This is a genomic window from Amycolatopsis sp. NPDC098790, from assembly GCF_044759945.1.
In the GTDB taxonomy this organism is placed as follows: Bacteria; Actinomycetota; Actinomycetes; order Mycobacteriales; family Pseudonocardiaceae; genus Amycolatopsis.
In genome coordinates this window covers 1-54,783 of sequence record NZ_JBIWAI010000007.1, presented here as the reverse complement: position 1 = coordinate 54,783, position 54,783 = coordinate 1, and the positions used below count along the sequence as shown (strand labels likewise).

Below are 54,783 nucleotides of genomic sequence, written 5' to 3'. Positions count from 1 at the left end.
CACGCCGCACCCCCGGTCTCGTCGGCGAGCTGCCAGTCACCGATCGCCGACCAAGCGGACCAGCCGCCGCCGGCGTTGTAGACGTGGACCAGCCGGGCATCGGCGCCGCGGGCGAAGACCTCGGTGACGCCGTCGCCGGGCCGGTGGACCGGGAGCGGCTGGCCGCCCAGCGCCCAGTCGCCGATCGCGGACCAGCCGGACCAGCCGTTGCCGGCGTTGTAGACGTGGATCAGCTTGCCGTCGGTACCGCGGGCGAAGACTTCGGTGACGCCGGAGGCCGGCTGCTCGACCACGGCCGGGCTGCCGTCGAACGTCCAGCCGTCGATCGCGGACCAGGCGGACCAGCCGTCGCCGGGGTTGTAGACGTGGACGAGCTTGCCGTCCGTGCCGCGGGCGAAGACCTCGGTGACCCCGGATCCGGTGTGGGCGACCGCGGGCACGCCGGTGAGCGCCCAGTCGCCGATCGCCGACCACCCCGACCAGCCGCCGCCGGCGTTGTAGACGTGGATCAGCCGGGCGTCGGTGCCGCGGGCGAAGACCTCGGTGACGCCGGTGTCGGCCCGGTGCACCGCCACCGGATCGCTCGCCATGGTCCAGCCGTCGATCGCGGACCAGGCGGACCAGCCGTCGCCGGAGTTGTAGACGTGGATGAGCTTGCCGTCCGTGCCACGGGCGAAGACCTCGGTCGTGCCGGTGCCCGGCTCGTGGACGACGCTGGGGTTGCCCCGCAGCTTCCAGCCGCCGATCACCGACCACGCCGCCCAGCCGGCGCCGCTGTTGTAGGTGTGGATGAGGCTGCCGTCACCGCCGCGGGCGAAGACCTCCGTGGTGGCCGTGTCGGGGCGGAAGATCGCCACCGGGTCGCCCGCGAGGGTCCAGTCGCCGATCGCCGACCAGTCCGACCAGCCGGTGCCGCCGTTGTAGGTGTGGATCAGCTTGCCGTCGGCGCCCCGTCCGAAGACCTCGGTGACGCCGGTGTCCGGCCGGTACACCACCCGCGACGTCTGTGCGGAGTCCGAGTCCGCGTCTTCGTCGGCGACCGGGCTGACGAACCCGGAGATCGTCTGGCCGGCGACGCTCTGCCCGACGCGGCCGCCGCCGGTGGCCAGCTGGACCGACGACGTGTCCGGCGTGGGACCGAAGTTGCCGTTGATCGTCCGGATGGTCCCGTCCGCGTTCACGCTGTCGACGAGGGCGACGTGGTCGGCGTAGCCGTTGCCGTTGTAGTTGAAGACGGCGGCGTCCCCGACTCGGGGGACGTAGCCGGGATCGGCGTGCAGCGTCCCGTTCCGCTGCCCGTACAGGTAGAAGCTGCCCGCGGCGGCGGTGAGCTCGTGGACGTCGACGCCGTGGTGCCCCCACACCCACTTCGCGAAGTCGGCACACCACATTTCGTGCTTGGCGCAGCTGGTCTCGTACCCGGTGCCGCCGAGGCTGTTGGTGCCGCAGATGGTGACGCCGAGGTTGGCTCTGGCCAGGTCGCGGATGTCGGATCTGGTGTCCGCGTGCGCGGCCGCCGGGCCGAGCAGCGTCAGGACCGGACCGGCCAGCGCCGCCGCGGCGGCGGCGCCGAGTAGTCGTCGTGCGTTCAAGGTGACCTCCAAGGTGAGACCCGTGAGGACGCCTCGCCGGCCTTCCTCGCTTCCCAGGACGGCCGTAGCTTGTCGGGGGCGGGTGAAAGAAACCTCAAAGGCGGTTTTTAGATGGGCACGCTCCGGGAGCTGACGCGGGCGGAACGCGAAGTGCTCGAGTTCCTGCTGTCGGCGGATTTCGCCGGTGCGGAGGAGCTTCGCGCGCAGGTGCCGCAGTGCCGGGTGGTCGCGGTGTGGGCGGCCGGGCAGCCGAGCGTCGACCTCGCCGTGCCGGAAACCGTTGCCACGGCCCGGATCGCGGACGGCGAAATCCCGGCGGCCTCGGAAGTCCGTGACGCTGCCGGGCAGTACGTCGGCGAGGTCCTCGTCTGGGTCGAGGGTGGCCGTCTCTCGGCCATCGAGTACGCGTGGGTCACCGATGACGCACCCGATCGGCTGCCCGATGTTTCGAAGATGAAGCTTGTCTGACTTCGGGCACGCGGATCGGGCGCCCGGCGGCGGTTCAGCAGCGTTTCGACGTCGAAGCCGAGACCTTGGCCGGCGGCTTTGGGACCGCACATCGCGGACGAACCGCGGTGCCTGGCGGAAACCCGCCAGGCACCCGGCCCTCAGGGGTTGTCCAACGTCAACGCCGTGCAGCGGATCCCGCCGCCGCCCTTGCGCAGCTCCGTCGTGTCCAGCTCCGTCACCGTCAGGCCCATCGACCTCAGGTCGGCGGCGAGCCGCGGGGCACCCGAGGTCATCGTCACCGTGCGGCCGTCGCTGATCAGGTTCAGCGCGAACGCCGCCGCGTCGGCCGGGGTCACCTCGATCAGCTCCAAGCCCAGTCCGCGCAGCGTGCGCAGGCTCGGGGCGTCCAGCGCCTCCGGGTTGTACGCCAGGACACCGGAACTGATCACCGCGACCGCCAGATCCAGGTCGTACCACCGGGAACTCGTGGTGCGCAGCGGGACGACGTCGTAGTCCAGGTGCCGCGCCAGCGTGCGCAGCGCGCGGGTGTCCGTGCGCTGCCCGTGCGCGGCCAGCAGCAACGAGCCGCACGCCAGCGCGTCGCCCTGGCCGCTGAACGCGTACCTCGTCGAGGTCACCTCGAACCCGTGGGATTCGAGCCAGGCCCGGTGGTGCGGGGTTTCCGCGGCCCGCTCGGGCGGGAGCGTGGCCAGCACCGCGCGGTTCCCCTGGACGACCGCCGCGTTGGCGGTGTAGGTCATGTCCGGGCAGGCCGGGTCCGCGTCGACGAATTCGACCTTGCGGCCGGCGGCCAGGTGCGCCTCCACGATGTTCTCGTGCTCGGTGAGGGCGGCGTCCACGTCGGGCTGGATCCCGACGTGCATGTACGGGTTGATCTCGTAGTCGACGCGGAAGTACCGCGCGGAACACATCAGGAGCCGTTGGTGGGTCATGGGTTCACTCGATTCGTCGAGGCGGGCGGGCGGTCGGGCTGGGGAGTGGCCCAGCCCGGGCGGCGCACGGCCGGCGAAGCGAGCGAGCCGGGTCAGCCCAGGCCGCGCAGGCGGAACAGCTCGATCGTCATCAGGTAGCCCGGCTGCGAGCGGGCCGCGTCGAGGCGCTGCGCCACCGTCGTGGCCGACGGCGTCGGCCGCATCGCCGCGCTCACCGCGCGGACCAGTTTGGCGATCATCCTTTTTTCCTTTCTCGGGGGGAAACTCAGCGTGCCGGGCAGCGGGGCCCCCGGTCTGGCCGGATCCGGACACGTTCACCGCGTCGCGTTCAGGAAGCCGATGACGACCGCGCCCCACCAGCACAGCTGCGACACCGCCGTGGTGAGGCCGCCGCGGACCAGCAGGCGCGCCGGGACCGGGCCGTCGACCAGCGCCATCCGCCCGCCCAGCACCGTCGCGTGCACGCCGTTGACGGCCAGCACGCCGACGAGGCAGAGCTTGACGACCGTGGCCGCGGAACCGAGGTCGGGCGACAGCAGCGCGCCGCTTGCGACCAGCCCCGTCACCCCGCCCCAGACCAGCAGGTGCAGGCGCGACGCGCTGCGGACGGCCTCGGCGAACGGCACGCGCCCGAGCGCCCACAGCGCGAAGAACCAGTCGGCCACCAGGACCGCGCCGAAGCCGACCACGAGCGACGCGAGGTGGGCGAACAACGCGATGTCGTGCCACGCGGTGTTCGGCTTCACCCGCGTCGACAGCCAGATCGCCGCGGCGAGCAGCATGATCGAAGCAGACATGGCGTAGTACGCCGCGTAGCGTCGATGAACACCGGGCCCCGGCGGACGCGGGGCGGGCGGGATCCGTACCGGGATGCCGTTGTCGAGCATGACCTGTCCTTCCGGGGAAATCCGTGGGAGAACGGGTTCCGCCGGAACGACCGGTGCGTCCGACCTGCCTGCGTCGGCGGGAAACCCGTGCTCTGCCGATTACAGGCCATCGCGGACTTGGCTGGGAGCGTTGTCCGCAAAGGACAATCAATCCCGGGACATCGGGGAGAAGACAGGGACGGCGGCGCCGTTGCCGGGCCGTCCCGGGGCTAGGCGGACACGGGCCCGGCGAGGGCGGAGAAGTCGTGTCCGCCGCGTTCGACGGTGCCGAGCACGAAGTCCCGCACCAGCGGCGCCACCCCGCAGCCGTCCAGGTACGGGTCCGCGTGCGTGAGCAGGCCGGCGTCGGCGATCTCCTCGGCCAGCTCGTCCTGCGACGGCGGCCACGGATCCGAGGCACCGGGCGAAGACCGCGCCAGCTGTTCCAGCAGGTCCCGCGCGGCCGGGCTGAGCGTGCGGTACGCCGACTCCAGCGAGTCCCGCAGGGAAAGGTCCCCCACGCAGAGCCAGTCCACCGTCGTTCCGTTCAGGCGCTGTTCTTCGACGACCCGCCGCAGCGTCAACCGCGGCCGCGACGCGATCTTGCGCAACGCCAGGTCGAGCGCGAGCGGCAGGTCGCCGCACAGCTCGGCCAGGCGGTCGCAATCCGGTCCGGCGGAGACGGCGACGTGCGGCAGCACCGCGGTGATCATCGCGATCGAGTCGCCGCGCGGCAACGGCGTCAGCTGCAGCCGCTGGACGTCCCGCAGGCCCAGCAGCCGTTTGCGGCTCACCAGCAGCGTCGTGCTCGTGGTCGTCTCGGCCAGCAGCGGCCGCACCTGCTGCTCGTCCTGGACGTTGTCCAGCACGACGACGAGCCGGCGTTCGGCCAGCAGCGTCCGGTACAGCCCGGCGCGGTGGTCGAGCGTGCCGGCCAGCTGGTCGTCCTCGACACCGAGCGCGCGCAGGAACCCGTCGAGGACGTCGGCGGTCGCCGGTGCGGGGGGAGCGCCGCCGCCGTGGCGCAGGCCGCCGAAGTCGGCGTAGAGCTGCCCGTCGTTCTCTTCGGCCGCGATCGCGTGCGCGTGGTGCAGGGCCAGGTCGCTCTTGCCGACGCCGGCGGGCCCGCTGAGCACCATCGGCGTGTCGCGCGGGGACCGCAGCCAGGCCAGCTCGGCCGCCCGCCCGACGAACCCCCGCGGTCTCGGTGGTAGCTGCGCCGGGTGCGGCGGGGTGCCGCGGCGCTGGAACAGGGTCGGTCTTCTCTTGCGGCCCCCGAACGGGGCCTGCGTATAGCCGCTCGTCGCGGCGTGCCAGTGCCGGCGCCACGCCTCGTCGTCGCCGCCGCACGCGGCCACGAACGCGAGGGTCACCTGCAGGGACGGCATCCGGTTGCCGCTCGCCGCGCTGGAGAGCACCGACGACGAGAACATCGCCGACCGCGCCATTTCCCGGTATGTCGGGTTCCCCGCCCGCGCGCGCAGTTCACGCAATTCCCGGGCGAACTGGGTGGCGATGCCACCGGACGTGTTGACGGGTTTTTCTGGTCTGCCCATGTGAATCCCTTCCCCTTCGCTCACTCAGCGTCGCTCTTCCAGGCGAACGTCTCTTCCGCTCTTTGGCGGCCTTGCTAGCCCGTTCGGGTATTTCCATGACAGTTAGTCGATCGTTTTATGGTGCTTTTTTACGTCGATCCGGTGAATTGCGGCAACACTCGACGGCCGCCCGCGCGCAGCGGACGGCCGTCGGGGGCGGGGCTCAGGCGGTGGCGGGCCGCCGCGCCGTCATGCCGAGCAGCGCGCACAGCGCTGCGACCAGGCCCAGTGCGCCGCACAGCCACCAGACGCCGTTGCCCAGCGCGACCCACGCGGCGACGCCGAACAGCGGGCCGAGCGCCATGCCGAGGCCGAAAGTCGCCTGGTGGGCGCTGATGTAGCGGGCTTTGACGGCGGCCGGGAACGTCGAGGGGTAGGCGAACATCGTCGGCCCGTTGACCATGATCCCGAAGACGAACACGACCGTGCAGACGACGAGCGCGACCGCCGAACCGCCGCTGAGCCCGAACCCGGCGACACCGAGGCCCATCAGGACCGTGCCCGCGGTGGCGGCGACGTGGCCCGGCCAGCGCGTGACGTACGAGGTGATCTTCAGTTCGCACAGGATGAGCACGGCCGACGCGGTCACGAGCACGACGCTGTAGAGACCCGCGGAGTGGCCCTCGGCGGTGATCTTCAGCGGCAGCGAAACGGTGTACTGGACGTAGATGACCGACCCGATCAGCACCGAGGCCAGGAAGAACCAGAACCGCCCGTCCCGCAACAGGATCCCGTACGCCGTGCGCGTCCCGCCGTCCTTCGGGGACGCCGGTTCGCGGTCGACGCGGTGATCGGGCAGCAGCCGCAGCGCCACGACCGCGTAGAGCAGCGCGGTGGCCGCGTCGAACCACAGCAGGAGGTTCCAGTCGAGCAGGATGAGCCCGGCCGCGACGAGCGGGCTGAGCGCCGCGCCGAGGTTGAGCGCGATCCGCATCATCGAGAAGCCCATCACGCGGTCGTCGCCGGGCATCAGTTCGCTGAGCAGGACGGCGGCCGCGGGCCGGTAGCTCTGCGTCGCGAGGCCCGCGAGCAGCAGCGCGGCCAGCAGCGGGACGTAGAGGCCGGGGCGGCCGAACACCGGGATGAGGCAGAGGACCGCGGCCGAACCCGCCATCGCGGCGGCGATCGTGGCGCGCGGGCCGACGCGGTGGACCAGCTCGCCGCCGGCGAGCCCGCCGAGGACCGAACCGACGCTGTAGGCGGCGATGGCGACACCGGCCTGTCCCGCGGAGAAGCCGCGGAAGACCAGGTACAGCACCATGAACGTCTGGACGAACGCGCCGAGCTGGTTGACGAGCACGCCACCGAGCAGGTAGCGGACGGGGGTGGGCGTCCGGCGCAGGACGGCCAGCACGCCGGCGGGTTTTTCGGTGGTGGTCACGGCCGAGCCTCCAGGTGGCTTGCGAAGGGGGTACCGCACCCGCGATCCGGGGTGCCGGCTTCCTCATTGCAGCGACCCGGCCGGTTGACCGGCAGAGTTGTTCCCTCCGGAAAATCAATTCCGGGGTAATGTGGACAACGCGGATTACCGGAGCGTGACGCCGGTGTCGCGGAATTCGCATTACCCGCGCCCGGCCGGACGCAGCGATTGCTGCATCCGGCCGGTGAACGCGGAATTCAGAGCCCGACGATCAGTTCGTGGTCGATTTCCACGAACTCGGTGATCAGGTCGGCGAACTTGCCGGCGATCAGTTCCTTGTAGACGGCCGAGCCGGTGTGCGCGTCGTAGGCGGCCTGGTCGGCGAAGTGCTCGACGAACAGCAGGAAGTCCGGCTTGGCGGGGTCGCGGTACACGCGGAAGGACAGGGTGCCGTCCTCCTGCCCGGGCCCGAGCGGCGCGAACTCGTGGACGAGCGCCTCGGCCTCGGCCTGCTTGCCCGGCTTGAGGGGGATGGGGAACACCTTCGCCAGCATGGGAAACCCTTCGGTAGTGCGGTGCTTGCTTCGCCGATCACTGTGCCGAGCGCGGCCGCGCGCGTCCGGCCACATCCGGACACGTCTTCTCCGTGGGTGCGCACCTGCCCCGCCCATGTCCGGATCTGGCTAGCGCCGGCCGGGCCCGATCCCCTAAACCAGGGACATGACGACTTTTTCCGCCGTGGTCACCACCGGCATCTACTGCCGGCCCGGGTGCGGGGCGAAGCCGCTGGCGGAGAACGTGAAGACGTTCGAGCTGGCCGCCGAGGCGGAGGCCGCCGGGTTCCGGGCGTGCCTGCGCTGCCGTCCCTACCGCGTCGCCGGCCCGGTCGGCGCGGACGCACCCGAGCTCGTCTGCCGCGCGGTGCAGCTCATCATCGCCGGCGCGCTGGACACCGGCACCGAAGCCGCGCTCGGCCGGCGGCTGGCCGTGTCGCCGCGGCACCTGCGCCGGCTGTTCCACGACCACCTCGGCGTGACGCCGGACCAGCTCGCCCGCTCCCGGCGCGCGCACTTCGCGCGCCGCCTGCTCGACGACTCCGACCTGACGGTCGCGGACGTGGCGTTCGCCTCCGGCTTCGGCAGCCTGCGCCAGTTCAACCGGGACATGAAGCTGGTCTTCCGCGCGTCGCCGGTCGAGCTGCGCAGCCGGCGCCGCAAGGCCGACCGGATCGCCGCGGACGGCGGGCTGCGGATGCGGCTGCCGTTCGTGGCGCCGCTGCACTGGGACGCGCTCGCGGCGTTCCTCGCCGAGCGCGCGGTCCCCGGTGTCGAGTCCGTGCTCGACGGCGTCTACCGGCGCACGATCAGCCTCGACGGCGAAGCGGGCGTGATCGAGGTCGAGCGCGGCGGCGACGACCACCTGCTGCTCACCGCGCACATGCCGTTCTGGGAAGGCCTCATCCACGTCGTCGACCGCGTCGGGCGGATGTTCGGGGTGGACGCCGACACCGCACCCGCCGAAGCCGCCCTCGCCGGCGACCCGGTCCTGGGCCCGCTGCTGCGCGAACGGCCCGGCCTGCGCGTGCCGGGTGCCTGGGGCTTCTTCGAGATCGGCGTGGAAGCCGTGCTCAGCCAGTACAGCGTCCGGACGCGGGTGCGGCGGCAGCTGGCCGCGCTGGTCGAAGCGGCGGGCCAGCCGGTGCCCGGCCTCGAGCACGGCCTGACGCACCTGTTCCCGTCGGCCGAAACCCTCGTCCACGCGGACCTGGAGGCGGTCCGGCTGCCCGCGGCGACCGAGCGGACGCTGCGCGCGTTCGCCTCCGCCGCGGCCGCGGACGAAACCCTGCTCGACCCCGGCGCGAGCCTGGCCGACTGCACCGCCGCGCTGACGGCGTTGCCCGGCATCGAGCAGAGCACCGCCCAGGAGATCGCGCTGCGGCTGGGCCACGCCGACGCCTTCCCGGCCGCCGAGCGCACGGTCGAAACGAAGCTGCTCGAGTACGACGTCTTCGCCGTCGCCGGCCGCCTGGCCGCCGCCTGGCACCCGTGGCGCGCATTCGCCGCCACCCACCTGATCGCCGCCGGCACACCGACGCCGGCCGCTTGACCACCCAAAAGGAGCACGGATGTCTGCCAAGCACCTCGCCGAACGGCTGCGCGCCCTGCACACCGACCGCACGCTGGTGCTGCCGAACGCCTGGGACGCCGCGAGCGCGGCCCTCATCGCGCGGGCCGGGGCCCCGGCGATCGCCACCACCAGCGGCGGCGTCGCCTGGTCCGCGGGACGGCCCGACGGCCACGGCCTCACCCGCGAGGAGATGGCCGAGCTGGTCGCGCGGATCGTGCGCGTCGTCGACGTGCCGGTGACCGCCGACATCGAGGGCGGCTACGGCCCGTCCGCCGACGACGTCGCCGCGACCGTCCGCGCGGTCGTCGAGGCCGGCGCGGTCGGGATCAACCTGGAGGACTCGACGGCCCCGGGCGGTCCGCTGTTCGACGTCCCGGCCCAGGTCGGCCGGGTCCGCGCGGCGCGCGACGCGGCGACCGCGGCGGACCTGCCCGAGCTGTGGATCAACATCCGCACCGACGTCTACCTCTTCGGCATCGGCGAACCCGAGGGCCGGCTGGACGACGTCCTGACCCGCGCGGGTGCCTACGCCGCGGCCGGCGCCGACAGCCTGTTCGTGCCGGGGCTCGTCGACCTGGAGACGCTCACCGTGCTCGTCAAGGAAAGCCCGCTGCCGGTGAACGTGATGGTGTGGCCGGGCGCCCCGGCCGTCGCGGAGCTGGAAGCGGTCGGCGTCCGCCGGATCAGCGTCGGCACCGCGATCGCCCAGTCCGCCTACGCCGTCGCCCGGCGCGCGGCGGCCGAACTGCTGGAACACGGGACGTACACCGCGCTGGAGGGCGGCCTGGACTTCGGGGCCGTCAACAGCGCCGTGACCGGCTGACCTTCTCCGGGACACCGGCCGCGGATCCGTCGCGGCCGGTGTCCACTTCGTTTTTGCGCCCCGTTGATTTTCCTTGGTGGACAACCGTTTCCATCAATTAAACCGCTGGCTTCAATCACTTCCACTACCGAGAAGAAGACCTCGAGGGAAGTGATGTGATGACCGTAGTCGAGCCCCTGCCCGTCCGGGCGCCCGAGACCGCCTCGGAGATCCTGGCCCGGGCGCAGGCCCTCGCCCCGGTGCTGCGGGACCGCGCCGAAGAGATCGAGCGGGCCCGGCGGCTGCCCGCGGACGTCGTGGACCTGCTGCGCGGCACCGGCGTGTTCCGGATGGGGTTCTCCCGCGCCCACGGCGGTCCCGAGCTGACCTCGATCGAGCAGACCGAGGTGATCGAGGCCCTGGCCTACGGCGACGCCGGCACCGCGTGGTGCGCGATGATCGGGTCGGACACCGGGCTCTACGCCTCGTTCCTGGACCACGCCGTCGCCGAAGAGATGTTCCCCAGCCTGGACATGGCGACCGCGGGACTGCTCTTCCCCAACGGCCGCGCGGAAATCGTCCCCGGCGGCTACCGCCTGACCGGCCGCTGGCAGTTCGGCAGCGGCGTCACGCACGCCGACTGGGTCGTCTCCGGAGCTTTCCTGTACCGCGACGGGGAACCCGAGCACGACTCGATCCTGCTCATGGTGCCGAAGGCCGACGTCGAGGTGCTCGACACCTGGCACACCACCGGCCTGGCGGGCAGCGGCAGCTGCGACTACACGATCACCGACGTGTTCGTGCCCGCCGAGCACACGCTCGTCTTCGCCGACGTCCGCGGGGGTTCGGGCCCGCTGGCCCAGCCCGAGGTCCACATGCGCAACATGCCGGGCGTCGCGCTCGGCGTCACCCGCGCGGCGCTCGACCACGTCACGGACACCGCCGTCGCCAACGGCCGCGAGGACGACTACCGCACGCAGACCACGATCGCCGAGTGCGAAGGCGACTTCGCCGCGGCTCGCGAGGGCGTCTACGGCGCTTTGCGGCGCCAGCACGAAGTCCTCGTCGCGGGCGGCACCCTCGACGACCTGACCCCGCGCGAGCGGGCCGCGCTCCCGCTGTCGCGGCGGCACGCGTTCCGTACGGCCAGGGCGATCGTCACCCGCCTCTACGACCTCGTGCAGACGTCCGCGATCTACCGGCCTTCGCCGCTGGACCGCTGGCTGCGCGACACCACCACGATGTGCCAGCACATCGTGGCGCAGGACCGGATCCTGCAGACCGCCGGTGCCCACCTCCTGGGCGGCCGGCCCGCGTTCCCGCTGGCCCTCGGCATCACCTCCGGCCGGCGCTGAATCACCCCTACCGAAAGAAGAAACCCCATGAGAAAGCTCCGGGCCGCCGTGTGCGCGGCCGCCGTGCTGGCCGTGACGCTCAGCGCGTGCAGCACCCCGAGCGGCCCCACCGCCGCTCCTTCGCCCGACGGCGCCGCCGCGCCCGCCGCGGCGAACGTCGACCGCGACGCGGTCATCAGCTACAGCGAAACCGAACCGTCGAACCCGCTCGTGCCGGGCAACACCACCGAGGTCGGCGGGATCAGCGTGCTGGGCACGCTCTTCCGCGGCCTGATCGAGTACGACGCCAAGACGGCCGCCCCGCACAACGCCGTCGCGGACTCGGTCACCACCACCGACTCCAAGGTGTGGACGGTCAAGCTCAAGGACGGCTGGACGTTCCACGACGGCACGCCCGTCACGGCCACGAGCTTCGTGGACGCGTGGAACTACACCGCGTATTCCCCGAACCTGATGGCGGGCGCCAGCTACTTCTCGCACGTCGTCGGCTTCGCGCAGGTCAACAACGCGACCGCGGACGGCAAGCAGCCGGCGACCCTGCCGGCCGCGAAGGAGCTGTCGGGCCTGAAGGTCGTCGACGACAAGACGTTCACCGTCACCCTCGACGCGCCTTTCTCGGAGTTCGGCGTCCAGCTCGGGTACGCGGCGTTCTTCCCGCTGCCCGCGAGCTTCTTCGCCGACCGCAAAGCGTTCGAAGCGCACCCCGTCGGCAACGGCCCCTTCAAGTTCGAGTCGTACACGCCGGGCAAGGACCTCGTCGTCAAGCGGTTCGACGGTTTCGCCGGCACTCAGAAGCCGAACATCGGCGGCATCGACTTCCGCTTCTACACCGACCTGGACCAGGCGTACGCGGACGTCATCGCGAACAAGCTCGACTTCCTCTCGTTCACGCCGTGGACGTCGACCCAGGGCGGCAAGATCAAGAAGGACCTGCCCGACGACCGGCGCAAGACCTACACCTACCTCGGCTACCAGGCCATCGCGTTCCCGCTGTTCGACAAGCGCTACGACAGCCCGCAGTTCCGCCAGGCGATCTCCATGGCCATCGACCGGAAGACGCTGATCCAGAAGGTGTTCAACGGCGGCCGCACCCCGGCCGACGGCCTGGTCGCCCCGAACGTCCAGGGCCACCTGGACAACCAGTGCGGCGAGCTGTGCACCTACTCCCCGCAGAAGGCCAAGCAGCTGTTCGACGCCTCGGGTTTCCAGGGTGACATCGAGCTCACGTCCAACATCGACTCGGGCAACCAGGAGTGGATGGAGGTCATCTGCCGCCAGATCCAGGACTCGCTGGGCCGCACCTGCAAGTTCACCCCCCAGACGACCCTCGGTGACTTCCGCAAGCAGCTGAACAACCGGACCGTCACCGGCATCTACCGCTCGGCGTGGGTCGCGGACTACCCGTCGATCGAGAACTTCCTCAACCCGCTGTTCCGCACGGGCGCGGCCTCGAACGTCGGCCAGTACTCGAACCCGAAGGTCGACGCGCTGCTCCAGCAGGCCGACGCCGCGCCTTCGCAGCAGCAGGGCCAGGCGCTCTACCAGCAGGCCGAAAAGCTCGTCCTGCAGGACATGCCGACCATCCCGATCTGGTGGCAGTCCGGCACCGCCGCCTGGGCGTCGCGGCTGCACAACGTCCAGCCGACCCAGTTCCGCGAGCTCGACCTCTTCAGCGTCACCGTCAGCAAGTAGCTCCCCGCGGCGCGCCGCGACCCGGCGCGCCGCGGGTCGATCAGGAAAGAAGACAGACATGACTGTCCACGAAGTGGATGTCCTGATGATCGGGGCCGGCCCGGCGAACCTCGCGCTGGCCGTCGCCCTCGAGGAGTGCGGCCGGTCCGGTGTGGCCGGTGGCGCGATGATCCTCGAACAGCACGAAGACGTGAAGTGGCAGCGGAACCTGATGCTGCCGTGGGCGCGCAGCCAGGTGTCCTACGTGAAGGACCTGGTGACCCTGCGCAACCCGCGCAGCCGCTTCTCCTTCCTCAACTTCATGCACGAGCGCGGCGAGCTCGACGAGTTCGTCAACCTCGGCACGTTCAACCCGTTCCGCTGGCAGATCTCGGCGTACCTGCAGTGGGTCGCCGACTCGCTGGAGCAGGTGCAGGTGCGCTACAACGCCCGCGCCGAGCGGGTGCTGCCGATCCACTCGGAGTCGGGCCAGGTGCTCGGGTTCACCGTCCCGCTGTCGGACGGCGACACGATCCTCTGCCGCGACCTGGTCGTCGGCGGCGGCCGCGACGCCCACGTGCCGGAGGTCTTCCGCGGGCTGCCGGCCGAGCGGGTCGTGCACAGCACCGAGTTCAGCACCCGCGTCGCCGAGGTGGTCGAGCTGGCCCGCCCGGGCAAGCCGCTGCGCCCGGTCGTCGTCGGCGGCGCCCAGAGCGCGGCCGAGATGTTCATGGCGCTGCACCAGGACGCGCCGGGCTCGTCCCCGACGCTGCTGCTGCGCGCGATCGCCCTCAAGGACTACCAGACCAGCAAGTTCGTCAACGAGCTGTTCTTCCCGTCCTTTGTGGACGAGTTCTTCACGATGTCGGAAGAGGCGCGGGAGAAGGTGCTCGCCGAGATGCACCTGACCAACTACGGCGGCCTGGCCGCGCCGTTCCTCGAAGAGCTGTACACCATGCTCTACAAGCAGAAGATGCTGGGACAGCCCGTTTCCACGATCCGCGGGTCCGCCGACGTCGTCGGCGCCCGGACCGTCGGCGACGAGATCGTCCTCGACGTCCGCGACCTCAAGCACGACGTCGTCGAGCAGATCCGCTGCGACGCGGTGTTCCTCGGCACGGGCTTCGACCCGCGGATGCCGTCGATGGTCCGCGGCCTGGCCGACGCGATCGGCCTCGACGGGATCTCGGTGAACCGGCAGTACCGCGCCGACCTCGGCACCGGTGCGCACGGCGCGCTGTACCTGCAGGGCGTCAACGAGGCGACGCACGGCATCTCGGACTCGCTGATCAGCGTGCTGGCCCAGCGCTCGGCCGAGATCGCCGGCGACATCGTCGAGCGGCGCGGCACCGGTCCCGACGAGGACCGCCGCCGTTCCGGCGAGTCCGTGGTGGTGGCGGTATGATCGACGTCCGCTCCCTCGACCGCGGCAACCTCGAACGCGCGTACGGGCTCGACTCCCAGCGGCTGCTGCCCTGGCCGGAGCTCAACGCCCCGTTCGAAGGCGCCTGGTGCGTCCTGCGCCCGCAGACCACGTCCACCGCGCACTCCCACCACGAGTACGAGATCTTCATCGCCCTGTCCGGCGTCGCCACGCTGGTCGTCGACGGCGTGCGGCACCCGTTCGCCGCCGGCGACGTCGTCCGGCTGCCGCCCGGCTCGACGCACTGCGTCACCAACGAAGGCGACAGCGACTTCGAGTACTACGGCGTCTGGTGGGACACCGAGATGTCGGCCCGGTTCACGGCGCGCCACGAAGCAGGCGTGTCATGAGCGCCCGGACGGTCGTCATCTCGCCCGCCCCGACGGCGAACGGCGACCTGCACCTCGGGCACATCGCCGGCCCGTTCCTGGCCGCCGACGTCCACAGCCGCTACGCGCGGTCGTTGGGCCGCGAAGTGTTGCTGGGCACCGGGTTCCAGGACACGTCGACGTTCGTGGTGACGACCGCTTTCCGTCGCGGCGTCACCCCGCAGGAGCTGGTGGCCACGTCGGCGGCGCAGATCGCCGCCAGCCTGGAGGCGATGGGGATCAGCGTCGACGGCTACACCGGCGACGACGACCGGTTCACCAAGTGGGTCGTCGACTTCGTCGCCCGGCTGCACTCGGCGGGGAAGCTGGAACTGCGCACGATGAAGTTCCCGTACTCGCCGAAGTCGGGGCAGTTCCTCGTGGACGGCTTCGCGTCCGGCAGCTGCCCGGAGTGCCTGGCCGACTGCTGCGCGGGACTCTGCGAGAGCTGCGGGCAGCTGGTGGCGGCGGGTGACCTGCTCGACGTCCGGTCCACTTTGGACCCGGCGGACCCCGTGGAGCTGCGCGAAGCCGACGTGCTCGTGCTGCCGGTCGAGAAGTACCGGGCCGGGCTGCAGGCGCACTTCGCGGCGCACGCGTCGGGGATGCGGCCGCACATGGCGCAGGCGATGGCCGCGATGCTGGCGCGTCCGCTGCCGGACTTCCCGGTGACGTACCCGACGTCGTGGGGCATCGAGGTGCCGTTCCCGGAGGTCGCCGGGCAGCGGGTCAACCCCAACGCCGAGCCGATGGCGTGGAGCATGCACGCCACGGCGTTGTCGGCGGGCTCGTCGTCGGAAGACGAGCTGTGGCTGGCCGGGGCGGGTTCGGAGATCGTGTACTTCCTCGGGTTCGACAACATCTACCCGTTCGCGATCGCGGGGCCGGCGATGCTGCTGGCCCTGGACGGCCGGTACGACCTGCCCACGCGGTACCTGACCAACGAGTTCTACGAGCTGGACCACAAGAAGTTCTCGACCAGCCGCGGGCACGTGGTGTGGAGCCGCGAGCTGGCGGCCGAGGTGCCCCGCGACCTGATCCGCTTCCACCTGGCGGCGACGAGCCCGGAGCACCAGCGGACGAGCTTCAGCCGCGACGGGCTGGCGCGGGTGACGTCCGCGCGGCTCGTGGAGCCGTGGAACCGGGTGGCGGACAAGGTGAACCGGTGGGTCGGGCTCGGCCCGCTGCCGGTGTCGTCCCGGTCCCGCCGGGCGGCTTCGCGGATGGCTTCGCGGTTCGCCGAGTCGTACGAGCTGGCGGGGTTCAGCCTGAACCGCGCGGCGGAGACGATCGCCGAGCAGCTGGCCCGCCTCGACTCGCGACCGGTGACGGGCGCGGACGCGGGCGACTTCTGCTTCGAGGTCGACCGGCTGGTGCGCGGAGCCGCGCCGATCCTGGTGGACCTGGCGGAGCGGGTGCTGCGCGAGGACGCGGGGGTGGACGCGGATTCGTTCACGCCGGTGGCGTTGCCGCGGCTGCGGGAAGCGGAGGCCGGCCGATGACCGCCGTCACCCGTCCCGAGCTTTCACGTGAAAGCTCGGCGCCAGGGGGGAGCTTTCACGGGAAAGCTCCGTCCCCGGCCAGTGCCGGCCGGGGTGACCTGGGCCGGGCTCGTGCCGGCCTCGCCACACCTACCGCGGGGCTCGGGGGCGCCGGCCAAGCGTCGCCCGCCGGCGGCGACGTCCTGCTGGGCACGGACCACTCCGTGCCCGGCCTGGGCACCGCCTCCCGCACCACCCGAACCCCGCGCACCCGGCGCGGAAACCTTCGCGTCGTGGTCGTCGGGGCCGGGATCACCGGGCTGCTCACCGCCATCCGGGGCGTCCTCGCCGGGCACCGCGTCGTCCTCCTCGAACGCGGGCCCGTTCCGCACCCCGGCGCCACCTCCTTCGACCAGCACCGCGCGCTGCGGGCCCTGGTCGTCGGGGACCGCGCCGCCACGCGGAAGGCCGCCGAGCTGCACCGGCGGTGGCGGGAGCTCGACGCCCTGCTCTGCGACCACCTGCCCGGGGCCGGGCTCTACCGGCGCGTCGGCGTCCTCCAGGCGCTGCCGCCCGGCCTGGTGCCCGCCGCCGTCGGCACCGCGAGCGCCGCCGGGGTGCCGATCCGGATCGTGCACCCCTCCGCCTACCCGCTCCTCGGGTTCCCGCGGGGCAGCGGCGCGGTGTTCGAACCGCACGCCGGGACGCTGCTCGCCGACCGCGTCCTGCACGCGGCCGCGCGGTGGCTGCGGCACCACCCGGACGCCGAGCTGCGGCCCGGCAGGGAAGCCGTCGCCGTCGACGCGGACCGGGCGGTCGTCCGCCTGGCCGACGGCACCTCCGTCGCCGGTGACGTCGTGCTCGTCGCCACCGGTCCGTGGACCGGGGAACTGGTCGACGCGCCGGTGGCCCTGCACCGCCAGACCATGGTGTACCTGCGCCCGCCCGCCGCGCTCGCCCACGCCTGGGCGGCGACGCCCACCGCGGGCGGCCTCGGCGCCGACGGCCGGGCGTGGCTGCTGCCTTCGGTCGCCGGGACCCTGCTCAAGGTGAGCACCGACGCCGTCCGGCGCGAGGTGACCACCCTGGCCGGCCCCGACGACGACGCGGGCTGGGCGGCCCGCGTCCTCGCCGCCGGCGTCGTGTCCGATGTGGACGGATACGACGTCGTGCGCGTCAAGCACTGCCACTACACCACCGCCGAGGGCGGCGACACCGGCTTCGTCCGCGTCGGCCTCGCCGCGTGGGCCCGGCCGGCCAGCGGCCCCGACGGCTTCCGCACCGCGCCGCTGGCAGCGGACGCGGTGGTCGCCGCTCTCGCTTCACCGACCCGAAGGGACCTTCGATGACCACGAACCCGGGCGCGCTGCTCGTCATCGGCAGCGGCCTCAAGCTCTACCGCGAATACCTCGTCAAGTCCGTGGCCGAGCGGGCCCGCGAAGCCGGCCTGCGGCTCGTCCTGATCAACAACCTCAAGCCGACCTGGCAGCACGAGTACTTCGACGACATCACCGTGGTCAACGTCTTCGACCACGCGCTGCTCGCCGAAACCGCCCGCGAGCTGGCCGGGAACTACGCCGTGGCCGGCGTGCTCTGCTGGGACGAGCCGCTCGTCATGCCCGCGGCCGAGCTGGCCGCCGAGTTCGGCGTGCCGGGCCTGAGCATCCCCGGCGTGCACGGCTGCCGCGACAAGCACAGCTGCCGCGTCCGGCTCACCGCCGCGGGCCTGCCGCAGCCCGGCTTCCACCTCGCCGCCGACCTCGACGACGCCCGCGCGGCGGTCGCCCGCATCGGCTTCCCGGTGGTCGTCAAGCCCCGCGCGCTCGGCGCCAGCATGGGTGTCTCCCTCGCCCGGGACGCCGCCGAGTTCGACGCCGCCTACCGCGTCGCCCACGAGGCCAGCCTCGTCGGCGACGAGCCCTACCGCGGCGGCGCGATCATCGAAGGCTTCGCCGACGGCCCCGAGATCAGCATCGACGGCGCCGTCCACAAGGGCGAGTACCTGCCGATGTTCATCGCCCGCAAGAGCACCGGGATGCCGCCGTTCTTCGAGGAGACCGGCCACGTCGTCGACGCGGGCGACCCGCTGCTGCACGACGAAGAGCTGCTGCGCGTCCTGGCCGACGCCCACCGCGTGCTCGGCATCGAAAACGGGATCACCCACACCGAAGTCCGGCTCACGACGAGCGGCCCGGTGATCATCGAGGTCAACGGCCGGCTCGGCGGCGACCTGATCCCGTTCCTCGGCAAGACGGCCACCGGCATCGACCCGGGCAGCGTGCTGTTCGACGTCGCCACCGGCCAGCGCCCGGACGTCACCCCGACGCGGTCCGGCGTCGCGGGCATCCGCTTCGGCTACCCGGACCACGACTGCGTCGTGCACTCGGTCGAGGTCCCGTGGGAGGCGGACGGGCTCGTCACGGCGTCGCCGATGGTCGAGCCGGGCACCACGCTGCGGCTGCCGCCGGGCGGCTACATCGCGCGCCACTCGTTCGTCGTGTGCCAGGCGACGGACGCCGAGACGTGCCGGCAGCGGCTGGCGCACGCGGCCTCGCTCGTCGAGGTGGACGCCGTCGAGATCGAGCCCCCGCCCACCGGCGCCACCCTGGCGATGCCGGCCGGACTCCTGGACGTGGACGAATGAGCATCCACTACGACGGCCGCCGGTTCCGCGCGCTCGGCGGCGGCGACGGCACGTACGCGGAGTACCGCCAGCAGGGCGACCTGGTCTGGGCCGAGTTCGAGGGCGGGCACGTCCGGCGCGGCACGGTGACCGGCACCTGCGACCCCGCCGGCGTCCTGCGGCTGGCCTACACGATGGTGCTGCGCGGCGGCGAGGTCATCTCCGGGCACAGCACCAACACCCCGCAGTGGCACGGCGGCACGCTCGTGCTGCGCGAGGTCTGGGAGCGCTACGGCGAGCACGCGGCCACCGGCGTCTCCTACCTCGAAGAGGTGTCGCTGGAGATGAGCGCGTCATGACCACGTGGGACGCCCTGCGCGGCCTGGGCGAGCTCCGGTTCCCCGGCGACCCCGGCTTCGCGGCCGCGAAGCCGGTGAACCGGCGGTTCGCCGCCACCCGCCCGGCGGCGGTGCTCGCCGTCTCCCGCGCCGAAGACGTCGCCCGCGCGATCGAGTGGGCGCGGACGGAGTCGGTGCCGGTGTCCGTCCGCGGCGGCGGGCACAGCTACGCGGGCCACTCGACGGGTCCCGGCCTCGTGCTGGACCTGCGGCGGCTGTCCGGCATCCGCGTCGACCGCGGCACCGGGCTGGTCACCGTCGGCGGCGCGACGCCGATGAAGGCGCTGTACGCGGGGTTGCGGCCGTGGGACCTGACGTTCCCGCTCGGCAACTCCGACACCGTCGGCATCGGCGGCCTGACCCTCGGCGGCGGCGTCACGACGATCTCCCGCGCGCACGGCCTGACGTGCGACGCGCTGGTCTCGACCGACGTCGTGCTCGCGTCCGGCGAGGTCGTCACGGCGTCGGCCACCGAGAACCCGGACCTGTTCTGGGCGTGCCGCGGCGGCGGGGGCGGGAACTTCGGCGTCAACACGAGCTTCACGTTCCAGGCGCGCCCGGCCCCGGCCGGCTCGACGTGCGTGGTGCTCTGGGCGTGGCCGCACGCGGTCGAGGTGCTGGCCGCGATGCAGGAGATCATGCTGGCCGCGCCGGCGGAGTTCTCGGCGCGGATCGGCGTCGCGCGCTCGGCGGGCGACGACGGCGTCGTCTCCGTGGTCGGCCACCACCTCGGCCCGGCCTCGGAACTGCGTGAGCTGCTGGCTCCCGCTTTCGCTGTGGCAGCACCGGATCGCGCCGATCTCGAGGACCGCGACTTCTGGGACGCGGCGCGGTTCCTGCACCACAGCAGCGAAGGCGGCGCGTTCGCCGTGCGCACGCGGTGCACGCCGCACGCGCTCGCCGACGCGGGGCTGGAGGCGCTCGTCCGGGCCGTCGAGAAGTGGCCGGGCAGCGGCAACCCCGACGGCGCCGGGGCCGCGTTGTTCGCGTGGGGCGGGGAAATCTCGCGTATTCCGGTCGCGGACACCGCGTTCCCGCACCGGGACACGAAGTTCCTGCTGAGCCTGGACACGTCGTGGACCGAGCGGGACGCACCCGGCGTCGTCGCGGCGAACCTGGACTGGCTGCACGCGCTGCACGCCGAGACGGGCGAGTTCGCGCCGGACGCCTCCTACGTCAACTTCACCGATCCGGACCTCGAGGACTGGCGCGGCGCCTACTACGGCCCGAACGCCGCCCGGCTCGCCGAGGTCAAGCGCCGGTACGACCCGGGCCGGTTCTTCTCTTCACCGCAGGGGTTGTGATGAACGATCTTCGTGGGGCGATGCGCACGTTCGCGACCGGCGTGTGCGTCGCCACGACGTACCGCGACACGCCCGGCGGCCGGTGCCACGACGCCGTCACCGTCAATTCCCTGGGGTCGATTTCCCTGGAACCGCCGCTGGTTTCGCTGTCGTTCCGGCGTGAATCCGCGTTCCTCGGGGATCTCCTGGCGACCGGCCGCTGGGTGGTGTCGATCCTGCCGGCGGACGCGCGCGACGTCGCCCGCCGGTTCGCCGGCCCGCGCGCGTCCCGGGTGGTCGCCGGTTTGAAGGCGAAACCGGGGGAGCGGACGGGCGCGCTCGTGCTCGACGGCGCGAGCTGGCTGGAGTGCGCGCTGGCCGAGAGAATCGACCTGGGCGACCACACGCTGGTCGTCGGCGAGGTGCTGGCGACCGGCCAGGACCGGCACGCGCCGGCGCTGGTGTTCGTGCACGGCGGCTACCACTCGATCACCGACCCGCGGCAGGGGCCGGGGCAGTGGGGCGAAGCGCTCTGACGGGTCATGTCCGAATCTGGCTAGCCGCCGGTCGCGCGGTTCGGCCATGCTCGGCCGGGTGAACGAAGACGTGCTGCGCTGGAGCGGCCAGCGCACGGACCGGGTCGACGAGGGGACGCTGCCGGGCCTGGCCCGCCTGACGGGGTTCGTGCGCAGCGTCCGGACGCCGGAGTTCCGCGGCGTGACGTTCCACGAGGTGCTGGCGAAGAGCGCGTTGAACCACGTCCCGGCGGACGCGCGGATGCTGCCCGACGAGTACACGATCAACCCGTACCGGGGGTGCACGCACGCGTGCCAGTACTGCTTCGCGCGTCCGACGCACACGCGGCTCGGCCTGAACGTCGCCGGCGACTTCGACAACGAGGTGATCGTCAAGACGAACATCGTGGAGGTGCTGCGGACCGAGCTGGCGCGCAAGCGCAAGCTGCCGCCGAGGGTGGCGTTCGGCACGAACACGGACGTCTACCAGCGCGCGGAGGGCCGCTACGAGCTGATGCCGGGCATCATCGGCGCGCTGACGGGACACCGGGTGCCGTTCTCGATCCTGACGAAGGGGCCGCTGATCCGCCGCGACCTGCCGCTGCTGGTGCGCGCGTCCCAGGCTACGACGGTGCACCTGGGCGTGTCGCTGTCGATGCTGGACGAGGAGCTGCAGCAGTCGGTGGAGTTCGGCACGGCGACGACGTCGGCCCGGCTGGCGACGGTCCGCGCGATCCGCGACGCGGGGCTGGAGTGCACGGTGTTCCTGTCGCCGATCCTGCCGCACTTGTCGGATTCGGTCTCGCAGCTGGAGGCGCTGGTGTCGGCCGTGGCCGAGGCGGGGGCCACGGATGTGCTGTACCACCCGTTGTTCTTGTCTTCGGGGGTCAAGGACGTGTTCTTCGCGTGGCTGCGGCAGGCGCACCCGTCGTTGGTGGACTCGTACGTGCAGTTGTATTCGTCGGGTTCGGAGACGGGGTACCGGCACGAGATCGGCGCCCGGATCCGGCCGTTGATCGCGAAGTACGGTTTTCCCGAGCCGAGCAAGGAGATCGAGGACAAGTTCGCCTTGAACGGCCGCCGCGGTCAGCCGCCGGCGCCGGAACCCACGCAGGCGACGCTCTTCTGACTACTTGGTGCCGCCCGGCGCCCAGAGGCTGTCCGCGTCGCCCGCTTCCAGCCGTCCCCGGTACACGCCGATCTTCCGGTCGATCAGCTTCAGGTTCTCCTGCAACTCCTCCAACCGCGCCAGCACGTCCGCCCGGTGCGTCTCCAGCAGCGCCAGCCGCTCCTCTTCGTTCCCGCGACCAGCGCTGACCAGCTCCGCGTACCGCCGGATCAGCTTGATCGGCATCCCGGTCGCCCGCAGCTTGGTGCAGATCTTGATCCAGTCCAGATCCAGCTTCCGGTACCGGCGACGTCCGCCGGAAGTGCGGTCCACCTGCGTGACCACCAGGCCCGCCCGCTCGTAGTACCGCAACGTGTGCGCGCTGACGCCGGTGCGGCGGGCCGCCTCGGCGATCGTCAGCCCGGCCTCGGGGATCGATTTGACTTCGAGCACGCTCTAAATCCTAACGTCGATCGCATGAACGTTCCGACTCCGCGCCATCCCGCGCTCGTGCTGGCCGTCTGCTGCGCCAGCATCGTCGTCGCGGTGATGGACATCTCCATCGTCACCGTCGCGCTGCCGTCGATCCGGCGCGACCTCGGTGCCTCCGTCTCCGGTCTGCAGTGGACGGTCGACGCCTACACGCTCGTGCTGGCCGGGTTCCTCGTGCTCGCCGGGTCGACCGCCGACCGCTTCGGGCGCAAACGCGTCTTCCTCACCGGGCTCACCGTCTTCGGCCTCGGCTCCCTGCTCTGCAGCGTCGCCCCCGGCATCGGCTGGCTCATCGCCGCCCGCGCGGTCCAGGCCGTCGGCGGCACCATGCTCAACCCGGTCGCGCTCGCGATCGTCACCACGGTCTACCCCGCGCCCGCCGAACGCGCCCGCGCGATCGGCGTGTTCGGCTCGATGTCCGGGCTGGCACTGGCGCTCGGCCCGATCCTCGGCGGCGCCCTCGTCGACGGCCTCGGCTGGCGAGCCGTCTTCTGGGTCAACGTCCCGGTGATCGCCGTCGCGATCGCGGCCACCCTCAAATGGGTCCCCGAATCCCGCGCCGCCCGCGCGCGCCGGTTCGACCCGCTGGGCCAGGTGCTCGTCGTCCTCGTGCTCGGCAGCGTCGTCGCGGCCATCATCGAGGCCCGCGCGCTCGGCTGGACGTCGCCGGTGATCCTCGGCCTGCTGGTCCTCGCCGCGCTCGCCGTGGCCGCGCTCCTGCGCCACGAACCGCGCCGCGCCGACCCGCTGCTCGAACTGCGCCTGTTCCGCAGCGTCGCGTTCAGCGGCGCGATCGTCACGGCGTTGTTCGCGCTCTGCGGGTTCGGCGTCTTCCTCTTCGTCACCACGCAGTACCTGCAGGACACCCGTGGCATGACCGCGTTGACGGCCGGGCTTTGCCTGCTCCCGGTCGGCGTACTCGTGTTGGTCTTGTCCCCGCGGGCCGGACGGCTGGTCGGCACCCGCGGCCCGCGGCTGCCGCTGGTCGTCGCTGGGACCGCGCTCGCCCTCGGCGGCGTGACGTCGGCGTGGCTCGGCCCGGCCACCCCGCTGCCCCTCGTGCTCGCGGTCTACCTGCTCTTCGGCATCTTCCTCGGCACGGTCAACCCGCCGATCACCAACACGGCCATCTCGGGGATGCCGCGGTCGATGGCCGGGGTCGCCGGCTCGCTGGCCTCGGCCGGACGGCAGACCGGCACGACCCTCGGCGTCGCGCTCGCCGGGACCCTCGGCGCGGGACCCGGTGTGTGGTGGCTGGTCGCCGCGCTCGGCGCCGGGGTCCTCGTCCTGGCCCTCGTCAGCACGGGCGCGCGGGCGGCGGCCACCGGTCGGCGTGCCGCGGAGCTGTTCGCCGAAGTGGAAGGGGTCAGCCTCCCGCGACCGACGGGATGATCTGCACTTCGCCGCGGTCGCGCAGCGCCGTCGACGGTCCGTCGAGCCGGCGGCACTCCTCGCCGTCGACGTAGAAGTTGACGTACCGGCGCAGGCCCGCCTGCTCGTCGCGCAACCGCCGTTCCAGCCCCGGGTACCGCTTGGCCAGCTCGTCCAGCAGCGCCCCGAGCGTGGCCGCTTCGCCGACCTCGACCTCCAGCCGGGACTCGCCGCCGGTCTTCTCCCGCAGTGGCCCGGGCACCAGCACCGTGATCCGCACGGTCACACCGTCGCGGCGCGGACGCTCAGCACGTCCGGCAGGTGCGAGACGACCAGCTGCCAGCTGTCGCCGTCGTCGCGGCTGGCGTAGACGTCGCCGGTCCGGGAGCCGAAGTAGATCCCGGCCGGGTCGGCGTCGTCGGCGCACATCGCGTCGCGCATCACCCCGGCCCAGTACCCGTCCGGCAGGCCGGAACCCACGGCCTCCCACGACTTCCCGGCGTCTTCGCTGCGGTACACCCGGCACCGGCCGTCCGGCGGGAACCGCATGACGTCGGCGGTCAGCGGGAACGTGTAGATCACCTCGGGCCGGTGCGGGTGGACGACCATCGGGAAGCCGAAGTCGCTGGGCAGGCCGTCGGCGATGGACTGCCAGCTCGTCCCGCCGTCGTCGCTGCGGTAGACGCCGTGGTGCACCTGCGCGAAAAGCCGCTCCGGCGCGCTCGGGTGCATCGCGACCTTGTGCACGCAGTGGCCGTACTCGGGGTACGGGTCGGGCACGTGCACCGCCTTGATCCCGGTGTTGCTCGCCCGCCAGGACGCGCCGCCGTCCTCGGTCCGGTAGACGCCGCCGGTCGACATCGCCACGGTGACCCGGCCGGGCTCGACCGGGTCCGGGAGCACCGTGTGGATGGCCTTGCCGCCCCCGCCGGGCGTCCAGTGCTCGCGGTGCGGGTGGTCCCACAGGCCGCGGACCAGCTCGTACGTGCGGCCGCCGTCGTCCGAGCGGAACAGCGCGGACGGCTCGGTGCCGGCGTAGACGACGTCCGGCTCGCTCGGCGGCCCGGGCACCAGCTGCCAGGCCCGGACGAGTGATTCGGCGGTGTCGGGCGGGAACGCGATCGGCGCGTGATCGGGTTCGTCCCAGGTCGCGCCCAGGTCGTCGCTGGTGGCGACGCTCGGCCCGTAGTGCTCGCTGGTGACCCCGGCGAGCAGCCGCGGCGTGGCCCGGCGCGTGTCGATGCCGACGGCGTAGACCTCGGTCATCGGGTGGTGCGGCCCGGTCACCTCCCAGCCCGCCCGGTCGTCCGTGCCGGTCGCCAGCCACAGTCCCTTGCGCGTCCCGATCGCGAGCACGACAGCCATTCCGCACCTTCCCCTCGGCGTGACCGGTGTCACAGTACTCTGCCGGAAAAATCTCCGGGGAAAAATGTCGAGCGCCGCGCGCGGCCGATCGACGCGGGGGTGAAGGCCGGACAGCGAGCGCGGGACGACCCGGGCCCCGGCCGACGAGAACCAGGGAGCACCACCATGCGTTTCCTCATGATGCACCGGATCGACGAGCACGACCCGGCCGCGTGGAACCCGACGCCGGAGTTCATGCGGAAGATGGGCGGGTTCATCCAGGAGGCGGCCGAGAAGGGTGTCCTGATCACCGCGGAGGGCGTGCACCAGACCGACAAGGGCGCGCTGGTCCGCAAGCCGCGCGGCGCGGCGATCCGCGTCACGGACGGGCCCTTCGCCGAGGCCAAGGAGGTCATCGGCGGGTTCGCGCTGATCAACGCCGCCGACCGCGCGGAGGCGGTCGAGTTCGCCAAGCGGTACGTGGACCTGTTCGACCTCGAGATCGAGGTCGAGATCCGCCAGGTCGTCGAGTTCGACGACCTCCCGGCGCAGGACTGACGGCCGCCGGTGGCGCCGGGCCGGGACGGGCTCCGGCGCCGCCGGCCGGGCTCCTTTCCCTGACAGCTCCCGGACAGTTCCGGACGGCCGTTGTGCTCCGCCCGCGCTCACGCCAAGGTGGATCCGGCGTCGGCCGGGAGGGGGGAGCGTGAGCGAACGTGCGCGGGCGGACCTTTCCGCGGTTCTCGGGGTGGTGCTCGCCGTCCCCGTGGTCGCCAGCAGCCTGCTGGTGCTGGGCCTGCTCGGGAAGCTGGTCTGGCCGCCGTACTTCTGGGTGCTGCCGGCCGGCTGGGCGCTGGCCGGCGCGATCACGTTCGTCCCGGTCTACGAGCACCTCGTGCTGTCCGTGCTGCTCAAGATGCGCGAGCCCAGCCAAGGCGAGCTGACCTGGCTCACGCCGTGCTGGGCGGCCGTGTGCGACGCGGCCGGCGTCGACGGCGGCCGGTACCGCCTGTGGGTGGAGCCGTCACGCGAGCTGAACGCCTTCGCCGCCGGGGGCCGGACCGTCGCGGTGACCCACGCGGCCCTCGACCTGCCCCGCCCGGGTCTGGAGGCGATCCTCGCCCACGAGCTGGGCCACCACCTTTCCGGGCACACGCGGGCCACCCTGCTGGTCCACTGGCTCGAGCTGCCGGCCCGGGTGCTGTCCCGCCTGGTCCGGCTGATCGCCTGGGTCGTGCCGCACGTCGGCCGCGCGTTCCGCTCCTTCGGCCGGGCGGTCGAGGTGCTGGTCACCGTGCTGCTCGGCCTGGGTGTCCTCACCGCGCTCGCGTTCCTCGACCCGTGGCTGCTGCTGACGCCGCTGCTCGGCCCGGTGCTCGCGTGGTCGAAGCGGCTCGGCGAGTACCGGGCCGACCGGATGGCGGCGCGGCTGGGGTACGGCCGGGAGCTGGCGCTGCTGCTCAAGGCGTGGAACCTGCGCGACCGCGGTGACGAGCGCCGGCTGTGGTCCCGGCTGATGGCCGGGCACCCCGCCCACATCGACCGGGTCAAGCGGCTGAAGGACCTCGGCGTCAGGTTGTGAGCGTGGTGAGCACGACTTTGCCCGCCGCGCGTCCGGCGTGGAGGTGGCCGATCGCCGCGGCGGCGTCGGCGAGCGGGTAGGTCCGGTCGAGCGCGGGGGTGAGCTTCCCGGCCTCGATCAAATCCCGCAGGTCGTCGAGGTCCGCGCCGCGTTCGGTGGCGACGAGCCCGCGCAGCCGGTGCCCGACGAACGGCGACAGCAGCGCCGCCCGGAGCACGCGTTGGATGCCGCCGAGCCACTTGCCGCCGTTTTCGCCGCCGACGATGACGAGCGTGCCGCGCGGGGTCAGCGCCCGGCGCAGGGCGGACAGCGAACGCAGGCCTGCGGTGTCCACGATCAGGTCGTACCGCCGGCCCGCGAAGTCCTCACGCGTGTAGTCGACGACGTGGTCGGCGCCGAGCGTCCGGACCAGGTCCGTCTTGGCGGTGCTGCACACCCCGGTGACGTCCGCGCCGAAGGCCTTGGCCAGCTGGACGGCGAAGGAACCCACGCCACCCGCCGCTCCGATGACCAGGACGCGTTGGCCGGGCTGGACGCGTCCGGTGTCGCGCACCGCCTGCAGTGCGGTGCCGCCGGAAATCATGACGGCGGCCGCCTGCTCGAACGAAAGGCGCGCGGGTTTCGCCGCGACGAGGTCCTGCTTCGCGACGGCGTACTCGGCGAACGCGCCTGCGCAGACGCCGAACACCTCGTCGCCCGGCCGGACGCGCGAGACGCCGTCGCCGACCTCCTCGACCGTGCCGGCGAAGTCGAGGCCCCGCACCGGTTGTTTCGGACGGCGGAGCCCGAAACCCAGCAGCCGCAGCAGGTACGGCTCCCCGGTGGTCAGGTGCCACACGCCCGGGTCGACGCCGGCCGCGTGCACGCGCACGAGGACCTCGCCGGCACCGGGCGACGGTCTGTCGACGTCGCGGAACTCGAGGACATCCGGGCTGCCGTACCGGTCCTGGACGATGGCTTTCACGATGACTCCTCCGGGTACTGGAACACTTCTTCGAGCGGGACGCCGAACACGTGCGCGAGCTGGAACGCCATCTCGAGCGAAGGCGAGTACCGGCCCTGCTCGATCGCGATGACGGTCTGGCGGGTGACGCCGATCCGGCCGGCGAGGTCGGCCTGGGTCATCTGGCCGTGCGCGAACCGGAGGGCGCGGAGCGAGTTCGTGACGCGGGTCGGTTTCACCACGCCGGGAACCCCCGCCGGTAGGCGAAGATCCGGGCGACCGACCCGAGGATCGCCGAGAGCGTGAAGGCCAGGTAGACGGCGTTGGCGATCCAGAAGTGCGGCGCCTCGGCCATGGCCAGCAGCAGCGCGGCGACCGCGCCGATGACGACGAACGAGTGGCCAATGTACTCGCCGAACCGGCCGATCTCGCGGTCGCGCTGGTCTTTCGCGCCGTCCTTCGAGACCACCGCGACGAGGATGCTCAGCACGATCGTCGCGACGATGGACGCGCCGACCGTCCAGAGCAGGGTTCCGACGTACGGGACTTCGGCCAGCGCCCGCCCGCCGGCCCGGCCGAGGACCAGCACGAGGTACACCGCGTAGCTCACCACCGCGGCGATCCCGAGGATCCAGGCGCTCTTCTCTTCGTGGGTCACCACGTCAAGGTAAAACAAACCAGACACCGTGTCAAAGTTTCTTGACATGAGAAAATCTTCGGCGAGGGTGTCCAAGGGACGGTCCGCCGTTCGTAGTCCCCCCGTACGGCAACCGAGCCACTGGAGGATCCCGTGAAGTACCTGATGCTGATCAACGCCTCGCTCGACGCGGACGGCGAGCCCACCGGCTGCAGCACGCCCGACGACTGGATGCTGTTCGACAAGTCCCTCAAGGAGGCCGGCGTGTACGTCGGCGGCAACTCGCTCGCCGACTTCACGACGGCCGCCGCGGTCCGCGTCGACGAGAGCGGCGAGCGGATCGTCACCGACGGGCCGTTCGCGGAGTCCCGCGAGGTGCTCGGCGGCTACTTCGTCGTCGACGTGCCGGACTTCGACGTCGCGCTCGACTGGGCGGCGCGCTGCCCGGGCGCCCGCGACGGCGGGCACATCGTCGTGCGGCCGCTCGCGTCCTACGGGGACTGACGGCGGTGGCGGACGGGGCGGTCGAGGCTTTCGGGGGTTCCGGGTGGCGGAGCCCCCGGCCCGGGGCGGAGTCCCGGCTGACGCTGGCGGCCGTGTTCCGGGAGGAGCGCGGGCTGCTGCTGGCCGCGCTCGTCCGCCGGTTCGGCGACCTCGACCTGGCCGAGGAGGCGACGTCGGAGGCGATCGAGGCGGCGCTGGTGCACTGGCCCGCCGAGGGCGTCCCGCCGAAGCCGGGCGCCTGGCTGATGACGACGGCCCGGCGCAAGGCCGTCGACCGGCTGCGCCGCGACCAGGCCTACGCGGCCCGGCTCGCGGTGCTGCAGGTCGAGGCCGACCGCGCGGCGCCCGCCCCGCCGTCGGACGGCGGCCTGCCGGACGAGCGGCTCCAGCTGTTCTTCACGTGCGCCCACCCGGCGTTGCCGGCGGAGGACCGCACGGCGCTGACGTTGCGCTGCCTGGCCGGGCTGACGACACCGGAGGTGGCGCGCGCGTTCCTGGTGCCGAGCGCGACGATGGGCAAGCGGATCGTGCGGGCGAAGAACCGGATCCGCGCGGCCGGGATCCCGTTCCGGGTGCCGTCCGCCGACGAGCTGCCGGGCCGGCTGCCGGGCGTGCTGCAGGTGGTGTACTCGATCTTCACCGAGGGATACGCGGCGAGTTCGGGCCCGGACCTGCAGCGGCTCGACGTGGCGGAAGAGGCGATCCGCCTGGCCCGCATCCTCCGACGGCTGCTCCCGGCCGAGCGCGAAGTGGCGGGCCTCCTGGCGCTGATGCTGCTGATCCACGCCCGCCGTGACGCGCGCACGGGCCCGGACGGCGACCTGGTCCTGCTCGACGACCAGAACCGCGACCGCTGGGACGCCGAGATGATCGCGGAAGGGACGGCGCTGGTGGAGGCGGCGTTGACGGGCGGCCCACCGGGTCTGTACGGAGTCCAGGCGGCGATCGCGGCCCTGCACAACGAGGCCGAGGATGTGGCGAGCACGGACTGGCCCCAGATCGTGGGGTTGTACGACGTGCTGCGCGGGCTGGCACCGTCACCGGTGGTGGAGCTGAACCGAGCGGTGGCGGTGGCGATGAAGGACGGCCCGGCGGCGGGGCTGGCGCTGCTGGACGAGCTGGCGGAGGAGCCGAGGTTGCGGGAGTACAGCCCGTTCCCGGCGGCCCGGGCGGACTTGCTGGTCCGTTTGGGCCGCCACCCCGAGGCGGCGGACGCGTACCGAGAGGCGCTCGCCTTGGCGGGCACCGAACCCGAGCGGGCCCACTTGCGCCGCCGCCTCACCGAGTGCGCCAAGCCGTGAAGCACCTGCCCGGGAAGGTCGCGAATGACGCATTGCCGGCACCGGACGTCCCGAATGACGCATTGGCGGCACCGGACGTCCCGAATGAGTCATTCGCGACCCTTGCCGAGGCGTCCGGACCAGGAGCGCGGGCGCCCGAAACTGTCGGTGGTAGCCGGTAAAGTGGATACCGGGGGCCAGAGGCCAAGCCGGCGCCGGGGCCCGCCCTGCGCAAGGGCGTCGCGTCAGGCCCGAACTCCCGCTACGCCGGCGCCCGCAACGCCGCCACCGCGGGTGCGAACATCGTCGCCTTGATCGCGCCCAGCGTCCCGCGGTCCTTGCCCGCCAACGCTTCCACCCGCGCCGAAGCCACCTTCACCACGTCACCCTCGGCCGCGACTTCGTCGACCAACCCGAACGACAACGCCTCCGGACCCCCGAACCGCCGCGCGGTCGTCATCGCAGCGATCGCCGACGCCGGCGTCAGCTTCCCCTGGATCAACGCCGCCATCCCCGGCGTGAACGGGATGTTGATGTCCGCCTCCGGGAAACAGAAGTAACCCCGGTCCGAGCGCATCACGCGGAAGTCGTGCGCCATCGCCAGCATCGCGCCCGCGCCGAACGCGTGGCCGGTGATCGCCGCCACCGTCGGGACCGGCAGCGTCAGCACCCGCGCGAACAGCTCCTGCACGTCCGCGACGTACTCCGATGCCTTGTCGCCGTTCGCCGTCAGCCACTCCAGGTCGAGGCCGTTCGAGTAGAACTTGCCGCCGCCGGTGGTCACCAGCACGTCGCCCACTTCGTCCAAAGTGGAATGGACACGCTGCAGCCACTCCGGTGAGAAGCGGTTTTCGTCGTCGCCCAAGTGCAAAACGGTCACGATCGGTCCTTCTCTCGTGGGGGCACGGTCAGCACGGCCCGCACCGCGGCGGCCAGCCTCTCCCGCACCAGGGGGTCGGTGATGTCGCGCCGGAAGAACGCGGTCGGCAGGTCGACGACGCACGTCGTGATCACCTCGACGGCCAGTCCGTCGCCGCGGTCCCACACCAGCCGCGCGAGCCGCACGAGCAGCGCGACCAGCCGTTTGTCCACCGCGTGCAGGGCTTCCGCCAGCTCGTCCGGCAGGTCGGGCCCGAACAGCCGGTCGCCGCGCACCTTCAAGAGCATGCGTGCGCCGTCGGGACGTCGTAGCGCGAACACCGCCGGGGTGTCCGCGGCCGCGACCACCGCGTCGGCCGGCGAACCAGCGGAGTCCACCAGCGACGTCTGCAGGTCGAGGAACTCGGTCGCCGCGCGCAGCCAGACCCGCGCCAGCAAGGCGTTCAGTGACCCGAACGCGTGGTAGATCGTCCCGTTCGGGACGCCCGCCGCCGCGGCCAGGCCACGCACGGTGACATCGGCCGAGGAGGCGACGAGCCGCTCGGCGACGTCGAGCAGCGCGTCGAGGTCGTGCACACGGGGGCGGGGCATGCCGCGACCGTAACAGAACGCGTGCTCCAAAACCAGCGCGGTAGGCTGCCGCCGTGGAGATCTGGGTCAACCCGGCGTGCTCGAAGTGCCGGTCCGCCGTGTCGTTGTTGGACGAAGCCGGCGCGCAGTACACCGTGCGCCGCTACCTCGAGGACCCGCCGACCGCGGCGGAGCTCGAAGCCGTGCTCGCGCGCCTCGGCCTCGAGCCGTGGGACATCACGCGCACCGCGGAACCGATCGCGAAGGAGCTCGGCCTCAAGACGTGGGGCCGAACCCCCGAAGACCGTCCCCGCTGGATCGAAGCACTGGCCAAGCACCCGAAGCTCATCCAGCGCCCGATCATCACGGCCGACGACGGCACCACCGTCGTCGCCCGCGACCCCGAAACGGTCCGCTCGGTCCTTTAAGGAATCACGCCGTCCTTCGCGAGCAGCGGGACGTCGAGGGGCACCGTTTCCGGGTACTTGATCCCGGCGCCGGTGTTCAGAACCACGACGTCTTCGTCACCGCCCAGCCAGCCCGACTCGCGAAGGTGACGCAGTGCGGCGAAGCACGCCCCGCCTTCGGGACACACGAAAGTGCCCTCGAAAGTGGTCAGTTCCCGTTGCGCCGCAAGCAGTTCCTCATCAGTGACGGCGACCGCGGTTCCGCCGGTCGCGTACACCGCGTCCAGCACGAGGAAGTCGCCCAGGGCCTTGGGCACGGTGATGCCGAAGGCGACCGTCCGCGCGTCGGGGAACGGCTCACACTCGCGGGCACCCCGTTCGAAGGCCGAAACGATCGGCGCGCACCCGGTCGCCTGCACGGCGACCAATCGCGGCAGCGACCCGGAAATCCAGCCCAGCTCCCGCATTTCCAGCAGTGCCTTGTAGATCCCGATGATCCCGACCCCGCCGCCGGTGGGGTAGAGGATGACGTCGGGCAGCCGCCACCCGAACTGCTCCGCGATCTCGTACCCCATCGTCTTCTTGCCCTCGATGCGGTACGGCTCCTTCAACGTCGAGACGTCCTGCACCCCCGGCCGCCGCCCGACGGCCGCCGCGACGAGCTTCCCCGCGTCGCCGATCAGACCGTCCACCCGGTACAGCTCGGCCCCGGCGGCGACGCACTCGCGCATGGTGATCGCCGGCGCGTCGTCCGGCATCGCGACCAGGCTCGTCAGGCCCGCGCGGGCCGCGTACAACGCCCACGCCGCGCCCGCGTTGCCGTTGGTCGGCATCGCGATCCCGCCCACGCCCAGTTCGGCCGCCCGCGAGACGCCGACCGCGGCGCCCCGCGCCTTGAACGTCCCGGTCGGGACCAGGCCCTCGTCCTTCATCCACAACCGCGAAAGCCCCAGCTCACGGCCGTACCGCGGCAGGCGCAGCAACGGCGTCATGCCTTCGCCGAGGCTGACGACGTGCTCGGGCGAGCGCACCGGCAGCACCTCGTGGTAGCGCCACAGCGTCGGCTCGCGGCCGGCGATCTCCTTCGGCGTGACGGCTTCGCGGACGCCGTCGAGGTCGTACCGCGCGAGCAGCGGCGCGCCCGACGGCGAGAGGCCCTGGACGACGTCGGCGTCGAGGCGTTCGCCGGTCCGGGAGCAGTCGAGGTGGCTGAGGAACGAGTACGGCACGGGCGCCTCCGGTCAGAAACGGCGGGTGAACGGCAGTGGCTTGCGCATGCGGATCAGCAGCAGGAGCGGCACCAGGACGTAGGGCAGGTTGAAGGCGAGGAACTTCGCCGGGTTGCCGGTGCGGAACGCGGGGTCGCCGAAGAACTCGACACCGAACACGACGATCCCGGTCAGCGTGACGATCATCGTCGCGTAGATCACCGACGGCAGCTGGATCCAGTTGCGGCCGGTCAGCAGCGCGAAGACGAGCACGACGTAGAACGGCATGTAGACGAACGCCGAGAGCCCGGTGACGATCCGCATCCAGTCCGGCGGGTGCATGAACAGCAGGTCGGCGTCGTGGGCGTACCAGTAGTTCGAGTTCACGAAGAAGTTGTCCGACGGCTTCGAGAAGTCGACGCCGACGGTCGGCAGCAGGTCGCTGATCAGCGACGTCACCGTGAAGGCCGAGAACAGCACCGCGAAGAAGACGTCGATCTTCCGGTCCCGCAGCGGCAGGTTCATGGACGCGATCCTAGGTCCTATTGTGAGGGGATGGACGCGCTGCGGGTCTGCCTGTACGTCTTCGCCGGGGTGACGCTCGGCACGTGGCTGATGTCGGTGCTGACCAGGGAGTACTCCTGGGTCGACCGGATCTGGTCGATCGTCCCGGTCGCGTACCTGGCGATCTTCGCGGGCGCCGCCGGGTTCGCCGACGCGCGGCTGGACGTGATGTTCGCGCTGGTGACCCTGTGGGGGATCCGGCTGACGTTCAACTTCGCCCGGAAGGGTGGTTACGCCCGCGGCGGCGAGGACTACCGGTGGGCGGTGCTGCGCGAGCGGATGAAGCCGTGGCAGTTCCAGGTGTTCAACTTCTTCTTCATCTCGCTGTACCAGAACGCGATCCTGCTGCTGATCACGCTGCCCGCGTACGCCGCGCTGGAGAACCAGGGTTCGTTCGGGGTCTGGGACGTCGTGGCCGCGGTGGTCTTCGCGGCGTTCCTGGTCGGGGAGACGGTCGCGGACCAGCAGCAGTGGGTGTTCCACCGCGAGAAGCACGCGGGCCGGGCGTCGACGCGGTTCTGCCAGACGGGCCTGTTCGGCTACTCGCGGCACCCGAACTTCTTCTTCGAGCAGGCCCAGTGGTGGGTGATCGCGGTGTTCGGGATCGTCGCCGCCGGTCTGCAGTGGACGGTCGTGGGCGCGGTCCTGCTGACGCTCCTGTTCGTCGGGTCGACGAAGTTCACCGAGAGCATCACCCGCGGCCGCTACCCGGAATATGCCGACTACCAGCGCCGGGTGTCCGCGGTGGTGCCGTGGCCGCCTCGACGCGAGCCCGCCCGCTCGTGACGGTCGTCGCCGCGCTGCAGGTCGGAACGGGCGTCCCCCTCGACCGGATCCTGGCGTTCGAGGACGAGATCCGCGGAGCTTCGCTGGTGGTGCTGCCCGAGGCCGTGCTCGGCGGCTACCCGGGCCGGGTGCCCTTCCCCGAGTACTTCCGCGCGGCGGTGACCGTGCCGGGCCCGGAGGTTGCGGCGCTGGCCGGCCTCGCAGCGCGGACCGGGGCTTCGCTGGTCGTCGGTGTCATCGAGCGCGACGGCTCGACGCTGTACAGCACGGCGGTGTTCCTCGACCCGCACCTCGGGCTGGTGGCCAAGCACCGCAAGCTGGTCCCGACCGAACGCGAACGGCTGGTGTGGGGCCGCGGCGACGGCTCGACGCTGCCGGCGGTCCCGACGGCGGCGGGCCTGGCGGGCGCGGCGATCTGCTGGGAGAACCACATGCCGCTGTTCCGCGCGGCGATGTACGCGAAGGGCGTGCAGATCTGGTGCGCCCCGACAGCCGACGACCGCGACGTCTGGCAGGCGTCGATGCGCCACATCGCCGACGAAGGCCGGTGTTTCGTGGTGTCGGCGTGCCCGTACGAGTCGTCGGGCGAGGACCCGTTCCGCGGCGGGAGCGTGATCGTCGGGCCGCTCGGCGACGTCCTGGCCGGTCCGTTGCGCGACGGCGAAGGTGTCATCAAGGCGGAGATCGACCTGGAGCAGATCGTGACGGCGCGCAAGAGCCTGGACGTGTCGGGGCACTACGCGCGGCCGGACGTGTTCTCGCTGACGGTGGACGAGCGCCCCCGGGACGGAGTCACCTTCCTGCGGTGACGCCGTCCCGGACGGGACTCACACCGCCAGCCGGCCGCCGTCCACCGGGAGAATCGCGCCCTGCACGAAGCTCGACCCCTCCGTCACCAGGAACGCGATCGCGGCCGCGATCTCCGAAGGCGCCGCCACCCGGCCGGCCGGGCCCGCCGCGGCCAGTTCGTCGAGGCCGTCTCCGAACACCGCTGTGCCCTCGGTGCGCGTCGGGCCGGGACTGATCGCGTTCACCCGGACTCCGGACGCCCCGAACTCCGCCGCCCACGCCTTGGTCATCAGCTCGACCGCCGCCTTCGACGAGCCGTACAGCGCCATCCCGGCCATGCCCCGCGCCGCGACCATCGTGGACACGTTGACGATCGCGCCGCGGCCGCGCGCGGCCATCGCCGGTGCCAGTGCCGCGACCAGGTAGTACGGCACCTTGACGTTGATGTCGTACACGCGGTCGAACTCCGCCTCGGCCGTGTCCGAAGTCGGGCCGGTCGGGAAGATCCCCGCGTTGTTCACCAGGACGTCCACCTGCCCGCCCAGCTCCTGGGCCCGGTCCGCCAGTGCGCGCGCCGACGCCGCGTCCGTCAGGTCGGCCGCGACGAAGTCGGCCTTCCCACCCGACGCCCGGATCCGCGAGACGACCTCCTCGCCGCGTGCCGCGTCCCGGCCGGACAGCACGACGTGCGCGCCGAGACCCGCCAGCGCGATCGCCGTCGCCCGGCCGATGCCGCTCGTTCCGCCGGTCACCAGTGCCGTCGACCCGGACAGTTCCGAACTCATCACTCAACTCCTCGTATCCGTTGCCCTGCACCGGATACAAGCGCGGCGACCGGAACGGGCTTCCGGCGGAGCGTTCGGCGCTCCTTATGCCCGCGATCAGTCCTGTCGATGGGCCTCCAAGGCGGCGACGAACGCCGCGAGGTCACGTCGGTGCGCTGCCGCCGGCCACACCGCCCACGTCCGCCGCACGATGGGGTTCCCGACGAGGGGGACCCACCGCACGGTGTCCGGCATCGGGTACGGCCACTCGGGCGGGGCGAACGCGTAGGCCCCGCCCGAACTGACCGCCGGGATCTTCAGCTCGACGATCAGCCGCTGCTCCTCGGGCACCTCGGGCCCGACGGTGAGGCCGTGGCTGCGCAGGATCGCCGCCAGCTCGTCGTACCACGCCGGGCTGCCCGCGCGGGCGAACGCGAACCACTCCAGCCCGGCCAGGTCCTCCAGCCGGACCGGCGAGCCCAGCTTCTCGGCGAGGTCCGCGGCCAGCAGCACGCCGACGTCCTCGGTCACCACGAGCGACGCGTCCAGGTCGGGCCCCGGCGGGCGCTCGCGCACCAGCCCGACGTCGAGTTCGCCCGCCCGCAGCGCGGCCACCTGCGCCACCGACGACAGGTGCCGGGCCTGCACCCGCGTCTCCGGGTACGCCTCGGCCAGCCGCGCGAGCGCCGACGGCAGCAGCTCGGGCGGCAGCTCCAGGGGGACGCCGACGCGCAGCACACCGTTCGTGGTGTGCCGGGCCAGCGCGGCGAGGGCCTGCTCGTGGCGGGCCAGCACCGCACGCGCTTCGCCCAGCAACGTCGTCCCGGCGTCGGTCGCCTGGACGCCGGTGCTGGTGCGGACCAGCAGCTGGACGCCGAGCCGGCGTTCGAGGGCGGTGATCGTCTGGGACAGCGCGGGCTGGCTCACGTGCAGCTGCCGCGCCGCCTTCGACATCGCACCCGCCTCGACGACCGCGACGAACGCCCGCATCTCGCGGATCTCCATCAGCGCCCCCACCGGATCGGAAGCGACTTCAGGCCGTTCTGGAAGTTCGACCGCAGCCGCACCGGCTCACCCGCGAGGGACACGAACCCGAGTACGTCGAGCACCGCGTCGAACATCGCCCGCATCTGCACCCGCGCGAGGTGGGCGCCGAGGCAGAAGTGCGGGCCGTGACCGAAGGTCAGGTGGTCGTTCGGCGCCCGCCCGATGTCGAACGTGTCCGGATCGGCGAACACCGCGGGATCCCGGTTGGCCGACGAGAACCACACCACGACCTTGTCCCCGGCCCGGATGTCCACATCGGACAGCCGGACGTCCGAAACCGCCGTACGCCGGAAGTGCATCACCGGTGTCCACCACCGGAGCATCTCTTCGACCGCCGACGGCAGCAGCGACCGGTCGGCCAGCAGCCGCCGGTACTCCGCGGGGTGCGAGAGCAGCGCCAGCATGCCGCCGGGCAGCCCGTTGCGCAGAGTTTCGTTGCCCGCCACCGAAAACAGCCAGAAGAGGTTCTCGAACTCGGCCAGCGAGACGCGGCCGCCGTCGTCCCCGACGTGCCGCATCAGGTTGCTCATGACGTCGTCGCCCGGGTGCGAACGCTTGTACTCGCCCAGCGCGTTCGCGTACGCGTAGAGATCCGGCATGCCCGCGCGCGTCCGCGGGTCCGGCATCGTCCCATCCGGCCCCGGCGACGGGCGGACGGCGAGCGCGGCCCGCGCCAGCTCGCTCACCTCCGAGGGGGAAACCGTCGAACTCACCGCGTACTCGGCGTCCTGGTAGCCGATGACGCGGTTGCTCCAGTCGTACATCAGCCGCCGGTCCTGCTCCGGCACCCCGAACACCGCGGCCAGCGTCTGCAGCGGCAGATCGGCCGCCAGGGCCGCGAAGTCGCACGAGCCCTGCGAAGCGACACCCGCGACGAGGTCTCGCGCCGAGCTTTCGATCTGCGAAGTCAGCTTCGCGATGGCGCGCGGGGTGAACGCCTTCGTGAGCAGCCCGCGCAGCCGCCCGTGCTCCGGCGGATCCATGTTGAGCATCATCCGGCGCACGTACGCGAGGTCCGCCGCGTCACGGATCTGCGTGCCGCCCAGCTGCGACGAAAACACTCCCGGGTCGCGCAGCACCCGCCGCACCTCGGCGTGGCCGAGCACGGCCCAGAAGTCGTCGACGCGCACCACCGGGCCGGCGCGCCGCAGCCGCGCCAGCTCCTCGTACGGGACACCTCGCGTGTAGGTGTCCGGATCGGTGATCGCCACGAGCCCGACCCTAGCCGCGGGCACCGACAATTTGGGAGGCTGCGCGGATGGACACCCTGAACATGCGCACCGGCGGCGAGGGCGAACCGGCCGTCCTCCTCCTGCACGGCCTGGGCGCGACCGGCGCCGTGTGGAACCACTTCGCCCCGCCGCTCGCCCGGCGCGTCCTGGTGCCCGACCTGCCCGGCCACGGCCTGTCCGCGCCGCTGCCGCACTACAGCTTCGAGACGTTCACCGCGGCCGTCGCGCGGGCGCTGCCGGGGAAGGGCCCGTACGTCGTCGCCGGCCATTCGCTCGGCGGGGTGCTGGCACTGGAACTCGCGTCCGGGAAGTACGACGTCGAGGTCGCGGGCGTGCTCGCGGTCGGCGTGAAGGTCGAGTGGACCCAGGACGACCTGGGCCGCGTCGCGACGCTCGCCGCGCGCCCGGCCCGCGTCTTCGAGTCGCGCGTGGACGCCGAGCAGGCGTACCTGAAGGTGTCCGGGCTGCTCGGCATCGCGCCCGCGGACCCGGCCGGGCTTCGCGAGACCGAGGGAGGTTGGCGCCTCGCGATGGACCCGGCCGCGTTCGGCGTCGGCGCCCCGGACATGCCGGCGCTGCTCGCCGCGGCGCGGTGCCCGGTCGTGCTGGCCGCGGGCGAGAACGACCCCATGAGCCGTCCGGACCAGCTACGCGCGCTGGACCCGGACGCGGTCACCCTCGCCGGCCTCGGGCACAACGCCCACGTCGAGGACCCAGCCGCCGTCCGCGCTCTCTTGGACCGCTTCGACGTCTGAAGGCTCGGGGGCAGCCGTCGTACCCCACGCGACGGCTGCTCCGAACCCCTCGCCACCACCGGACCCGGAAAGCCTAGGAAACGGTGGTGGACGAACGGCTGTACCGGCGACCCGCGCCGTCGTCACCCTCGGTACCTGCGGAAACGGTTATCTTCGCCGTTCGGTGGTACATCGGAAGCGGCACGATCGGAATGCTGGAGGGGTACGTTCCAGCTGCGGGGCACGCGGGGAGAGGACGCCTGTGGACGAAGGCCTGCCGTTCGCCGGGTGGCTGCGGGACCGGCGCGTGCTCGCCGGCCTCACCCAGGCCCAGCTGGCCGACCGCGCCGGGCTGAGCCTGCGCGCGGTGCGCAACGCCGAGCTCGGCAGCGTCCGGCGGCCCCGCCCGGAGACCGAACGCCGGCTGCGGGAAGCGCTTGCCGAAGCGCCGCCGGAGCCGGTCCGGATCGGCGTCCTGGGCCCGCTCTCCGTGCTGCGCGGGGATTCCCCGGTCGAGATCGGCGCCGAGAAGCAGCGCCTCCTGCTTGCGCTGCTGGCCTTGCAGCCGAACCGGACGGTCCGGCGCGAGGACCTCGTCGACGTCATCTGGGACGAGCCGCCGCCGTCCTGCTTGGACCTGCTCCACACCTACGTCGCGCGGCTGCGGCGGGCGCTGCGGCCCGCCGACCCCATCGCCACCGACAAGGGCGGCTACCGGCTGACCGCCGGCGAGGACGACCTCGACCTCCTGCGCTTCGAAGCGCTCCTGGACGCCGGCGCCTACCGCGAAGCCCTCGAACTCTGGCGCGGCCCGGCGCTCGCCGACGTCGAACGCCTCCGGCAGCACCCCCTCCGGCTGGCACTGGCGATGAAGCGCGCGAAGACGGTCATGGCGTACGCCGAGATCGCCGACCCCGAGGACGCGTCGGTGCGGCTGCGCGCGCTGACCGCCGAGGAACCCCTCAACGAGTCCGCGCACGCCCGGCTGATGCTGGCGCTCGCCGCGTCCGGCAGGCAGGCGGCCGCCCTCTCGGTGTTCGAGGACGTCCGGCAGCGCCTGGACGCCGAGCTGGGCATCGGACCCGGCCCCGAGCTGCGCGCCGCCCAGCGCCAGGTCCTGCGGCAGGACTTCCCGCTGCCGCCGTCCCGCGCCCCCGCCCAGCTGCCCGCCGACGTCGCCGGCTTCCGCGGCCGCACCGAACAGCTGGCCGAGCTGGACGCCCTCCGCGAAGGCGACGGCACCGGCGCCCGCATCGCCGTCCTGTCCGGCACCGGCGGCGTGGGCAAGACCGCCCTCGCCGTGCACTGGGCCCAGCGGTCGCTGGAAGAGTTCCCGGACGGCCAGCTGTACCTCGACCTGCACGGCTACGGCACGGTCCGGCCGGTCGAGCCGGGCGACGCGCTCTCGGGGTTCCTGCGCGCCCTCGGCGTCGACGGCGCGGACATCCCCGCCGAGCCGGAAGAGCGCGCGGCCAAGTTCCGCACCGCGCTCACCGGCCGCCGGATGGTGCTGCTGCTGGACAACGCCGGTTCGGTCGGGCAGGTCCGCCCGCTGCTGCCCGGCTCGCCGTCGTGCCTGGTGCTGGTGACCAGCCGCGACGCGCTGCCCGGGCTGGTCGCGCGGCACGGCGCCCGCCGCGTCCTCGTCGATCTGCTCACCGGCGCCGAAGCCCTCGACCTGCTGCGCACGCTGCTCGGCGCGCGCGTCGACGACGAGCCGGACGCGGCCGAGGCGCTGATCGGGTACTCGGCCCGGCTGCCGCTGGCGCTGCGACTGGTGGCGGAGCTGGCGCTGAGCCGGCCGGGGGAGCGGCTCGCCGCCCTGGCCGGGGAGCTGGCCGACGAACGACGGCGGCTCGACCTCCTGGACGGTGGCGGCGATCCGCTGACCGCGGTCCGCGCCGTCTTCTCCTGGTCCTACCGGCACCTGGCGGCCGACGCGGCGCGCGTGTTCCGCCTCTGCGGCCTGCACCCGGGCCGCGACCTCACCCCGGCCGCGATCGCCGCGCTCGCCGGCGTCCCCCTGCCGGAGGCGGAACGCCTGATCGCCGTGCTCGTCCGCGCCCACCTCGCGCAGGAAACCGGCGACGACCGCGTCCAGCAGCACGACCTGCTGCGCGTCTACGCCGCCGAGCTCGCCGCGGAAGACGAGGCCGAGAGCCACGACGCGCAGGAGCGGCTGTTCGACTTCTACGTCCGCTCGGCCGCGCAGGCCATGGACGCCGTCCTGCCGCAGGAACGGCACCTGCGTCCGCACGTGCCCGATCCCGACGTCAAGGTGCTCGACGCGCCGGCTTGGCTGGAAGCCGAGCGTCGCAACCTCCTGGCCGTGGCGGCGCACGCGACGCGGCACGGCTGGGCCGACCACCTGCGGCTGCTGTCCGGCATCCTGTGGCACTACCTGGACGTCGGCGGCTACCACGAGGAATCGCTGGTGCTGCACACGCACGCGTCGGCGCTGGCCCACGACGCCGGCGACCCGGTGGCCGAGGCCGAGCCGCTCACGCTGATCGGGCTGGGGCACTGGCGCGTCGGCCGGTCGCGGGAAGCGCGGCGGTACCTGGAAGAAGCGCTCGCGCTGGTCCGCGAAACCGGCGACCGGCGCACCGAGATCCACGTCCTCAACACGCTCGGCCTGGTCTGCCGCGCGCTGGGCCGGTTCGCCGAGGCGATCACGTACTCGACCGAGGCGTTGTCGCTGGCCCGCAAGAACGGCGACCGCACGAGCGAGGGGCTCGTCCTGGTCGTGCTCGGCTGCTCGTGCCGCGGCATCGGCCGCTACGGCGAGGCGATCGGCTACCTCGAAGAAGCGCGGTCACTCGCCCGGGACACCGCCGACCGCACCAGCGAGGGCTACGCGCTCGTCAACATGGGCGACGCGCTGTCGGCGTTGGGAAGGCACGACGAAGCCGCGCAGGCGCTGAAGGAGGGGCTGGAGCACTTCCGCGCGATGGGCGTGTGGGTGAGCGAGGGCTACGCGCTCGGCATCCTGGGCGACGTCGAGCACGCCCGCGGCCGGTACGCCGACGCCGCGGCGCACCTCGAGCGGGCGCTGGAGATCGCGCAGGAGACCGGCAGCCCGACCAACCGCAGCGTCGCGCTGAAGCACCTCGGCGACGTGCGGCTGGCCCAGGGGCGTCACGACGAAGCGGCCCAGCACCTCGAAGAGGCGCTGGGCCTGGCCCGCGAATGCGGCGACCGGGGCGTCGAGTCCCGGGTGCTCAACAGTCTCGGCGCGCTGGCTTCGGCGCGCGGCGCGACCGAGGACGCGCTCGCGCACCACCGGGAAGCCCTTGCCGTGGCGAAGGAAACGGGCTGCCGTCCCGAACAGGGGCGGGCCCACTGCGGGCTCGGAGAAGTCCACAGTGGACTCGGTGACCCGGGCGCGGCGCGCGAACACTGGGAACGCGCGCTCGCTTGTTACGCCGGGGAGTGCGTACCCGGCGCGAAGCGGGTCCGGGACCTGCTGGCGGCCCTCGGGTAGTGGCGCTCGTCGGCGACGAGGTCGCCTTCGAGGCGCTGGACGTCGCGGTCGAAGACGTCGGTGCTGCCGGCCAGCCGGTTGCGCGGGTACGGACGGCGGCGGTAGGCGTGGTCGAGCGCCCAGGCGAGCAGGACAACGGCGGCGAGAACGGCGATGATCATGACGCTCCTCCCGGAGTGCGATGTGCTGTTGCTTTGAAGAACGTGTAGTGGAAGGTCCCGTATTCCCTGGTGGTGCGGTGGAGGTCGCGGATTCCGCGCGCCCACTCGGCTTCGTCGATGAGCCCCTTCGCGACGGCGGTCTCGCCGATCCCTTCGACCATCGCGGTGAAGGTGTCGCGGGTGAATCCGGTGACGAGATCGGGCTTCGACGCGTCCGCGTAGACGGTCCGCGGCTCGACTTCCGTCCCGGCGAAACCGGCTTCGACGAGCAGGGGGTACAGCCGTCGCCCGATGAGCCCGTCGCCGCCCGCGTCGGCCTGGAGGCGCACGAGGCAGTCGATCGCGGCTTGCGCGGGTTCGCTGCGCGGGTGGAAGAACGCCGAGCCGTGGTCGCCCTCGACGACGGTGATCGTGCCGCCCGGCCGCAGCAGGGTTTTCAAGTGCCAACGCTTTCCCGGGTTCCAGTAGGTGTTCGAGCACGAAGCAGACGAAGAGGTGGTCCCACTCGCCGTCGAGGTCGAACAGGTCGGCCTGGCGGAAGTCGACGCCCGGGATTCGTTGTCTCGCTTGATCAAGGGAGGCCGCGGAGACGTCGACGGCGGTCAGGTGCGCGTCCGGGCTGCGGGCCACGAGGTGAACGGTCTGGGCGCCGACGCCGCAGCCGACCTCCAGCACGCGGCTCCCGGCGGGGTAGGCCGTCCCCGCGTGCAGCAGTTCGGCGAGGGTGTCGGCCTGGTCGCCGAGGCGGCGGGCTTCGGGAGCGGCGTACCCGTGCACGTAAGTGGTGTCCATGCGTCCAGCGTGCTGCGACAATGGCTCGATGGACAGAGCCAAAACCCCGCGGTCGGAGGGGTCCATAGGGTCGGACTTCCTCCAGCTCGACGTCCGCGAGGCGCCGCCGGGCGGGCTCGCGGACTGGCTCGCCGGGCAGCTGCGCGCCGCCGTCGCCGACGGCAGGCTCCCGGTCGGCGGCCGGCTGCCCGCGTCCCGGGTGCTGGCGGCCGAACTGCGCGTGTCGCGCGGGGTGGTCACCGAGGCCTACCAGCGGCTGATCGACGACGGGCACGCGGCGGGCCGCGGCCGCGCGGGCACGGTCGTCGTGGCCGCGCCGGTGCTCCCGCCGTCGCCCGCGCGCGTGCGGCCGCCGTCGCAGGTGATCACGCCGCTGCCGGGCGTGGAGGTCTTCGACGCGGTCCGCGCGACCCCGGCCCGGATCGACCTGACCCCGGGCGTGCCGGACCTGACGGCGTTCCCGCGCGCGGCGTGGCTGCGGGCCGAGCGCGCGGTCTTGGACGAGCTCGAGCCGGCCCACTTCGGCTACGGCGACCCGCGCGGCGCGCCGGCGATGCGGCTGGCGGTGTCGCACTGGCTGGCGCGCGGCCGCGGCATCCGCGTCGACCCGGGCGAGATCATCGTGGTGGCGGGGGTGGCGCAGGCGTTGACGCTGGTGGGGGAGGTGCTGCGGCAGCACGGCCTGACCGAAATCGCGGTGGAGGACCCGAGTTCGCTGGGCGCGCGCCAGCACCTGCACCACTGCGGCCTGGCGACCCCGCCGGTCCCGGTGGACGACGAGGGCTTGCGTGTCGACGCGTTGCGGTCGCCGGCGGTGCTGCTGACGCCGGCGCACCAGTTCCCGATGGGCGTGGTCCTCGGCGGCGAGCGGCGTCGCGACCTGATGCGCTGGGCGGCCGAGGGCGGCATCGTGGTGGAGGACGACTACGACGCGGAGCACCGCTACGACCGCGCGCCGGTGCCGGCGGTCCGGTCGATGGTGCCGGAGGTGCTTTACACGGGGAGTGTCTCGAAGCTCCTGGCGCCGGCGTTGCGGGTGGGCTGGCTGCTGGCGCCGCCGCGGTTCTTCGACGACCTGGTGGCGGCGAAGCGGTTCGCGGACCTGGGCAACCCGGTGCTGGCGCAGCTGGTGCTGGCGCGGTTGATGGAGACGGGCGAGCTGGAGCGTCAGCTGCGGGTGGTCCGGGCGCGGCACCGCCGTCGTCGAGACGCGATGGTCCGGTGCTTGGCTTCGTCTCTGCCCTCGGCGGTGGTCCACGGCGCGGCGGCGGGCTTGCACTTGACGATCACGTTCGGGTCCGAGGTCGACGACGTGGCGGTGGCGGCGGCCGCGTTGGCGGAGGGGGTGAAGGTCCAGCCGTTGTCGTGGCACCGGCAGGTCCCGGGGCCACCGGGCCTGGTCCTGGGGTACGCGGCCCGCACGGCGACGGAGATCGAGGAAGGCGTGTCCCTGCTCGGCCGGCTGGCCCGCTGACCTCCCGGGCGGCGGCCTGAAGTCGCCCAGCCGCTCGGGGGACCCCCGATTTCAACGTTACCGGAGGGCACCGACAATTCCCGGCCCGAGCGGCCGAGTTGTCCACAGGTCACCGTCCGGCCGCAAGCGCCCCCAATGTGGCCTTGGTTGCGTCTCACGCACCGAAGGCCGCCTTGGGTGCGTCTGACGCACCGAAGGCCACATTGGGGCGTTGGCGGGTCGCCAAGGAGCCGACCCCGAATCACGCCCGCCGACGTCAACCGCCCCCGGCCGCCCCCGAGTAAAGACTCCACAAAGGACAGTCAAGCGAGTGTGATCATGCTCTCGCAAGCGATTCGCGAACTTGGTTGCCATACGCAAGCAACTTGCTTAGCCTAGCTAAGGGACTTTGCGAGCAGAAGGGTTGCACAGTGGCGGAACGCCGGACGTATTCGATCGCGGAACTGGGGCCGCGGTACAAGTGGATCGCGCTGTCCAACACGACGCTGGGCATGCTGATCGCCACGATCAACTCCTCGATCGTGCTGATCGCGCTGCCCGACATCTTCAAGGGCATCGGCATCAACCCCCTCGAGCCGGCCAACACCAGCTACCTGCTGTGGATGATCATGGGCTTCCTCGTGGTCACCGCGGTGCTGGTGGTGAGCTTCGGCAGGCTCGGCGACATGTACGGCCGCGCGAGGATGTACAACCTCGGCTTCGCCGTCTTCACCGTTTCCTCCATCATGCTGGCCATCACCTGGTTCGACGGCGACGCGGCCGCGTTGTGGCTGATCGGCTGGCGGATCGTGCAGGGCGTCGGCGGCGCCTTCCTGATGGCGAACTCCTCGGCCATCCTCACCGACGCCTTCCCGGCCAACCAGCGCGGCCTCGCGCTCGGCATGAACGGCGTCGCGGCCATCGCCGGCTCGTTCCTCGGCCTGGTCGTCGGCGGCGTGCTCGCCCCGGTCGACTGGAACCTGATCTTCCTGGTGTCGGTGCCGTTCGGCGTGATCGGCACGATCTGGGCGTACCTGAAGCTGCACGACACCGGCGTCCGCAAGCACGCGCGGATGGACTGGTGGGGCAACATCACCTTCGCCGTCGGCCTGATCGCCGTGCTGGTCGGCATCACCTACGGCATCCAGCCCTACGGCACGTCGCAGACCGGCTGGACCAGCCCGATGGTGCTGTCCTGCCTGATCGGCGGCGTCGCCGTCCTGATCGCGTTCGTGATCATCGAGACCAAGGTCGACAACCCGCTGTTCCGGCTGTCGCTGTTCAAGATCCGGTCGTTCACCTGGGGCAACATCGCGAACCTGACGGCGTCGCTCGGCCGCGGTGGCCTGCAGTTCATCCTGATCATCTGGCTGCAGGGCATCTGGCTGCCGCAGCACGGCTACACGTTCGAGCAGACGCCGCTGTGGGCGGGCATCTACATGCTCCCGATGACGGTCGGGTTCCTGGTGGCCGCGCCGACGTCGGGCATCCTCGCCGACCGCATCGGCAGCCGCCTGCTGGCTTCGAGCGGCCTGTTCATCACGGCCGTGACGTTCCTGCTGCTGATCATCCTGCCGGTCAACTTCGACTACTGGGCGTTCGCGGGGATCCTGCTGATCAACGGCATCGGCATGGGCATGTTCTCCTCGCCCAACCGAGCCGAGGTGATGAACAGCCTCCCGGCGGACGCGCGCGGTTCCGGCGCGGGCATGATGACGACGTTCCAGAACGCGGCGATGGTCCTGTCGATCGGCTTCTTCTTCAGCCTAATCATCTCGGGCCTGTCGAGCAGCCTCCCGTCGACGATGCACGACGGCCTGGTCGCCCACGGCGTCACCGAGGCGGCGGCGTCCCAGGTGGCGAACCTCCCGGCGGTGGCGGTGCTGTTCGCGGCGTTCCTCGGGTACAACCCGATCCAGCAGCTGCTGGGCGGCCAGCTCGCGTCGCTGCCGCCGGACCAGGCGTCGTTCCTGACCGGACGCAGCTTCTTCCCGAACTTGATCTCGGGGCCGTTCCAGTCGGGGCTGGCGGTGGCGTTCGGCTTCGCGATCGCGGTGTGCTTGATCGGAGCGGTGGCGTCGCTGTTGACGAAGGACGCGCGTCCGGCCGACCGGGAGTCGGTCGGTGAGGAACTGGCCGCGGTGGCCGGGGAGTCGAGCGGCGGGCCGAGCGAATTGGTGTCGCCGGCCAGCGAACGCTGAAGGTAGTTTCCGAAGCCGGGTGCCGCACTTGCGCGGCACCCGGCTTTCCGCGTCGAGAGGGAGCGGGATGATTCGTGAGCACGCCCTCGGCGAGCTGCTGGGCGAGGCCGGCACGCGGGCGTGCGCCCTGGCCCGGGAGGCGCTGGCGGCGGGCGCCCCGGCCGACGTCTGGGAGAACGTCCAGTCGACGTCGACGGCTCGCATGCTGTACGGCCGCCGGGAGAACGCCAGTCGCCGGGCCGGACAGTCCTCGGTCGACTTCGAGGCGGCCCTGCGAGCGCTGGGCGCGTACTCGGACGACGTGCTGGCGCGGGCGCAGATCGACGACCGTTCGCGCGGTGGCTACTGGTTCGAGGTGTTCCTGACACCCGGCTTCGACCGGGTCATCGCCTGCTTCGGCGTCGCGCGGCCCAAGTCGTCCTCGGCATCGGACGCACCGGCGTGGTCGCGCCTGGACGCGATCGTGCTCGGGACGCCTCCGGAGCCGCGTGAGAAGGTCGCCGAGCTGCTGGAGGCGGGTGCCGCCGACGTGCCGGCCGGTCTCGTGGCCGGGCTGGAGAAGTACCTCGCCACCCGGTACTGGAAGAGCTTCGGGAAGTACGCCGCGCTGGTGCCGTCGTTCCCGTCGCCGGAGGCCGCCCGGTACCTCACCGCCGCGCTGGACCGCGGCCGTTCGGATCCGCTCTTCACCGAGCCCCTCGTCGCGACCGTCGAGGCCGCGCTGGCCGCCGTCAGGCCGTGACCAGCTCCGGTTCCGCCACCTCTTCCGCCGGCGCCGTCTTCTTGGCCCGGCGCCGCTCGATGATCCGGCGTCCGACGTCGATCATCGGGACCTCGACCCAGCGGTAGAGCAGGTCGGCGGCGAGCAGCCCGACGATCGTCACGGCGACCGCGGTCAGCGTCCGGTGCGGGGCGAACTGCGGGATCGCGCCTGCGAGTGCCACCGCGACGACGCCCTGCATCAGGTACAGCGAGTACGACCGCTCCCCGATGAAGCGCATCGGCCGCGTCGACAGCACCCACGCCAACGGACCGCCGCCGGCGACCAGCGACGGCACCAGCAGCGCGGCCAGCACGATGTAGAGGGTGCCGGTGATCGAGCCGCCCTCGTCGCTCAGCAGCGCGGCGATCTCGGCGAACATGGTCTGGACCGCCACCAGTGCGGCGGCGACCACCAGGCCCGCGACGGGGTGCGTGAACACCCGCAGCGCGGCGAAGCCCTTGCGGTGGTGCAGGACGATCGCCAGCGTGCAGCCGATGAGGATCGGCGAGTACGCGCCGGCGTAGGGCATGAAGGGGATCAGCGCGAGCATGAGCGCGACGAGCCCGAGGGACAGGCTCAGCCGCTTGACGAACCCGAGCGCGCCGATGCCGAAGGCGAGCAGCGGCCAGACGAGGTAAAATTTCTGCTCGACGCCGAGCGTCCAGGCCTGGCCGAACAGCGTCATCTGGTGGTACTCGCCGAGGAAGGTGAGGTTCCACGGCAGCGCGTCGACGATGCCGCTGCGCCGCAGCCCCATGCCCCGGAAGTAGGCGAAGACGACGACCACGCCGATGACGACGTAGTAGACGGGCAGGATCCGGAACGCCCGCCGGATGTAGAACTCGGCCAGCGAGACGCGGCCGTTGCGGGCCTCTTCGCGCAGGGCGAGGGTGGTGATGAGGAACCCGGAGAGCACGAAGAAGAGGTGCACGCCGATCCAGCCGTTGGCACGCACCCAGTTCGGCCCCCCGTAGTGGAAGACGACGACGAGCACGGCGGCGATGGCCCGCACCCCGTCGAGCGCGCCGAATCTTCGCGTGGCGAGGTATTGGTCGTGCGTGATCATCGAGTCCCCCTCACAGGCTGCTCACAGCCGGCTCAATGTAATCGGGCGCGGAGAGCATTCACTCGTTGGGGTGACGTTCCGGTCGTTGGGGCCGGTAGCGTCCATCGTGACGCGACGAAACGGAGCAGGCTGGCCGGTGTCCCTTGACTACGAAGCCTGGTGCGAGGGCGAGCCCGACCTCCCGGCGATCGCCCGCACGAGCACGCTGATCATGCGCACGCTCCTGGGCGTCGACAACACCGCGGTCACCCCCGTCGGGGAGGACGACCGGTTCTGGACGCTGCACTGGGGGAGCGCCGCGTTCGCGCAGGTGATCGTGTCCGGGCCGGAGCACGCCGAAGTCCCGGGCCGCTGGAGCCTGACGGCCGAACAGGGGCACCGCGGCGTGAAGCTCGACGAACTCCTGGCCCTCGTCGTCGTGGCCGCGGCGGCCCTGACCCGTGGCGGGGATGTCGTCGACGAAGCCGGCCGGCTGCCGGACCGGGTCAACGAGCCGCAGGCGCTGCTCCTGCGCGCACTGCGAGCCGGGCCGGTCGGCCCCGACGAGCTCGTCCGCCGGCTGCGGGCGGACGGTTAGCGGTGGAGCCGTCGCAACCGGGCAGAACTTCCAAGACGATGATGCGTTTGATCGCCGACCGCTCGGCGCGGACCCAGGTGGCTCCGCCGGTCAGGTCGTCGTCCAACCGACCGGCACCTCTAGCTCGGCCGGCCTCGTCACCGACATCAACAGGGCGCAGGGAGCGGGCGGCGGTGCGGCGCATTGCCGGGTCGGCCAGGTAGGCGACCTGGTGTCCAGCCGCGCGGGCGTAGTCCGAGACCTACCAGCCGACGGTCGCGCGCTGGATCTTCACCGGGTGGGCCGGTGCTCCGTCCAACGGGCCGTTCGGGTCGGTCGGGATGATCCCGTCGGCCACCATCCGATCGAGGGCGGACATCCCCCGCACCACGCGTCCCAGCACCGAGTAGTTCGCCGGGATGTTCGCGAACGAATGCACGATGAAGAACTCGGACCCGTTGGTCCCCGGCCCCTGGTTCCCCATCGCGACGGTGCCACGCGGGTACGTCTCCGCGCCGGTCACCTCATCGGGGAACTTGTACCCCGGCCCGCCCTTTTCGACCTCGTAGATGTCCCCGCACTGGAGCACTCCGAGCCGGGAAGAGTTCGAAAGCCGCCAGCACTGCGAACGGTCGTAGAACCGCTGCAGGATCAGCGAAACCATGTTGTGGACCGCGCACGGAGCCGCTCCGGCGCGGTTCAGCCGCACCGTCACCGGGCCGTAGTTGAAGCGGAACGTCACGTCCACGGTCCCGCGCGTCAGAGCGAACGGCAGCGGACGCACCACCGGACGAGCCGCGGGGTTGTCCGGGGTCGGCGTGAACTCGCACCGGGTGACCACCGGCGCCGCCGAAGCCGTAGCGGGCGCGGCCAGCAGCGCACCCAGAACACCGACGAGAGCCAGACCCCAGCGCAGCTTCATGCCGGGGACGTTAGCGAATGGCGAACTACTTGCGCCAGGCCGTGCGCTGCTTGCGGATGTCGAGCACCAGCAGCAGGACCAGGAACAGCGCCAGGCCGACCAGCCACACGTTCTCGGTGTTGTTCTCGTGGTTGCCCTTGATCATCACGAGCAGGATGACCGCGCTGACCCAGCCGGCGATCCGGGTGGCCTTCGGGAACGAGCCGTGCCAGCCCCAGGCCGCCGACGGCTCGTCGCGCGGGTCGACCTCGGGACGCCGCTTCTCGACCGCCTTGCCTGCCACGATGAACTCCTCAAGACCCATGAACCACGGACGCGCCGATGATCCCACACCTCCGGGTGCGCCGCGGAGACGCCCCGCGCGACAATGACCCGCGATGACTACCTCGCGAAGCGTTCTCGTGCTCGGCTCCACCGGGTCCATCGGCGTGCAGGCCCTGGACGTCGCCGCGCGCAACCCGCACCTCTTCCGGGTGGCCGGCATCGCGGCGGGCGGCGCCGACCCGGCGAAACTCGCCGCGCAAGCGCTCGCGCACGGTGTCGAAGCCGTCGCCGTGACCAAGGCCACCGCCGCCGAAGACGTGCAGCTGGCCCTATACGCCGAAGCGCAAAAGCGCGGCTACGCCCAAGGCGACTTCAAGCTCCCGCGCCTCTTCGCCGGTTCCGACGCCGTCACCGAACTGATCGACGCCGTCAAGGTCGACACGGTCCTCAATGCCCTGCCCGGCTCCCGCGGCCTCGAGCCGACGCTCAAGGCGCTCGCCACCGGCGCCACCCTCGCGCTCGCGAACAAGGAATCGCTCATCGCCGGCGGGCCGCTCGTGCTCGCCGCCGCGAAGCCCGGGCAGCTCGTGCCCGTCGACTCCGAACACTCCGCCATCGCGCAGGCCCTCCGCGCCGGAAAAGAAAACGAAGTCGCCCGGCTCGTCCTCACCGCCTCCGGTGGCCCGTTCCGCGGCCGCAAGCGCGCCGAACTCGCGGACGTCACCGTCGAGCAGGCGATGGCGCACCCGACCTGGTCGATGGGCCCGCTGATCACGATCAACTCCTCGACCCTGGTCAACAAGGGCCTGGAGCTGATCGAAGCGGCGCTGCTGTTCGACGTCGCGCCCGAGAAGATCGACGTCACCGTGCACCCGCAGTCGATCGTGCACTCGATGGTGACCTTCACCGACGGCTCGACGATCGCCCAGGCCAGCCCGCCCGACATGCGGCTGCCGATCGCGCTCGCGCTGCATTGGCCCGACCGCGTGCCCGATGCCGCTCCCGCCTGCACCTGGGACCAGGCCGCGACCTGGACGTTCGAGCCGCTGGACGACGACGCGTTCCCCGCGGTCGAGCTGGCCCGCCACTGCGGCACGGTGGGTGGCTGCCTGCCCGCCGTCTACAACGCCGCGAACGAGGAGCTCGTCGCGGCGTTCCTGGCGCAGAACACCCGCTTCACGTCGATAGTGGACACTGTTTCCGAGGTGGTGGGAGCCGCCGACGAGTGGCGTCGCGAACCGCGCGACGTCGAGGACGTTCTCGCCGCCGAGCGCTGGGCTCGCGCGCGGGCCGGTTCGATCATCGAGGGGAAGTAGCGGGTGCTCGCCTACATCATCGGTGTGGTGCTCTTCGCGCTGGGGATCTGCGTCTCCGTCGCATTGCACGAGGCCGGCCACATGGTCACGGCCAAGGCCTTCGGCATGAAGGTCCGCCGGTACTTCGTGGGCTTCGGGCCCACGGTGTTCTCCTGGCGCCGCGGGGAGACCGAGTACGGCCTCAAGTGGATCCCCCTCGGCGGGTTCTGCGACATCGCCGGCATGACCGCCCTCGACGAGGTGACGCCGGACGAGGCGCCGCGCGCGATGTGGCGGTTCAAGACCTGGAAGCGCACGGTCGTGATGTCGGCCGGGTCGATCACGCACTTCATCCTCGGCTTCGTCGTGCTCTACCTGATGGCCGTCACGATGGGGCTGCCGAACCTGGCCCCGACGCAGACCGAGCCGGTGCTGGCCGCGACGTCCTGCGCCCGGTCGACGACGACCGAGGAGCAGGCCAAGGACACCAGCTGCCCGCCGGGCGCGCCGACCCCGGCGAAGACGGCCGGCCTGCAGGTCGGCGACAAGGTCCTCTCGGTCGGCGGCAAGCCGGTCGCGACCTGGGACGAGATGCTCGCCGCCGTGCAGGCGACCAGCGGCCCGACGGCGTTCCAGGTGCTGCGGGGCGGCCAGACGCTCAACCTGACTGTCGACGTGCCGAAGGTGCAGCGCTGGACCAGCACCGGCGTCAAGACGGTCGGCATGATCGGCGCCTCGGCCCAGCCGCCCGCGCTGACCACGCAGTACGGCCCGGTCGCCGCCATCGGCGCCACGTTCAGCTTCACCGGCACGATGTTCGCCGAGACGGCCCAGCGGCTCGTCGAGTTCCCCGAGCGCATCCCCGCCGTGGTCACGGCGATCTTCGGCGGCGAGCGCGACCCGAACACCCCGGTCAGCGTCGTCGGCGCCAGCCGGATCGGCGGTGAGGCCGTCGAGCAGGGCATCTGGGTGCTGTTCTTCTTCCTGCTGGCCAGCCTGAACTTCTTCATCGGCGTGTTCAACCTGCTGCCGCTGCTGCCGCTGGACGGCGGGCACATCGCGGTGGTCTGGTACGAGCGCGTCCGCGACTGGATCCGCGGCCTGCGCGGCAAGGCGGCCGGCGGTCCGGTGGACTACACGAAGCTGTCCGGGATCACCATGGTGCTGGTGCTCATCGGCGGCGCGGTCACGCTACTCACGGTGACCGCGGACATCGTCAACCCGATCCGCCTGCAGTAGCGACGCGCCACGGAGGGGTTCCGGCCCCTGCGTGGCGCACCACACGGGCCGTAACGCTGCTCACCGTGACGGTTGACATGGTGAAGGTGGCCCGGTCGGGGTAGGTACGCTGGAAACGTGACCGTCGCACTCGGTATGCCCGCCCTGCCCCCGCCCGTCCTCTCCGAGCGCCGCAAGACCCGCCAGCTCCAGGTGGGCCCGGTCGGCGTCGGCAGCGACTTCCCGATCTCCGTCCAGTCGATGACGACGACGCTCACCTCCGACGTCAACGCGACCCTCCAGCAGATCGCCGAGCTGACCGCCGCGGGCTGCGACATCGTCCGCGTGGCGTGCCCGTCGGCCGACGACGCCGAGGCGCTGCCCGCGATCGCGCGCAAGTCGCAGATCCCGGTGATCGCGGACATCCACTTCCAGCCGAAGTACGTCTTCGCGGCGATCGAGGCCGGCTGCGCCGCGGTGCGCGTGAACCCGGGCAACATCCGGAAGTTCGACGACCAGGTCAAGGAGATCGCGCAGGCCGCGAAGGACCACGGCACGCCGATCCGGATCGGCGTCAACGCGGGTTCGCTGGACAAGCGGATCATGGACAAGTACGGCAAGGCGACCCCGGAAGCGCTGGCCGAGTCGGCGCTGTGGGAGGCGTCGCTGTTCGCCGAGCACGACTTCCACGACATCAAGATCTCCGTGAAGCACAACGACCCGGTGGTCATGGTGCGCGCGTACGAGCTGCTCGCCGAGCAGTGCGACTACCCGCTGCACCTCGGCGTCACCGAGGCCGGCCCGGCGTTCCAGGGCACGATCAAGTCGGCCGTCGCGTTCGGCGCGCTGCTGCGCCAGGGCATCGGCGACACGATCCGCGTCTCGCTGTCCGCGCCGCCGGTCGAAGAGGTCAAGGTCGGCATCCAGATCCTGCAGTCGCTGAACCTCAAGCAGCGCAAGCTGGAGATCGTCTCGTGCCCGTCGTGCGGGCGCGCGCAGGTGGACGTCTACACGCTCGCCGAGCAGGTCACCGCCGGGCTCGAGGGCATGGAGATCCCGCTGCGCGTGGCCGTCATGGGCTGCGTCGTCAACGGCCCGGGCGAGGCGCGCGAGGCCGACCTGGGCGTGGCCTCGGGCAACGGCAAGGGCCAGATCTTCGTGAAGGGCGAGGTCATCAAGACCGTCCCCGAGCACGCGATCGTCGAGACGCTCATCGAGGAGGCCATGCGCATCGCCGAAGAGACGGGGGATGCCCTCGGTGAAGGTGCCCCGGTGGTCACTGCCGGCTGAGTTCCAAGCGCCCCAAGGCGGCCTTGGTTGCGTCTGACGCACCGAAGGCCGCCTTGGGTGCGTCTGACGCACCGAAGGCCGCCTTGGGTGCGTCTGACGCACCGAAGGCCGCCTTGGGGCGCTAGCTGTGATGTCCAAGGACGTTGTTCCGCGATGAGGTGACCGGTGACGGCCTGTCGCACAGACAGGTGAAGGCCTCCGGAGGTGAAGTGGAG

The 54,783-nt window shown here is 72.0% G+C and carries 57 protein-coding genes and 1 pseudogene (2 of these 58 cut by a window edge); 31 read left to right on the top strand and 27 right to left on the bottom strand.

Annotated elements, in window-relative coordinates; all coding sequences use genetic code 11:
* A protein-coding gene (locus tag ACIQWX_RS41025; RefSeq protein ID WP_400883313.1) for a glucosaminidase domain-containing protein crosses the window boundary here: on the bottom strand, window positions 1-3 show its 5' portion. It extends 1,653 nt beyond the left edge of the window; only the first 3 of its 1,656 coding nucleotides appear in the window; the start codon lies at window positions 1-3; its stop codon lies beyond the left edge, outside the window.
* Window positions 1-1,592: the 5' portion of a CHAP domain-containing protein gene (locus ACIQWX_RS41020; protein WP_400883310.1), read on the bottom strand. 1 nt of this gene lie to the left of the window's left edge; only the first 1,592 of its 1,593 coding nucleotides appear in the window; the start codon lies at window positions 1,590-1,592; only part of the stop codon is in view: it crosses the left edge, with 2 bases visible at window positions 1-2. The genes ACIQWX_RS41025 and ACIQWX_RS41020 overlap by 4 nt, the downstream gene beginning before the upstream one ends.
* Window positions 1,593-1,703: 111 nt before the next feature.
* Here ACIQWX_RS41020 and ACIQWX_RS41015 point away from each other — a divergent pair, with 111 nt between their 5' ends.
* On the top strand, window positions 1,704-2,060 hold the full coding sequence (locus tag ACIQWX_RS41015) for a hypothetical protein (protein ID WP_400883307.1): 357 nt from the start codon (window positions 1,704-1,706) through the stop codon (window positions 2,058-2,060).
* Window positions 2,061-2,200: 140 nt separating this feature from the next.
* On the opposite strand, the gene ACIQWX_RS41010 is transcribed toward ACIQWX_RS41015, so the two are convergent.
* The 6 genes from ACIQWX_RS41010 to ACIQWX_RS40985 all read right to left on the bottom strand — a co-directional run bounded on the left by ACIQWX_RS41010 (window position 2,201) and on the right by ACIQWX_RS40985 (window position 7,370).
* On the bottom strand, window positions 2,201-2,995 hold the full coding sequence (locus ACIQWX_RS41010; RefSeq protein ID WP_400883305.1) for a dimethylarginine dimethylaminohydrolase family protein: 795 nt from the start codon (window positions 2,993-2,995) through the stop codon (window positions 2,201-2,203).
* A 92-nt stretch (window positions 2,996-3,087) separates the two neighbouring features.
* A complete protein-coding gene (locus ACIQWX_RS41005) occupies window positions 3,088-3,234 on the bottom strand; it encodes a hypothetical protein (protein ID WP_400883303.1) in 147 nt (48 codons plus the stop codon).
* A gap of 75 nt (window positions 3,235-3,309) precedes the next feature.
* On the bottom strand, window positions 3,310-3,882 hold the full coding sequence (locus tag ACIQWX_RS41000) for a hypothetical protein (protein WP_400883300.1): 573 nt from the start codon (window positions 3,880-3,882) through the stop codon (window positions 3,310-3,312).
* Window positions 3,883-4,091: 209 nt separating this feature from the next.
* Entirely contained in the window at window positions 4,092-5,417 is a 1,326-nt protein-coding gene (locus ACIQWX_RS40995; RefSeq protein WP_400883297.1) for a helix-turn-helix domain-containing protein, read from the bottom strand.
* Between the two features lie 202 nt (window positions 5,418-5,619).
* Entirely contained in the window at window positions 5,620-6,837 is a 1,218-nt protein-coding gene (locus tag ACIQWX_RS40990; RefSeq protein ID WP_400883294.1) for an MFS transporter, read from the bottom strand.
* 236 nt (window positions 6,838-7,073) lie between these two features.
* Window positions 7,074-7,370 (bottom strand): putative quinol monooxygenase, encoded by a 297-nt coding sequence (locus ACIQWX_RS40985; protein ID WP_372670671.1) that lies wholly within the window; start codon window positions 7,368-7,370, stop codon window positions 7,074-7,076.
* Between the two features lie 166 nt (window positions 7,371-7,536).
* Here ACIQWX_RS40985 and ACIQWX_RS40980 point away from each other — a divergent pair, with 166 nt between their 5' ends.
* The 13 genes from ACIQWX_RS40980 (at window position 7,537) to ACIQWX_RS40920 (ending at window position 21,991) form a co-directional block, all read left to right on the top strand.
* Window positions 7,537-8,922 carry an AlkA N-terminal domain-containing protein gene (locus ACIQWX_RS40980; protein WP_400883290.1) on the top strand — a complete coding sequence of 462 codons (1,386 nt, stop codon included), beginning with the start codon at window positions 7,537-7,539 and terminating at the stop codon, window positions 8,920-8,922.
* A 19-nt stretch (window positions 8,923-8,941) separates the two neighbouring features.
* Window positions 8,942-9,766 carry an isocitrate lyase/phosphoenolpyruvate mutase family protein gene (locus ACIQWX_RS40975; RefSeq protein ID WP_400883287.1) on the top strand — a complete coding sequence of 275 codons (825 nt, stop codon included), beginning with the start codon at window positions 8,942-8,944 and terminating at the stop codon, window positions 9,764-9,766.
* 158 nt (window positions 9,767-9,924) lie between these two features.
* Window positions 9,925-11,100, top strand: a complete 1,176-nt coding sequence (locus ACIQWX_RS40970) for an acyl-CoA dehydrogenase family protein (protein WP_400883284.1) — start codon at window positions 9,925-9,927, stop codon at window positions 11,098-11,100.
* A gap of 27 nt (window positions 11,101-11,127) precedes the next feature.
* A complete protein-coding gene (locus ACIQWX_RS40965; RefSeq protein ID WP_400883281.1) occupies window positions 11,128-12,792 on the top strand; it encodes an ABC transporter substrate-binding protein in 1,665 nt (554 codons plus the stop codon).
* A gap of 58 nt (window positions 12,793-12,850) precedes the next feature.
* Window positions 12,851-14,176 carry a SidA/IucD/PvdA family monooxygenase gene (locus ACIQWX_RS40960; protein WP_400883278.1) on the top strand — a complete coding sequence of 442 codons (1,326 nt, stop codon included), beginning with the start codon at window positions 12,851-12,853 and terminating at the stop codon, window positions 14,174-14,176.
* Window positions 14,173-14,544 (top strand): cupin domain-containing protein, encoded by a 372-nt coding sequence (locus ACIQWX_RS40955; RefSeq protein WP_400883275.1) that lies wholly within the window; start codon window positions 14,173-14,175, stop codon window positions 14,542-14,544. Before ACIQWX_RS40960 ends, ACIQWX_RS40955 begins: the two co-directional genes overlap by 4 nt.
* Window positions 14,541-16,064 carry a class I tRNA ligase family protein gene (locus ACIQWX_RS40950; RefSeq protein ID WP_400883272.1) on the top strand — a complete coding sequence of 508 codons (1,524 nt, stop codon included), beginning with the start codon at window positions 14,541-14,543 and terminating at the stop codon, window positions 16,062-16,064. The genes ACIQWX_RS40955 and ACIQWX_RS40950 overlap by 4 nt, the downstream gene beginning before the upstream one ends.
* A 272-nt stretch (window positions 16,065-16,336) precedes the next feature.
* Window positions 16,337-17,392, top strand: coding sequence for an NAD(P)/FAD-dependent oxidoreductase (locus tag ACIQWX_RS40945; RefSeq protein ID WP_400883269.1), 1,056 nt, complete (start codon window positions 16,337-16,339; stop codon window positions 17,390-17,392).
* Window positions 17,389-18,687: an acetyl-CoA carboxylase biotin carboxylase subunit family protein gene (locus ACIQWX_RS40940; protein WP_400883265.1), complete on the top strand. Its 1,299-nt coding sequence runs from the start codon at window positions 17,389-17,391 to the stop codon at window positions 18,685-18,687. Before ACIQWX_RS40945 ends, ACIQWX_RS40940 begins: the two co-directional genes overlap by 4 nt.
* Window positions 18,684-19,025, top strand: a complete 342-nt coding sequence (locus ACIQWX_RS40935; RefSeq protein WP_400883262.1) for a hypothetical protein — start codon at window positions 18,684-18,686, stop codon at window positions 19,023-19,025. The genes ACIQWX_RS40940 and ACIQWX_RS40935 overlap by 4 nt, the downstream gene beginning before the upstream one ends.
* On the top strand, window positions 19,022-20,368 hold the full coding sequence (locus ACIQWX_RS40930) for an FAD-binding oxidoreductase (protein WP_400883259.1): 1,347 nt from the start codon (window positions 19,022-19,024) through the stop codon (window positions 20,366-20,368). Before ACIQWX_RS40935 ends, ACIQWX_RS40930 begins: the two co-directional genes overlap by 4 nt.
* Window positions 20,368-20,883: a flavin reductase family protein gene (locus tag ACIQWX_RS40925; RefSeq protein ID WP_400883256.1), complete on the top strand. Its 516-nt coding sequence runs from the start codon at window positions 20,368-20,370 to the stop codon at window positions 20,881-20,883. The genes ACIQWX_RS40930 and ACIQWX_RS40925 overlap by 1 nt, the downstream gene beginning before the upstream one ends.
* A 58-nt stretch (window positions 20,884-20,941) precedes the next feature.
* Window positions 20,942-21,991: a radical SAM protein gene (locus tag ACIQWX_RS40920; RefSeq protein ID WP_400883253.1), complete on the top strand. Its 1,050-nt coding sequence runs from the start codon at window positions 20,942-20,944 to the stop codon at window positions 21,989-21,991.
* On the opposite strand, the gene ACIQWX_RS40915 is transcribed toward ACIQWX_RS40920, so the two are convergent.
* Window positions 21,992-22,423, bottom strand: coding sequence for a MerR family transcriptional regulator (locus ACIQWX_RS40915; RefSeq protein WP_400883250.1), 432 nt, complete (start codon window positions 22,421-22,423; stop codon window positions 21,992-21,994).
* 24 nt (window positions 22,424-22,447) lie between these two features.
* Between ACIQWX_RS40915 and ACIQWX_RS40910 the strand changes: the two genes are divergently transcribed.
* Complete coding sequence (locus tag ACIQWX_RS40910; RefSeq protein ID WP_400883248.1) at window positions 22,448-23,854, top strand: MFS transporter; 1,407 nt, start codon at window positions 22,448-22,450, stop codon at window positions 23,852-23,854.
* Here the strand turns inward: ACIQWX_RS40910 and ACIQWX_RS40905 are convergent.
* Together ACIQWX_RS40905 and ACIQWX_RS40900 are read right to left on the bottom strand one after the other, a co-directional pair.
* Window positions 23,829-24,113, bottom strand: coding sequence for a ubiquitin-like small modifier protein 1 (locus ACIQWX_RS40905; RefSeq protein ID WP_400883245.1), 285 nt, complete (start codon window positions 24,111-24,113; stop codon window positions 23,829-23,831). The two genes, ACIQWX_RS40910 and ACIQWX_RS40905, sit on opposite strands and share 26 nt — an antisense overlap.
* A 2-nt stretch (window positions 24,114-24,115) precedes the next feature.
* Entirely contained in the window at window positions 24,116-25,198 is a 1,083-nt protein-coding gene (locus tag ACIQWX_RS40900) for a WD40/YVTN/BNR-like repeat-containing protein (protein WP_400883242.1), read from the bottom strand.
* A gap of 165 nt (window positions 25,199-25,363) precedes the next feature.
* Here ACIQWX_RS40900 and ACIQWX_RS40895 point away from each other — a divergent pair, with 165 nt between their 5' ends.
* Both ACIQWX_RS40895 and ACIQWX_RS40890 read left to right on the top strand, forming a co-directional pair.
* Window positions 25,364-25,735, top strand: coding sequence for a YciI family protein (locus ACIQWX_RS40895; protein WP_400883239.1), 372 nt, complete (start codon window positions 25,364-25,366; stop codon window positions 25,733-25,735).
* Between the two features lie 148 nt (window positions 25,736-25,883).
* Window positions 25,884-26,759: a M48 family metalloprotease gene (locus tag ACIQWX_RS40890; protein ID WP_400883236.1), complete on the top strand. Its 876-nt coding sequence runs from the start codon at window positions 25,884-25,886 to the stop codon at window positions 26,757-26,759.
* Here ACIQWX_RS40890 and ACIQWX_RS40885 read toward each other — a convergent pair.
* The 3 genes from ACIQWX_RS40885 to ACIQWX_RS40875 are packed head-to-tail and all read right to left on the bottom strand — an operon-like array spanning window position 26,749 to window position 28,408.
* Window positions 26,749-27,723, bottom strand: a complete 975-nt coding sequence (locus ACIQWX_RS40885) for an NAD(P)-dependent alcohol dehydrogenase (protein ID WP_400883233.1) — start codon at window positions 27,721-27,723, stop codon at window positions 26,749-26,751. The two genes, ACIQWX_RS40890 and ACIQWX_RS40885, sit on opposite strands and share 11 nt — an antisense overlap.
* A complete protein-coding gene (locus ACIQWX_RS40880) occupies window positions 27,720-27,944 on the bottom strand; it encodes a helix-turn-helix transcriptional regulator (RefSeq protein WP_400883231.1) in 225 nt (74 codons plus the stop codon). Before ACIQWX_RS40880 ends, ACIQWX_RS40885 begins: the two co-directional genes overlap by 4 nt.
* Window positions 27,938-28,408: a hypothetical protein gene (locus tag ACIQWX_RS40875; RefSeq protein ID WP_400883228.1), complete on the bottom strand. Its 471-nt coding sequence runs from the start codon at window positions 28,406-28,408 to the stop codon at window positions 27,938-27,940. Before ACIQWX_RS40875 ends, ACIQWX_RS40880 begins: the two co-directional genes overlap by 7 nt.
* A gap of 84 nt (window positions 28,409-28,492) precedes the next feature.
* On the opposite strand from ACIQWX_RS40875, the gene ACIQWX_RS40870 reads away from it, so the two are divergent.
* Entirely contained in the window at window positions 28,493-28,843 is a 351-nt protein-coding gene (locus ACIQWX_RS40870) for a YciI family protein (RefSeq protein WP_400883225.1), read from the top strand.
* A 92-nt stretch (window positions 28,844-28,935) separates the two neighbouring features.
* Window positions 28,936-30,144, top strand: coding sequence for an RNA polymerase sigma factor (locus ACIQWX_RS40865; protein WP_400883222.1), 1,209 nt, complete (start codon window positions 28,936-28,938; stop codon window positions 30,142-30,144).
* Between the two features lie 241 nt (window positions 30,145-30,385).
* Here the strand turns inward: ACIQWX_RS40865 and ACIQWX_RS40860 are convergent, their stop codons facing one another.
* Together ACIQWX_RS40860 and ACIQWX_RS40855 are read right to left on the bottom strand one after the other, a co-directional pair.
* Window positions 30,386-31,003: an enoyl-CoA hydratase/isomerase family protein gene (locus ACIQWX_RS40860; RefSeq protein ID WP_400883220.1), complete on the bottom strand. Its 618-nt coding sequence runs from the start codon at window positions 31,001-31,003 to the stop codon at window positions 30,386-30,388.
* The gene (locus ACIQWX_RS40855) at window positions 31,000-31,593 is read right to left on the bottom strand and encodes a TetR/AcrR family transcriptional regulator (protein ID WP_400883217.1); all 594 of its coding nucleotides are present in this window, start codon (window positions 31,591-31,593) and stop codon (window positions 31,000-31,002) included. The genes ACIQWX_RS40860 and ACIQWX_RS40855 overlap by 4 nt, the downstream gene beginning before the upstream one ends.
* A 53-nt stretch (window positions 31,594-31,646) precedes the next feature.
* On the opposite strand from ACIQWX_RS40855, the gene ACIQWX_RS40850 reads away from it, so the two are divergent.
* Window positions 31,647-32,000 carry an arsenate reductase family protein gene (locus ACIQWX_RS40850; protein ID WP_400883214.1) on the top strand — a complete coding sequence of 118 codons (354 nt, stop codon included), beginning with the start codon at window positions 31,647-31,649 and terminating at the stop codon, window positions 31,998-32,000.
* Here ACIQWX_RS40850 and ACIQWX_RS40845 read toward each other — a convergent pair.
* Window positions 31,997-33,208 carry a threonine synthase gene (locus ACIQWX_RS40845; RefSeq protein ID WP_400883211.1) on the bottom strand — a complete coding sequence of 404 codons (1,212 nt, stop codon included), beginning with the start codon at window positions 33,206-33,208 and terminating at the stop codon, window positions 31,997-31,999. The genes ACIQWX_RS40850 and ACIQWX_RS40845 overlap by 4 nt on opposite strands.
* Before the next feature lie 12 nt (window positions 33,209-33,220).
* Window positions 33,221-33,712 (bottom strand): EXPERA domain-containing protein, encoded by a 492-nt coding sequence (locus ACIQWX_RS40840; protein WP_400883208.1) that lies wholly within the window; start codon window positions 33,710-33,712, stop codon window positions 33,221-33,223.
* Window positions 33,713-33,742: 30 nt separating this feature from the next.
* Between ACIQWX_RS40840 and ACIQWX_RS40835 the strand changes: the two genes are divergently transcribed.
* Window positions 33,743-34,537: a DUF1295 domain-containing protein gene (locus ACIQWX_RS40835; protein ID WP_400883206.1), complete on the top strand. Its 795-nt coding sequence runs from the start codon at window positions 33,743-33,745 to the stop codon at window positions 34,535-34,537.
* Complete coding sequence (locus ACIQWX_RS40830; RefSeq protein ID WP_400883203.1) at window positions 34,504-35,346, top strand: carbon-nitrogen hydrolase family protein; 843 nt, start codon at window positions 34,504-34,506, stop codon at window positions 35,344-35,346. Before ACIQWX_RS40835 ends, ACIQWX_RS40830 begins: the two co-directional genes overlap by 34 nt.
* A gap of 18 nt (window positions 35,347-35,364) precedes the next feature.
* On the opposite strand, the gene ACIQWX_RS40825 is transcribed toward ACIQWX_RS40830, so the two are convergent.
* From ACIQWX_RS40825 to ACIQWX_RS40815, 3 genes are all read right to left on the bottom strand, one after another.
* Window positions 35,365-36,111 carry an SDR family NAD(P)-dependent oxidoreductase gene (locus ACIQWX_RS40825; protein WP_400883200.1) on the bottom strand — a complete coding sequence of 249 codons (747 nt, stop codon included), beginning with the start codon at window positions 36,109-36,111 and terminating at the stop codon, window positions 35,365-35,367.
* A gap of 96 nt (window positions 36,112-36,207) precedes the next feature.
* Window positions 36,208-37,095, bottom strand: a complete 888-nt coding sequence (locus ACIQWX_RS40820; RefSeq protein WP_400883197.1) for a LysR family transcriptional regulator — start codon at window positions 37,093-37,095, stop codon at window positions 36,208-36,210.
* Window positions 37,095-38,348 carry a cytochrome P450 gene (locus ACIQWX_RS40815; protein ID WP_400883194.1) on the bottom strand — a complete coding sequence of 418 codons (1,254 nt, stop codon included), beginning with the start codon at window positions 38,346-38,348 and terminating at the stop codon, window positions 37,095-37,097. Before ACIQWX_RS40815 ends, ACIQWX_RS40820 begins: the two co-directional genes overlap by 1 nt.
* Window positions 38,349-38,395: 47 nt before the next feature.
* Between ACIQWX_RS40815 and ACIQWX_RS40810 the strand changes: the two genes are divergently transcribed.
* Both ACIQWX_RS40810 and ACIQWX_RS40805 read left to right on the top strand, forming a co-directional pair.
* On the top strand, window positions 38,396-39,124 hold the full coding sequence (locus ACIQWX_RS40810; RefSeq protein WP_400883191.1) for an alpha/beta fold hydrolase: 729 nt from the start codon (window positions 38,396-38,398) through the stop codon (window positions 39,122-39,124).
* A gap of 241 nt (window positions 39,125-39,365) precedes the next feature.
* On the top strand, window positions 39,366-42,587 hold the full coding sequence (locus tag ACIQWX_RS40805; protein WP_400883188.1) for a tetratricopeptide repeat protein: 3,222 nt from the start codon (window positions 39,366-39,368) through the stop codon (window positions 42,585-42,587).
* On the opposite strand, the gene ACIQWX_RS40800 is transcribed toward ACIQWX_RS40805, so the two are convergent.
* The 3 genes and pseudogenes from ACIQWX_RS40800 to ACIQWX_RS40790 form a co-directional block, all read right to left on the bottom strand.
* Window positions 42,524-42,748, bottom strand: a complete 225-nt coding sequence (locus ACIQWX_RS40800; RefSeq protein WP_400884365.1) for a hypothetical protein — start codon at window positions 42,746-42,748, stop codon at window positions 42,524-42,526. The genes ACIQWX_RS40805 and ACIQWX_RS40800 overlap by 64 nt on opposite strands.
* Window positions 42,745-43,188, bottom strand: a complete 444-nt coding sequence (locus ACIQWX_RS40795; RefSeq protein ID WP_400884363.1) for a hypothetical protein — start codon at window positions 43,186-43,188, stop codon at window positions 42,745-42,747. Before ACIQWX_RS40795 ends, ACIQWX_RS40800 begins: the two co-directional genes overlap by 4 nt.
* A gap of 61 nt (window positions 43,189-43,249) precedes the next feature.
* Window positions 43,250-43,540: pseudogene (locus ACIQWX_RS40790) on the bottom strand (class I SAM-dependent methyltransferase); the annotation flags it as partial.
* Window positions 43,541-43,568: 28 nt separating this feature from the next.
* Between ACIQWX_RS40790 and ACIQWX_RS40785 the strand changes: the two are divergent.
* From ACIQWX_RS40785 to ACIQWX_RS40775, 3 genes are all read left to right on the top strand, one after another.
* Window positions 43,569-45,014: a PLP-dependent aminotransferase family protein gene (locus tag ACIQWX_RS40785; protein WP_400883185.1), complete on the top strand. Its 1,446-nt coding sequence runs from the start codon at window positions 43,569-43,571 to the stop codon at window positions 45,012-45,014.
* Window positions 45,015-45,424: 410 nt separating this feature from the next.
* A complete protein-coding gene (locus ACIQWX_RS40780) occupies window positions 45,425-47,194 on the top strand; it encodes an MFS transporter (protein WP_400883182.1) in 1,770 nt (589 codons plus the stop codon).
* 67 nt (window positions 47,195-47,261) lie between these two features.
* Window positions 47,262-47,936 carry a hypothetical protein gene (locus ACIQWX_RS40775; RefSeq protein ID WP_400883179.1) on the top strand — a complete coding sequence of 225 codons (675 nt, stop codon included), beginning with the start codon at window positions 47,262-47,264 and terminating at the stop codon, window positions 47,934-47,936.
* On the opposite strand, the gene ACIQWX_RS40770 is transcribed toward ACIQWX_RS40775, so the two are convergent.
* A complete protein-coding gene (locus tag ACIQWX_RS40770; RefSeq protein WP_400883177.1) occupies window positions 47,926-49,023 on the bottom strand; it encodes an acyltransferase family protein in 1,098 nt (365 codons plus the stop codon). The two genes, ACIQWX_RS40775 and ACIQWX_RS40770, sit on opposite strands and share 11 nt — an antisense overlap.
* A gap of 136 nt (window positions 49,024-49,159) precedes the next feature.
* Between ACIQWX_RS40770 and ACIQWX_RS40765 the strand changes: the two genes are divergently transcribed.
* Window positions 49,160-49,600, top strand: coding sequence for a hypothetical protein (locus ACIQWX_RS40765; protein ID WP_400883174.1), 441 nt, complete (start codon window positions 49,160-49,162; stop codon window positions 49,598-49,600).
* 241 nt (window positions 49,601-49,841) lie between these two features.
* On the opposite strand, the gene ACIQWX_RS40760 is transcribed toward ACIQWX_RS40765, so the two are convergent.
* The gene (locus ACIQWX_RS40760) at window positions 49,842-50,501 is read right to left on the bottom strand and encodes a peptidylprolyl isomerase (protein ID WP_400883171.1); all 660 of its coding nucleotides are present in this window, start codon (window positions 50,499-50,501) and stop codon (window positions 49,842-49,844) included.
* 25 nt (window positions 50,502-50,526) lie between these two features.
* The gene (locus tag ACIQWX_RS40755; protein WP_372670737.1) at window positions 50,527-50,784 is read right to left on the bottom strand and encodes a DUF2631 domain-containing protein; all 258 of its coding nucleotides are present in this window, start codon (window positions 50,782-50,784) and stop codon (window positions 50,527-50,529) included.
* Window positions 50,785-50,878: 94 nt separating this feature from the next.
* On the opposite strand from ACIQWX_RS40755, the gene dxr reads away from it, so the two are divergent.
* The 3 genes from dxr to ispG all read left to right on the top strand — a co-directional run bounded on the left by dxr (window position 50,879) and on the right by ispG (window position 54,568).
* On the top strand, window positions 50,879-52,081 hold the full coding sequence (dxr, locus tag ACIQWX_RS40750; RefSeq protein WP_400883167.1) for a 1-deoxy-D-xylulose-5-phosphate reductoisomerase: 1,203 nt from the start codon (window positions 50,879-50,881) through the stop codon (window positions 52,079-52,081).
* A gap of 3 nt (window positions 52,082-52,084) precedes the next feature.
* On the top strand, window positions 52,085-53,299 hold the full coding sequence (locus tag ACIQWX_RS40745) for a M50 family metallopeptidase (RefSeq protein WP_400883164.1): 1,215 nt from the start codon (window positions 52,085-52,087) through the stop codon (window positions 53,297-53,299).
* 117 nt (window positions 53,300-53,416) lie between these two features.
* Window positions 53,417-54,568, top strand: coding sequence for a flavodoxin-dependent (E)-4-hydroxy-3-methylbut-2-enyl-diphosphate synthase (ispG, locus tag ACIQWX_RS40740; protein WP_400883161.1), 1,152 nt, complete (start codon window positions 53,417-53,419; stop codon window positions 54,566-54,568).
* Window positions 54,569-54,783 lie beyond the last annotated feature (215 nt).

Excerpts from the sequence above, each read along its gene's own strand:
- ACIQWX_RS41005 (WP_400883303.1), bottom strand. The coding sequence starts at position 3,234 with ATGATCGCCAAACTGGTCCGCGCGGTGAGCGCGGCGATGCGGCCGACG.
- ACIQWX_RS40900 (WP_400883242.1), bottom strand. The coding sequence starts at position 25,198 with ATGGCTGTCGTGCTCGCGATCGGGACGCGCAAGGGACTGTGGCTGGCG.
- ACIQWX_RS40875 (WP_400883228.1), bottom strand. The coding sequence starts at position 28,408 with ATGTCAAGAAACTTTGACACGGTGTCTGGTTTGTTTTACCTTGACGTG.
- ACIQWX_RS40955 (WP_400883275.1), top strand. The coding sequence starts at position 14,173 with ATGATCGACGTCCGCTCCCTCGACCGCGGCAACCTCGAACGCGCGTAC.
- ACIQWX_RS40970 (WP_400883284.1), top strand. The coding sequence starts at position 9,925 with ATGACCGTAGTCGAGCCCCTGCCCGTCCGGGCGCCCGAGACCGCCTCG.
- ACIQWX_RS40835 (WP_400883206.1), top strand. The coding sequence starts at position 33,743 with ATGGACGCGCTGCGGGTCTGCCTGTACGTCTTCGCCGGGGTGACGCTC.
- ACIQWX_RS40855 (WP_400883217.1), bottom strand. The coding sequence starts at position 31,593 with ATGCCCCGCCCCCGTGTGCACGACCTCGACGCGCTGCTCGACGTCGCC.
- ACIQWX_RS40985 (WP_372670671.1), bottom strand. The coding sequence starts at position 7,370 with ATGCTGGCGAAGGTGTTCCCCATCCCCCTCAAGCCGGGCAAGCAGGCC.
- ACIQWX_RS40930 (WP_400883259.1), top strand. The coding sequence starts at position 19,022 with ATGACCACGTGGGACGCCCTGCGCGGCCTGGGCGAGCTCCGGTTCCCC.
- ACIQWX_RS40770 (WP_400883177.1), bottom strand. The coding sequence starts at position 49,023 with ATGATCACGCACGACCAATACCTCGCCACGCGAAGATTCGGCGCGCTC.
- ACIQWX_RS40775 (WP_400883179.1), top strand. The coding sequence starts at position 47,262 with ATGATTCGTGAGCACGCCCTCGGCGAGCTGCTGGGCGAGGCCGGCACG.
- ACIQWX_RS40820 (WP_400883197.1), bottom strand. The coding sequence starts at position 37,095 with ATGGAGATCCGCGAGATGCGGGCGTTCGTCGCGGTCGTCGAGGCGGGT.
- dxr (WP_400883167.1), top strand. The coding sequence starts at position 50,879 with ATGACTACCTCGCGAAGCGTTCTCGTGCTCGGCTCCACCGGGTCCATC.
- ACIQWX_RS40895 (WP_400883239.1), top strand. The coding sequence starts at position 25,364 with ATGCGTTTCCTCATGATGCACCGGATCGACGAGCACGACCCGGCCGCG.
- ACIQWX_RS40935 (WP_400883262.1), top strand. The coding sequence starts at position 18,684 with ATGAGCATCCACTACGACGGCCGCCGGTTCCGCGCGCTCGGCGGCGGC.
- ACIQWX_RS40960 (WP_400883278.1), top strand. The coding sequence starts at position 12,851 with ATGACTGTCCACGAAGTGGATGTCCTGATGATCGGGGCCGGCCCGGCG.
- ACIQWX_RS40925 (WP_400883256.1), top strand. The coding sequence starts at position 20,368 with ATGAACGATCTTCGTGGGGCGATGCGCACGTTCGCGACCGGCGTGTGC.
- ACIQWX_RS40975 (WP_400883287.1), top strand. The coding sequence starts at position 8,942 with ATGTCTGCCAAGCACCTCGCCGAACGGCTGCGCGCCCTGCACACCGAC.
- ACIQWX_RS40980 (WP_400883290.1), top strand. The coding sequence starts at position 7,537 with ATGACGACTTTTTCCGCCGTGGTCACCACCGGCATCTACTGCCGGCCC.
- ACIQWX_RS40940 (WP_400883265.1), top strand. The coding sequence starts at position 17,389 with ATGACCACGAACCCGGGCGCGCTGCTCGTCATCGGCAGCGGCCTCAAG.
- ACIQWX_RS40800 (WP_400884365.1), bottom strand. The coding sequence starts at position 42,748 with ATGATCATCGCCGTTCTCGCCGCCGTTGTCCTGCTCGCCTGGGCGCTC.
- ACIQWX_RS41000 (WP_400883300.1), bottom strand. The coding sequence starts at position 3,882 with ATGCTCGACAACGGCATCCCGGTACGGATCCCGCCCGCCCCGCGTCCG.
- ACIQWX_RS40950 (WP_400883272.1), top strand. The coding sequence starts at position 14,541 with ATGAGCGCCCGGACGGTCGTCATCTCGCCCGCCCCGACGGCGAACGGC.
- ACIQWX_RS40840 (WP_400883208.1), bottom strand. The coding sequence starts at position 33,712 with ATGAACCTGCCGCTGCGGGACCGGAAGATCGACGTCTTCTTCGCGGTG.
- ACIQWX_RS41010 (WP_400883305.1), bottom strand. The coding sequence starts at position 2,995 with ATGACCCACCAACGGCTCCTGATGTGTTCCGCGCGGTACTTCCGCGTC.
- ACIQWX_RS40995 (WP_400883297.1), bottom strand. The coding sequence starts at position 5,417 with ATGGGCAGACCAGAAAAACCCGTCAACACGTCCGGTGGCATCGCCACC.
- ACIQWX_RS40810 (WP_400883191.1), top strand. The coding sequence starts at position 38,396 with ATGGACACCCTGAACATGCGCACCGGCGGCGAGGGCGAACCGGCCGTC.
- ACIQWX_RS41015 (WP_400883307.1), top strand. The coding sequence starts at position 1,704 with ATGGGCACGCTCCGGGAGCTGACGCGGGCGGAACGCGAAGTGCTCGAG.
- ACIQWX_RS40965 (WP_400883281.1), top strand. The coding sequence starts at position 11,128 with ATGAGAAAGCTCCGGGCCGCCGTGTGCGCGGCCGCCGTGCTGGCCGTG.
- ACIQWX_RS40760 (WP_400883171.1), bottom strand. The coding sequence starts at position 50,501 with ATGAAGCTGCGCTGGGGTCTGGCTCTCGTCGGTGTTCTGGGTGCGCTG.
- ACIQWX_RS40825 (WP_400883200.1), bottom strand. The coding sequence starts at position 36,111 with ATGAGTTCGGAACTGTCCGGGTCGACGGCACTGGTGACCGGCGGAACG.
- ACIQWX_RS40910 (WP_400883248.1), top strand. The coding sequence starts at position 22,448 with ATGAACGTTCCGACTCCGCGCCATCCCGCGCTCGTGCTGGCCGTCTGC.
- ACIQWX_RS40785 (WP_400883185.1), top strand. The coding sequence starts at position 43,569 with ATGGACAGAGCCAAAACCCCGCGGTCGGAGGGGTCCATAGGGTCGGAC.